This window comes from Saccharopolyspora erythraea (assembly GCF_018141105.1).
Taxonomy (GTDB): Bacteria; Actinomycetota; Actinomycetes; order Mycobacteriales; family Pseudonocardiaceae; genus Saccharopolyspora_D; species Saccharopolyspora_D erythraea_A.
This window is the reverse complement of sequence record NZ_CP054839.1, coordinates 1,140,355-1,198,025: the sequence shown is the minus strand read 5'-3', so window position 1 is coordinate 1,198,025 and position 57,671 is coordinate 1,140,355. Positions and strand designations below refer to the sequence as shown.

Genomic DNA, 57,671 nt, shown 5'->3' with positions numbered 1-57,671 from the left:
GGACGAGGCGCTGCGCGCGGACCTGCGCCAGCTCATGCGCTTCTCCCGGCTGTTCCAGTCACTGGCACCCGGGGCCGAGATCAAGCCGCTGCTCACCGAGCTGCAGGACCGGATGGTCGAGGAGCTCGACTACCGCACCGAGGCCGACAACCAGCGCGCCTTCGCCGCGGCGTTCGCCGACGACGAGCAGGTCCTGGTGCCGCGCGTGGTCGCCAGCGCGCCGAAGGTCATGGTCACCGAGTGGGTCACCGGCACCCCGTACGCGGAGATCATCACCGCAGGCACGCGCGAGCAGCGCGACGAGGCGGGACGGCTGCTCGGCGAGTTCCACTACTCGTCACCGGCGCGGGCCGGGCTGCTGCACGCCGACCCGCACCCGGGCAACTTCATGATGGTGGAAGACGGCAGGATCGCCGTCATCGACTTCGGTGCAGTCGCCAAGCTGCCCGACGGACCGCCGCGCACCATGGGCCGGATGCTGCGGCTGGCGCTCGAGGACCGCGCGGACGAGCTCCTGGAACTGCTGCGCGCCGACCGCTTCGTGCACACCGACAGCGAGCTGCGGGCCGAAGACGTTCAGGCCTACCTCGGGCCGTTCGTCGATCCGGTGCGCACCGAACGCTTCCACTTCACCCGGCGGTGGATGCAGAGCCAGGCAGAGCGGGTCGGCGACCTGCGCAGCCCCGAGTTCCGCACCGGCCGCTCGCTCAACCTGCCCCCGGACTACCTGCTCATACACCGCGTCACCCTCGGCGCCACCGGCATCCTGTGCCAGCTCGACGCCGAGGTGGCGGCCCGGGAGATCATCTCGCATTGGCAGCCCGGCTTCGCGGATTGAGGGGTTCCGGGGGCCGGAGTTCGAGGTACCTAGCGGGGCGGGTGGGGCGCCTTGCGTGTGGGGGCGCGGGGGTTTGCGAGGCGGTCACCCTGGCCTTGCGGGTCACCTTGAGTGCGGGGGCGCGGGAGGTTTCGACGCAGCGGCTAATGCTGGCGGGCCACTTTGAGAGCGGGGCGCGCGGGTTTTCGAGGCACTCACCTTGGCCTTGCGGGGCGCCTTGACTGCGGGGGCGCGGGGGTTTGCGACGCACTCACCCTGGCCTTGCGGGGCGCCTTGAGTGGGTGGTTTCTGGGGCGCTCGCCGCCCCCAGGCCCCCGGCAGGTCTCCGGGATGAGTGGGTTTTCGAGGCATCCTGCGGTGGGGTGAATGGTGGTTCTCATCCCATCGACCTCCACGAGGGCTATCAGACCGCGTCAAGGGGGCCGGCTTTTCGAGGCAGCCTGCGGTGGGCATCAGGGGTGCCCCCTTGACCCGGTCTGATCGGGCTGGCGCCAGGTCGACGGGATGAGAACCACAGCACCGCCTGTCTGGGCCTGCCCTTTGGGCGGGCGGAGACGTTGTCAGGTGGAGTGGGTGGGCTTGGTGCCGACGTGAACCGTGTTGGCGACCAGGTACTGGACGTCCAGGCGGTTGCGGAGGAAGTGGGGGCTTTCCGGATCAAGGAGTTGGTCGAGTACCTGCAGGTCCTCGGCGCCGGCGGTTTCCTCCGCTGCCTCGCGTAGCCACTCGAGTCGGCGCACGGCTGCGTTGAGGGCGGGGCCGGATGCCGGGGCGGGACGGTCGATCAGGTAGCTCCAGGACTCGACGTCGTCGAGGCCCGCTTCGGAGAGCGCCGCCGACCAGCCCATCGGCATGCGCACCGAGCCCTCCATCTCCGCCCGCATCCGCCGGAACCGGTCGTCGCGTGCCGCGGCCAGCCGGGATTCCAGGCCCGGTTCGCCGAGGCCGATGTCCCACGGCAGCACGCGATGCTCCAGACCGAACTCGACCAGCGCGAGGCGGCCGCCGGGCCGCACCATCCGCGCCATCCGGCGGAGGCCGGCGATCTGGTCGGGCAGGTGGTGCGCGACGAACGAGGCGAACACCAGGTCGACCTGGCCGACCAGGTCCGGCAATGCGTCGTCGGCCGCGTCCGCACGCACCGCGCGCACGTCCACGCCGCCGGAGGCGGCGCGGTTCGCGCAGTCCGCTGCGGCGGCGAGCAGCTCGGGCGCGCTGTCGACGACGGTGACGGTGTCACCGGTGCCGGAGAGCGCCTTGGCGAACGCCGCGGCCGAGCCACCCGCACCCGCACCGACGTCGACCACCGACCGGTCTTCCGGCCGCAGCAGCCGCTTGACCAGTTCCGCGGTCTCCGGCCCGGTGAGCGCGTCGGTGTCGCGCAAGCGCTCAAGCCGCGCGTCCCAGTCGATGTTGTCGTGCGAATGCGGGGCCATGAACGACCACTCTACGGGCGAAAGCCCCTGGCGAACCCGCGAATGCGGGACACGCCAGGGGCCTCGCTCACCGACAGCGTTGTGCGCGGTCGGCGCGGTCGGAGGCGTAGGCGGCCAGTCGCCGCCACAAACGCCCTGCTCCGACCTCGCGCGCCAACCGCGCTTCTCGTGCTTCGTGTATCAGATCCTGCATCCGGATCTTCGACAAATCCTCCGGCATCAGCATTCGGTACTTCACTTCCATTCTCGGACCGCTGATCTGGTTGATGACCCTGGTGTCGTTCATGCCGCCTTCTCCTGACCACGTCGCCGGGCGTCGGCCGCTCTGGGCTGCACCGCCCCGCCACCGGCAGGCAGCGGGTGCTTGCGGGGACGGCCGCGAGGCCGCTTGCGCGCGATGACGGTTCCGCGCTCGAAGATCTCACCGCCCCAGACACCCCAGGGCTCGCCCCGGGAAAGAGCACCCGCGAGGCATTCCGCCTTGATCGGGCACTCCGCGCACAGCGACTTGGCCCTCTCCAGCTCGCCGGGGCTTTCGGCGAACCAAAGGTCGGGGTCGCGGCGGCAGGGCAGTTCCCCGCCCAGAGCCGGGGCGCTGTCGAGCAGAGTGCCGACGGCTTCACCCCGCTGGGCCTCGGCTCCGTCGGATATCGGCACGCTGGTGGTCAACATGCAACTTCCTCCTGTTCGGTCGGCGGCAGATTTCTCGGAAGTGGACTGCGGAAACACCCAGAAACGACGAGAAGGCCGCGGACCCGGCAGTGAGCGGGTCCGCGGCCTTCGAAAAGCCTGAAGCGTGCTTCTAGATCATGCGATCAAGGAGATGCTTCGAAACGGACCGGCGATGCACGGTCTGGATCTGGGTGAACGCGGTGAAAACGCGCGGCTCGGCAAACGGGCCGACATAGCCACGAATGCCTTCTCGGACGCCCCAACGCGCGGTATCCCCGGACATGAGGTGGCCAGGGATACCGAACATCGTCGTGTTGGTCATCTGAAGCCACCTCCTTCCCAGTGATCGCGCCGGGGGTTCGCCCTCCTCAGCGCGCTACTGCAGGCTATTGGCACCCGGGTGCCGGTCGCAACTCATTTTTCCAAGATTCCGCGGATTCGGGTGAAAACCTTCCGCGACCTGCGGTTTCAGTCCGGACGACCGGCCTGCACCAGGGCCAGGACGTCCGATCCGAACTTGCGGAGCTTCGAAGCACCTATTCCCGATATTCCCACTAGTTCCGCCTCATCGGACGGACGCTGCTCGGCGATCGCGGTCAGCGTCGCGTCGGTGAAGACCACGTAGGAAGGAACCTTGAGCTGCCTGGCGCGCTCGCTGCGCCACGCCTTGAGCTGTTCGAGCAGCCCCTCGTCCACATCGGACGGGCAGTCCGAGCAGCGCGCGAGCTTGATGTCCATCGTGTTCACCAGCGTCGCGTTGCACACCCGGCAACGCGGCTTGGCCTTGCTCGGCGCGGCGACCGTCTCGCGCTCCTTGACCTTGGCGGGCAGCGCGGCGGGGTGGTCGTCGGGCACCAGGTTGTAGACGAACCGGCTGCGCCTGCGGTAGCGGCGGCCGCCCTCGGTGCGCGACAGCGCCCACGACAGTTGCAGGTGCTCCCGGGCGCGGGTCACGCCCACGTAGAGCAGCCTGCGCTCCTCCTCGACCGCGGCCGGGGTGTCGGCGTGCTGGATCGGCAGCGTGCCCTCGACGAGCCCTGCCAGGAACACCGCGTCCCACTCCAGGCCCTTGGCGGCGTGCAGCGAGGCCAGGGTCACGCCCTCCACCGTCGGCGGGTGCTGTGACTCGGCCCGCACGTCGAGCTCGGTGACGTATCTGGCCAGGCCCGCCTCGGGCACGGTGGCCGCCAGCTCCTCGGCGAGCTCGACGAGCGCGATCAGCGACTCCCACCGCTCCCTGGCCGCCCCGCCCGCCGGTGGCTCGTCGGTCAGGCCGACCTCGGTCAGAACCTCCCTCACGTCGGCGGGCAGGTCTCCGGACTGCTCGTAGCGGGAGGCCGCGGCGCGCAGGGTGACCATCGCCTGCCGGACCTCGGTGCGGGCGAAGAACCGCTCACCGCCACGCACCTGGTACGGGATCTCGGCGTCGGCGAGCGCCTTCTCGTAGACCTCGGACTGGGCGTTGACCCGGAACAGGATGGCCATCTCCGAAAGCGCCACGCCTTGCTTCGCCAGCTTGGCGATCTTGTGCGCGATCGCGTGGGCCTCGGCGGGCTCGTCGTCGAACTCGGCGAAGTTGGGCCTCGGGCCGTCCGGGCGCTGCCCGACCAGCCGCAGCCGCGTGCCGGAGGGCCGCTCCCTGGCGGCGTCGATGACCTGGTTGGCCAGCGCCACCACCTGCGGCGTCGACCGGTAGTCGCGCTCCAGGCGCACGACCGTGGCCTCGGGGAACCGGCGCGGGAATCCCACCAGCCACTTCGGCGCGGCACCGGCGAAGGAGTAGATCGTCTGGTTCGCGTCCCCGACGACCGTGAGGTCGTCGCGCTTGCCGAGCCAGGCGTCGAGGACCCGCTGCTGCAGCGGGTTGACGTCCTGGTACTCGTCGACGACGAACGAGCGGTAGCGGTCGCGGAACTCCTCGGCGATCTCCGGGTGCTCCTCCAGGATCGCCGCCGTGTGCAGCAGCAGGTCGTCGAAGTCCAGGACCTGCGCGCCGTTCTTGAGCTTCTCGTAGGCGGCGAAGACCTGGCTGATCTGCTCCGGCGGCGCCGGAGCGTCGCGGCCCCCGGCGGCGGCCGCGGCGGGGTACTGCTCCGGGCCGACCAGGCATGCCTTCGACCACTCGATCTCGCCCGCGAGGTCGCGCACGGACTCCTTCTCCGTGGGCAGACCGACCCGGCCCGCGGCCTGCATGACCAGCCGGAACTTGTTGTCGGTCAGCGGCCATGCCTGGCTGTCGTGCACCCGCGGCCAGAAGTAGCGGAGCTGGCGGAACGCGGCGGCGTGGAAGGTCTGCGCCTGCACACCGGCGGCACCCAGCGCCCGCAGCCGGGTGCGCATCTCCCCCGCTGCACGGGCGGTGAAGGTGACCGCGAGCACCTGCTGCGGGGCCACCAGGCCGCGCTGCACCAGGTAGGCGATGCGGTGGGTGATCGTGCGGGTCTTGCCGGTGCCGGCGCCGGCGAGCACGCAGACCGGGCCGCGCGGTGCGACGACCGCCTCCCGCTGCTCCGGGTCCAAACCTTCCAGGAGTCGCGGTTGTTCGGCCATGGCTGGCATCTTCGCAGAAGCCATCGCCGTGCCACGCCCCGGCATTCACCCGCGTGTCGGGCCCGGATGCCTCGCAGGTCGCACATCGCGGAAGGGCGATTCTGAGAAATTCGGCCCCCACCTGGGAAGAACACTGGTCGGCAAGATCATCAACTCGAGCGTTCAGGCGGCGGCGCCACAACTCCTCCGACCTACGTGACCGGGTGCCGGCTTGCGGAGTTGCGGAGGGACACGCAGGCCCGAATCAGCAGGGACGCCGGCCACGGGTGAGTGCCATCGAATGAGGGAGATCTAGGCGCTCACCGTGGCCGGCGTCCCTGCGTGAACGCAGGCTTTGAGGACTCAGGAAGCCTGTCGCGAACAAGGGACCGAGGGGCCGCCATGTCCGCCTGGAGTCAGCCGTCGTGCTGGGCCCAGCCGGAGAGCATGCCGTATGCGATCGAGACGCTCGGCGGCAGGCGCAGGCCCGACACGGCGACGTCTTCGGCGTTGAGCGCGGCGCGGACGTCAGCGCGGTGGAACCAGTGGGCGTCCTCGATCTCGCCGTCCGCCGGGCGCAGCGGCGCCGAGCGGTCGGCGACCGCGGCGAAGCCGAGCATCAGGGAACGCGGGAACGGCCACGGCTGGCTGCCCAGGTAGCGGACGTCGGACACCTCGACGCCCACCTCCTCGGCCACCTCGCGCCGCACGCACGCCTCCAGCGACTCGCCGACCTCGACGAACCCGGCGAGCACCGAGTAGCGGTCGGCCGGCCACGACGGCTGACGCGCCAGCAGCACGTGGTCGGCACCGTCGTGCACCAGGCAGATCATCGACGGATCGGTGCGTGGGTACTCCTCGCGGTCGCAGCCGGTGCAGTGCCGCACCCACCCGGACTGCGCCCGGGTGGTGGCCGCGCCACACCTGGCGCAGTACCGCGCGTTGTCGTGCCAGCCGAGCAGGGCGACCGCTGTCGTGAGCAGTCCGGCGTCGGTGTCGTTCAGCAGCGCGCCCGCCGCCCGCAGGTCCAGCCAGCCCTCCTGGGGCACGTCCTGCTCCACGCGCAGCGCCCAGTAGCCGGTGTCGCCCTCGGCACCGAGCAGCACCGCGTTCGGCGCCGGGCCGTTGCCGAAATCGCCGGCCGGCTGGCAGGCCAGCCTGCCGTCCTCCTCGACGCGCGTGCGCCCCTTGGCGTCGACCAGGATGATCCGGCCTTCGGCCCACAGCTCGGTCGCGCGGGCGTTGCGCAGCAGCTCACTTCTGTCCACTGTGGACCTGGACAGCACCGGCGGCGAACCGAGCTGGAATCCGTGGCGGGACGTGACACAGGCCTGCGAACTCATAACCCGTCCAGCATCCCACATCGTGACAGCGGTCCTGTCATGGCAGCACCACCCCGCCGAGCGCGCGGAGCTGGTCGCTCAGCTTCTCTGCATCGCCAACGACGACACCTGTGAACGCCGTCGGGGCGAACAGCGCGGCCGCCTCGGCGACCTGGTCGACGGTCACCTCGCGCAGCCGCTGCGGGTGCGCCGCCAGCCAGTCCTGCCCGAGGCCGAACGAGCCGAGGACCACCAGCATCGACGCCAAGCCCGACTGGGAGGAGGTCGAGGTGAGCAGGCCGCCGATCGCGTACTGCCGGGCCGACTCCACCTCGGTCTCGGTCGGCGGCACCAGCGCCAGCCGGCCGAACTCGTAGCGGGTCTCCAGCAGCGCGGCCGCGGTGACCTCGCTGGCGGTGTCCGCGTCGACCAGCAGGGTGCCGTTGTCGCGGGTGAACTCGAACGAGGAGTGCGCGCCGTAGGTGTAGCCCTTGTCCTCGCGGATGTTCTCGACCAGCCGCGAGGAGAAGTAGCCGCCGAAGGCCAGGTTGGCGATCTGCAGCGCCGGGTAGCGCGGGTCGGTGCGCGGCAGCGCCTGCGCGGAGAAGCGCAGCTGCGACTGGACGGCTCCCGGCCGGTGCACGAGCCGGACGTCACCGCCCCTGACCTCGGGCAGCGCCGGGATCTCCTTGGCCGAGGCGTCGGCCTGCCACCCCGAGAGCCTGCGCGCCACCTCGGCAACCGCCTGGTCCGGGTCGATGTCGCCGACCAGGACCAGCACCGAGCCGCGCGGCAGCACCGACTCGCGGTGCAGGGCGCGCACCTCCTCGGCGGTCACCTTGGCGACGTCCTCGGCCTCCGGGACCTCGCGGACGAAGGGGTGGTCGCCGTAGCGGTGGCGCTGCAGCTCCTCGCGCGCGATCACGCGGGGCTGCGAGCGCGCGACCGCGATCCGCTCGACCAGCCGGTCGCGCTCGCCCTCGACCTCGTGGTCGGCGTAGGTGGCCCCGGTCAGGGCGTCGGCCAGCACGTCGAGCAGCGTGCCGAGCCCGCTGGCCAGCGAGTCGCCGGAGAGGCTGAGCCGCTCCGGGTCGACGCCCGCGTGCAGATCCCCGCCGACGGTGGCCAAATCCTTGTCGACCTGCACCCGGTCGCGGCGCGCCGTGCCGGTGAGCAGTGTCTCCGCCAGAACCTCGGCGCGGGCGGGGTGCATCGGGTCGTCACCGGCGAAGGGGATCCGCAGCCGCAGCTCCACCATCGGCACCACGCCGTGGCGGGCGGCGATCACGCGCAGCCCGTTGTCCAGCACGGTGTCCACGGCGACCGACGGCTGCCCCGCGCGCGGTTCGCCGAGCGGCGGCAGCGGCCTCGGGCCGGGCTCGGTGCGGCCGATCTCCTCGGCGCTGCGGTGGGTCGCGCGGGTCATGCCGCACCTCCTGCGGAAGCGTCGCTTGCGGGTTCCAGCTCGAGCACGGCGCGGGCGTCCGGGCGCAGCGCCTTCGCGGCGGCGGAGACGTTCTCGGCGCTGACCTGCTCGACCCGGCGGGGCAGTTCGGACACCAGCTCGGCGCGGCCGTGCAGCAGTTCCGCGCTGCCGAGGTCGAGCGTGCGGGAGACGACCCGGTCGTGCTCGCGGTAGAGCCCCGCCGACCAGCGCGCGGTGACCCGCGACAGCTCCTCATCGGTCGGGCCGTCCGTGGCGAGCCTGTCGAGCTCCTCGTCGACCGCGGACAGCACCCGCCCGACTCCGACCTCGGGAGTGTGGATGGCGGTCAGGGTGAACGTGTCGGGGTCGCGGGCGTCCAGCGGCGCGCCCATCAGACCGCAGCCGGCGTGCACGTCGACGACCAGCGAGTCCTGGTGGATCATGCGCTGCTGCAACCGGGAGGCGTCGCCGTCGGTCAGGATCGCGGCCAGCACCACGTTGGCCAGGTAGGCGTCGAGCTCGCCGACCGGGTCGGGCAGCCGGTAGCCGAGCGCGACCGCGGGCAGCGGCGCGTGCGGGTCCGCGTGGTGGCCGCGCAGCTCGCTCGACGGGAACGGCTCGGCGAACGACGGCCGGGCGCCGACCTCGCGCGCGGGCACGTCGCCGAAGTGCTTGTGCACCAGCTCGGTCGTGCGCTCGACGTCGATGTCGCCCGCGACGGTGAGGACCGCGTTGCCCGGGGCGTAGTAGGTGTCGAAGAACGCGGCGCAGTCGTCGACGGTGGCCTGTTCGAGGTCGGTGAAGTCGCCGTAGCCGTTGTGGGCGTTGGCGAAGGTCGAGTACAGCACCGGAGGGAGCAGGATCCACGGGAAACCGCCGTAGGGGCGGTTGAGCACGTTGAGCCGGATCTCCTCCTTGACCACGTCGACCTGGTTGCGCAGGTTCTCCTCGGTGATCTTGGGGGCGCGCATCCGGTCGGCCTCCAGGAACAGCGCCCGCTCCAGCGCCGCCGACGGCAGCACCTGGTAGTAGTCGGTGTAGTCCTGGTGCGTCGAACCGTTGAAGGTGCCGCCCGAGCCCTGCACGTGCCGGAAGTGCGCGAGCTTCTCCAGGCTCTCGCTGCCCTGGAACATCAGATGCTCGAACAGGTGCGCGAAGCCGGTCCTCCCCTCCGGCTCGGAGCGGAAGCCGACGTCGTAGTGCACGCTGACACCGACGACGGGAGCCCGCCCCGTCGTCGCGGAGCCCTCCGAGTCCGGTGCCAGCACCACGCGCAGCCCATTGGGCAAGGTGACGCGATGCAGCTGGGGTTCGACCATGCCTTGCAGCCTACGACCGTCCCGTCACGCTGTGTCCCGCCCCCCGCAGGTCGCTTCGGCGTGTCGGGCTCGGCGACGGGCGGCCGACCTGGAGAAACGTGAATCGGGTCGATGTTCGCCGTGGGCGAAGCGGGTACGGCCCGGACGGCGGTGGCGATCCGTGGCGGGCGGGGTGGGTGGGGTGCAGGGGCGGGGCGGCGGGTGAGGACGGCACCGCTCCGGTCCTCTAGCTGCGACCCCGCGGCACCGCTCGGTTCGGCCCGCGGCACCGCTCTGATCGTCCAGGGGCGGCCCCGCGGCACCGCTCGGGTCAGCCCGCAGCACCGCTCCGATCCCCCAGGCGATCTCTGGCCCCGTCAGCGCACCTGGGCCACCAGGGACTCGATCTCGCCGCCGATCAGGCGGGCGTCGGCCGGGGTGAGCATGAACAGCTGCTCGCCCGTGGCGGCGCGCGCGCTGTGGTCGAGGTACCTGCCGTCGGGCTCGACGTTGTCGAACCACTTCAGCACCGTGGACCTCCTGACACGTCCGTACTGGTCGCGCAGGTTCGCGGCGATCTGGCCCAGGCGGACGTGCTCGGCCCTGCCGATCGCCTCGTACAGCTCGACCTGGCGGTCACCGCTGCCCGCGCGTACCGGCCTGACCGGTGCCATCACGTCGACCTCTTCGTCCTCATGCGGCTGCGAGGACCGGAACGACGTCTGCGGCACCCGAACCGGCCCCCGGTTGCCGGGCGGCGCGGGCGGCAACGTCGGCAGCAGCACCTGCGACAGCGGCGCCTTCTCGTGCACCTCGACGGTCAGCGGTCCGCCGTAGCGCGGGTTGTCGCTGGGCGGCTGGACGCCCAGCACGATTCGGTTGCCCTCGGTCACCACCGCGAGCGTCCGCCAGCAGTGGTCGTCACCGGCCTTCGGGAACCACAGCGAGTCCACCCACAGGTACGGCTTGGCCAGCAGCCGCAGCGCCTCGGCGAGCTGCGGCTGGATCTCGTCCCGGACGACGATGCCGAGCTCCTCCATGCGCGGCCGCTCGAACCGGGCGATCCGCCCGAACTCCTCGGTCGTGCGCCCGAACGACGGCACGTCCAGCGGAAGCGTCAGGTCACCGAGTTCCAGGTACTTGAGAACGATGTCCAGGTGCACCGGTGCGAGCTGCCACCGACCCAACAAGCCCACCGCGTTGTTCCTCCCTGCCCGTGCGGTGGTCGCAGCCGATGTCGTCGGCCGCGACCACCGGTTCCATGACGTGTCGTGCTCACTCACCCAGGACCGGCGGGGCGGTCTTGGGCATGTCGTTCATCCAGACGTCGTCCTGCTCCTCCAGCCAAGACGGACGCTCGTGCTCGTCGTCCTGCCCCTGCTGACCGCCGCGTCCGGCACCGCCGCCCATGCCCGCCATGCCGCCGCGGCCACCCGCACCGGCGCCACGGCCCGCGCCGGCCGCACCGACACCCGCCGCCCCTCCGGCACCGAGTCCGCCCGTGCCAGCCCGGCCACCAGCGGACACGCCACCCGTGCCGGCACCGCCGCGGCCGATACCGCCCATGCCGCCCGCGCGACCGGCTCCGCCTGCTCCTCCGCCGCCGAAGCCGCCGGGAGGCATCGCACCGAATGCACCCGGAGGGTTGCCGCCGCCGGAACTCGGTCCTGGAGCGGGCGGCAGGTTGCCGTAGCCGGGCTGCGCCGTCGGCGGCTTCGACCACGCCGAATCGGTGCCGGCGGGCGGGGTGTAGCCGCCACCACCACCGGAACCACCGCCGTAGCCTCCGCCGCCGACTCCTCCGCCGCCGCCACTGCCGAATCCGCCACCGCCGGAACCGGAACCACCGCCACCGCCGCCGGACCCGACACCGCCGCCGATCCCGGTGCCCGAATCACCTGGCCCAACACCGATGCGCTGCCTGTCGTCAATGACGGGGCGCTTGCCCCAGTCCGTCTCCTCCGGCGGCCTCGCGGGCGGCGGCTCGACGACCGTGCCGTCGGGCTTCTGGTACTGCGGCATGTGGGCGTCGACGTTGGTGAAGGTGGGGCTGTAGATGCGCCCCATCGCCTCCTGCGCGCCCTTCTCGGCCTGCTTGCGCTCTTCCATCTGGGCGAGCGCGTCGCCGCCACCGCCGATCAGGCCCATCGGGATCGCGGCCGCGGCCGTGCGACCCCAGTCGTGGCCCTGCGGCTCGGGGACCGTCTGCTTCACCTGACCGGCGGCCGAAGCGGCCTCCTTCAGCTTGTTGCCGGTCATCTCGAAGGCGTTGCCGCTGTACTCCATCCACATCTTGACCGGCTCACCGACGGTCTTGGCCTGCTCGGCGGCCTCGCCCTGCCAGCCGCCGCCGATGATCTCCTTGAGCTTCGCCTCGAACGGCGCACCGCGCTCGCGGAGCCGCTTGCCCAGGTTGTTCCAGGCGGTGCCGACCTCATCGGCGCGGCCCTCGTCGATGGTGTCGCGGTTGGTGTTGAAGATCTGCTCGTGGCTGTAGGAGGACCAGTTCACGCACTGGGAGATCGCGGGCTGGTCGTAGCCGCTCACGCCCTCCTTCAGGGCGCGGTTCTCCTTCGCGAGCCTGTCGCGCTCCTGCTCCCCCGTCTTGGCGGCCTGCTCCGCCTGCTGGTTGGCTTCCTTCTCAGCAACGGTGTCGTAGCCGAAGACGGACGCGCCAGCGTCGTGAAAGGCGTTTCCCACGCCCTCGACGAAATCCCCGAACCCCATCGCTGCCCCTCCTGCCCTCTATTCGTTTTTGCTTTCCCGCGGCGGATGCGGCGCTTTCGTGCCGCGCCGCCGCCTACTCCGGCAGCCTTGCGGCGGCGGACTCACCGCCGTTGCCGGAACCCCCTGTGCGGGCTGGGAGTGCGAGCAACGCGAAGGAAGGAGCTTCCACTCCGAACCTTCGCGAATGCCCGCTCACCGCATACCTCGCCTACTTCGGCAGCCTTGATGCGGTCTGGTTGGCAATCTTCTCCGCCTCGGCGCACGGGTCGGCGACCTTGCCCGCCATGATCCCCTGGACGTCGTAAAGCACGACTCCTCCTCCGGCATCCACCAGAACGGTGCAGCCGAGATCTTCCTGGCCCCCCGCCTCGATGGCCCGCGCCGCGTTCCGCCCTGCAACCGTGACCGGCTCGTACTTCGTCCAATTGCCGCCGGTCCGATACGAGTCGACGGTCTGTTCCTGGTTCTTGTAGAGGGTTACGAACCGGTCCGCACCCTCGTAGGCGCATCCCGGCTCGAAACTGAGCTGCGTCTCCGGCTTTCCAGGACCACTCACGCCCGCTGCACTCAACTCTTCTTCGCCGAGGAAGGCACAGGTGTCGAAGCTCGCCAACCCGGAGCCCACCGCCTTGGACGTGGGCACAGGCTCGTTGCTCGCTGAACCTCCGCCGCAGGCGGTCATACCGAGCAAACCGCAACCGGCGATGGCCACGATCACTGTCCGGGAAAGCACACTCACTGGATACCTCGCTGCAAGTCCTGAGAGATCTGTTCGTCGGTCACCAGGTAGTCCTTCGCCGCCGCGCGGAACGCTTCGGCCTGTTTCTCCAGTTCCTTCTGCATGTCGATGATCAGCTGCGACGCACCGGCGCCCGATTCGGCTTTGTCCTCGAACCGCTTTGCCAGTTGCTTGCCGTCCGGGTAGTCGCCCAGACCGGACACGCGGCTGATCTGACGAGAATCCTTGAGGATCTGACCCAGCACCCGGATCTCCTCCTCGCAGTGCTTGGCGGCCTTCTCGGCCGCCTCGGGGTCGAGGGCGAGCCTGCCCGCGGCGGACTGCTCCTTGATCCAGGCCGTCTGCTTGCCGATCGCGGCCAGGCCCTCTTTCGCGGCCACGAAGCCGACCTGCTCTGCGCTTGTCATCCCCAGCCCCCTCGGACTGTCCTGATCTCCCCAGCAACCCAAGACACACTAGCTTGACGACGAAGGCGCGGGAACGGTTCCCGTCAAACTGTTACCGCTGGTCAGGCCGCCGCAGGGGCGGGATGGCGGGAAATCGGCGGGTTCTTGTCACACGGTTGGACGAACGCGTAACGAAAAGGGCGGCAACGGCGATCAACCACTATTACCCGTAGTTGATTTTTCGCGTGGCGCAAGATTCCGGGAACGGCATTTCAAGATCAGAAGAATGTGCGCTACCTGCCGAACGCGGAGTTGAGGGCTGCGACGAAGCGCGGGAACCCGGACCGGAAGCGCCGCAGGTTCGGCACGACGTGGCCGTCCTCGGCGAACTCCCCGTACCAGTACAGGCCCGGCGTGCCGTCGGCGCCCGGGTCGAGCTCGGCGAACTCCTCCAGCCAGCGCTCGGCTTCACCGAGCACGACGGCGTAGGGCAGCGAGCGGGAGAACACCGTTTCCCGGTCGGTGACCGGCAGCGACTCCGCCGGCACGCCGTGCAGGTAGTCGCGCAGCCCGCGCACCTGCGCCACCAGCGCGCTGCCGCGCTCGGTGCGCGCGGGCATCAGGCGCGCACCGAAGGTCATCGCGATGCCGCCGAGCACGACGCCGACTCCCAGCAGCGCCAGCGAACTCGTCAGTGCCAGCACCGCCGTCAGCGCCACGCCACCCGCGGTGAGACCGATACCGCCCCACCAGAACAGGTTCCGCTCGGCATCGGGCCGCCGGGCGAACCAGCCCTTGTCCACGACGTCGGTGTAGAGGTGTTCGCGCACCGCGGCGAGCCGGAGCCCGCGCAGTTGGGAGAGGCGGACTTCGCCGCGTCCGTGCGGCAGCACCAGTTCGTGCACCGCGCGTTCGTACGGGCGCAGCGAGTCGTCGGGGGCGTTGACGGCCACGATCCGCCAGTCGCTGCCGTCGACCGCCTGCTCCTCGATCCACAGGTAGTTGCGCACCGCCAGGTCGACAACCGTCGAGGTGACGTCGACGACGTCCACGCGTTCGTCGATCACGGTGCCGATCTGGCCCGGCAGCACGCCGTCGGGCGAGGCGAAGGTGACACCGCCGCGCGAGTCGGTCATCAGCACCTCGACGGGACCCGCGTCGCCCGCCAGCAGCCGCACGTCGCGGCCCCTCGTGTACCAGAGCAGCCCGAACCCACCGACGAGCAGGAGCCCGATGCCGGTCAGGCCTGCGCCGGTCGCCGGGGTCAGCGAGAACGCGTGCGCGAAGCTGAAACCCTCCTCCACCACCGCGTTCGCCGGCACAGTGCCCGCAGGCAGCTTCAGCAGCAGGTCGACGCGTTCTCCCGGCGCCAGGCCGAAGGTGAGCGCACGGACGGACTGGGTGTGGCTGATCTCGAAGCGGTCGCACTGGTCGGTGGTGCCGACCTCGCCCGCAAGGCACTCGATGCCCTGCGGCACCTTCGGTGACAGGAACGACGACACCTCGACCCGGTCGACCGGGACGTCCCAGCCGCCCGAGACCTGCCACCGCACGTCCTGCACGTCACCGGCGTCGGCGACCGCACCGCCGACGACGTAGGCCAGGGTGGACACGCCAGGACGCAGGGTGACCGCCAGCTCGCGGTCAGCGCTGTCGACGGTTCCGGGGCCGTCGACGCGGGCGTCGCTCACGGTGAAGACCCGCTCGCTACCGCTGCCCGCTGGCTGGCGCAACGGAATCCTGCGGTGCACGGGAGCACCTTCGGGGACGGTGATCCGCTCGGTGACCGAGAGCCTCCCGTCGCGCTCCAGCTTCATGTCGACATCGCTGGAGACCGTGCCCGGCAGCCCTTCCACCGGTTGTTCCTGCGCGAATGCGGTTCCCGGCAGCAGGCCGAGCAGAGTCGCGGTCAGTGCCACGGCGAAGGACGTCAGCCCCCGTTTTCTGAACACGGCCCGCACGATAGCGCTCCACGGCTAAGCTCGGCGGCGCAATCGGCGCAACAGGCAAGGGGTACTTCGGGCGATGACGGACCCACGAGCGCTGACCAGCACGCGCCGCACCGTCCACATAAGACACTTTCCCCGCCCGGGCGCCGGGCTCGGGTGTTCGGGGGTCGACCGCCCATGACGCAGCCGCCGCCGTGGCCTCCGCAGCGACCCGGGCCCCAGCAACGACCCGGTCCTCACCAGCATGCCGGCCCTCAGCAGCAAGCCGGTCCCCACCAGCCCGGCCCTCACCAGCCCGGCCCCCGGCAGCAACCGCCGCAGGGCGCTGCGCCGCCGCGGCGTCCGGTCGCGCCGCCTCCCGCGCGGCGCCCTCTCCCGCCGCCGTCCGCGACCCAGCCGATGAGCAGGCCCTACGCGGCGCCGCCGCAGCAGCCGGGTGCGCCGATGATGCCGCCGCCGGGCGGCCCGCCGCAGTTCCCGCCGCAGCACTTCGGTCCGCGCCCGCCGAAGAAGAACACCGGCGCCATCGTCGCGGTCGTGCTCGCCGCCGTCTTCCTGCTCGGCGTGGGAACCATCGGCATGGTCGCGGTGTCCTACAGCTCCTCCAGCAGCGCATCGGACTACGACGACACCAGCTCCAGCGAGACCACCAGCTCCGAGACCTCCTCGTCGGAGACCTCGACCACCGACAGCAGCGAGACCGAGTCGTCGACCAGTGACGGGTTCGACACCGGCGGCAGCCCGCAGCCGGTTTCCGCGCTCGGCGACAACCCGCTCAACCTCGAGGGCAACGGCGCCGTGAACACCTCGTGCGACCTGCCCTCCTTCTCCACCGACGTGGCGTCGCAGGACGCCTTCTACCAGGCGGCGCTGCCGTGCCTGATGGCCGCGTGGACACCCGCGCTGGAGGCGGCGAACCTGCCTGCGCAGACGCCGACGGTCGTCACGACCGGCTCGGACATCGACAGTCCGTGCGGTACGCGGTCGTGGAACCAGACCGCGATGTACTGCCCCGGCAACCACACGATCTACATGACCGCCCGGTATTACTCCGAGGTCGAGGAACGCGTCGACGCCGGTGTCTACCTGGGCCAGTTCGCCCACGAGTTCGGCCACGCCATCCAGGGGATGAGCGGGATCAACAGCGCCTACGGCGACGCGACCTACAACGCGGGCGGCTACGAGACCCCCGCCGGACTGGAGCTGACCCGGCGTTCTGAGCTGCAGGCGACGTGCTTCGAGGGGATGACGCTGGCCGCGCTGCAGAACGGCGGGGTCAGCAACGACTACATCTTCCCGGCGCTGGAGGACTCCTCCAACCGCGGCGACGAGTACAACAAGCAGCCCGACCACGGCAGCACCGCGACCAACAAGGCGTGGGTCGAGCAGGGCTTCAGCAAGAACCGCATCACCGAGTGCAACACCTGGCTGGCCGCGGCCTCCGACGTCGACTGACGGCCGGTGAGCGGAAACGGGGAGCGGGACGAACCGAGCCCGTGCAACCGCAGAAAGCGCGCTAGCCCACGACGGCGGAGCGGGGGCGCACCAGGAGCCCGTAGCCGCCGCCCGCGACGCCCGCCAGAGTCGCCAGCACCCAGACCAGCCGCTGGGCCGGCGCCTCGGCGCCGGATTCCGAGTCGCCCTCGGATGCGGGGCGGACCACGAAGTCGCTGCCCGGGTCGACCGGCACCCGCACGTCCAGCTGCTGGCCCGCCGTGTGACCGCAGCCGTCGAGGCGCGCCCGCGTGGTCCGGCCGTCGACGGTGACCTCGACGACGTCACCGGAGGTGCGGGCGCCGCACGGCTCCGAGCTGATCACGGTGGCCTTGACCGGCCGCGTCCGCACGGCTGCCTCGCTGGCGACCGGCACCGACGCGGGCCATCCGGTGAGCACGACCACCGCCATCCCGAGCACGCCCAGGACGAGCAGGATCAGCGCAACCGATGCCGAACCTCGTCGCCTACCCACAACACCGATATTCCCAGATCGGGGCGCCCGCGCGCCGTCGTCGTCAGCGATCGGCCGGGCTGACCTTCTTCACGTAGAGCAGGCGGTCGCCCTGCTCGATGGCATCGGCCTCCGGCGCGTCCACGCGGTAGAGCTGCCCGTCGCGCACGACACCGAGCACGATGTCGGAGAGGTGCCGCGGCGAACCGCCCACCTCCCCCGGCTCGACGTCGCGCTCGGCGATCGCGAGCCCGACGTCCGGGGTGAGCAGGTCCTCGAACATCTCCACCACCGACGGCGTCGTGGTGGCCATGCCGAGCAGCCGGCCCGCGGTCTCGCTGGACACCACGACCGAGTCCGCGCCCGACTGCCGCAGCAGGTGCACGTTCTCGGCCTCCCGCACCGCCGCCACCAGCTGCGCCTTGGGCGCCAGCTCGCGCGCGGTCAGCGTCACCAGCACCGCGGTGTCGTCGCGGGCGGGCGCGACGACGATGGCCCGCGCCCGCGGGATGCCCGCCACGCGCAGCACGTCGGAGCGGGTGCCCGACCCGTTGACGGTGACCAGGCCGAGCGAGGACGCCGCCTCCAGCGCGGTGTGGTCGGTGTCGACGACCACGATGCGGCCCGGTTCGAGGCCGTCGCCGAGCAGCGCCTTGACCGCCGAACGGCCCTTGGTTCCGTATCCGATGACGACCACGTGGTCGCGCACCCTGGACCTCCAGCGTTGGATCTTGAAAGCCTGCCGGGAGCGCTCGGTGAGCACCTCCAGCGTGGTACCGACCAGCACGATCAGGAACAGCACCCGCAACGGCGTGATGATCAGGACGTTGACCAGCCGCGCCTCCGGGCTGACCGGCGTGATGTCACCGTAGCCCGTCGTGGAAAGCGACACCGTGGCGTAGTAGATGCAGTCGAGCAGGCTCAGCTCGCCGCCCGCGGCGTCCCGGTAGCCGTCGCGGTCGAGGTAGACGATCAGCACGCTGGCGGCCAGCGCGAGCATCGCCCCGATGACGCGGCGGACGATCGACTGCACCGGACTGCTGGTGGCCTCCGGCATCCGGATCACGCCGACCAGCGCGTGGTCGGGCCTGCTGGTCAGCCGGTCGACGGCGGACTCGTCGTCGGACCGCCCGACGATGAACGGGTTGGCCCGCATCCCACGGCCGCGTGGGCTCATGACCCTTGCTCCGGGAGGCGGGTTCGGTGGTCGGTCACGCCGCGACAGTAACTTCTCGGGTCCCGGCCGGTGCAGCGGGAGCGCACTTCTTCGGAGACGTCTTCCGCACCCCGGAACGACCGGACTTGTATACGAAGGTGCCCTGCGGATTACCATGCTGCCGTGCAGCACCTGGAGCACGCGGCTACCGCCCTCGGGTGGGAAGGGCATCTCATTCCGGACGTCGAAGTGCTCGGCGCCCGCTTCGCCGCTGTGGCCAGGATCCGCCCGGACGTCCACCGGTGGCGCACCGACAACGGCTGGGAACCCGAGCTCAACCCGACCTGGTTCCGCTCCTGGTCCGAGCCGAGCATGCACGACCACCTGCCGCTCGCGGCGGTGCACCTGCTGGGGATCATGGTGCCGGTCGCCAAGGCCCGGCACGCGGTGCGCGCCTGCGGCACGCTGATGACGCTCGCGCCCTGCGCGGTGGTGCTCCCCCACGACCACCCGTACAAGCCGTGGCGGATGGTCGAGCTGGACTACTACGGAATCGGCGCGGTCAACGCCGGACCGGTCGGCCCGGCCGAGCTGGTGCTGCGACCGGAGGACCGGTCGCGGGAGTTCGGTTCGTCGCTTTTCGGCCGCTGGCTGCTGGAAGTGCTGTATTCCAGGGTGCTCGAGCGGCACCACCACCCGGCGGAGAACACCGGCTGCTGACGGCAGGAACACCGTCCGCCGCCCGGCCGCGCAACGCCCGCGAACAGGGGAACGGGCCGACAGGAGCCGCGGCCGGACTTGCCGTTCCCGCAACGGGAAACGCCGACCGCGGTGGAGGGACCCCGCTGCGCCGGGGTCCCCGACGTCGTCACTAGGCGATCACGTACTCGTGCCAGGCCATGCCCTCGGAGTTCCACCGCATGCCGCGCCCCTCGTTGAGCGCGCGCAGCGCGTGCATCGTGTGCGGCCAGCGGCGGATGACGTTGGCCACCGCGACCGGAGTCATCTTCTCGCTGGTCCGCCGGTGCTCGCCGGGCCCGAGCAGGGCGATGCCGCCTTCGGTGGAGATGATGTCGGCGAGCACGACCTGGCCGGACAGCGCCGTCTGCTCCACGCTGACGATGTGGTGGGGGTGCAGATCCGACGGCCACGTCTTGCGGTCCAGGTCGGCCGCGACCGGCTGCTGGCACTCGCCGCACCTGCACTCGAACTCGCCGGTCCAGCCGTGCTGGGTCCACGACCACACCGCGACCGAGCCCGCCTCCAGCTCGGCCAGCGCGCTGACGTGCGGCCACGCCCCGACCACCGCGCTGAGGACGGTCCGCTTGGTGGGGCCTTCCTCGTCGCCGGGGCCGAAGAAGGACCAGCCGCCGCCGCCGTCGCGGCGCACCCGGACCAGCGGCACGCGCATGCCGAGAACGTCCTCGGCCACGGCCACTTCGGTGTCCGGCGGAGTCTTCAGCTTCCACTCTTTGTTCTGCACGGCGCGAATGTTGGTCTTCCGCGACCGGCGATCTCAAGCCGCGCCACACGAACGTGTACTCATTTCTCTGTTTTCGCCTGTCCGGGAAAGCGATCCGAACGATTCACGGTCCGTTCCCGGTCAGCACCGCCCTATTCCGCCGCCGGCACCGAACGCAGGAGCTCGCGCAGCCCCTCCGCGTCGAGGAGGTCCGCCGGGCGCAGCGTGCGGTCGTGGCGCACGTAGTGGAAGGCGGCCCGGACTTTTTCCAGCGGTGCGCCGGAAAGCGCCGACCACGCCAGCCGGTAGGCGGCGAGCTGGACCGACAGCGCGCGCACCTGGTCGCCAGCCGGTACCGCACCGGTCTTCCAGTCGACGACGGTCCAGCCGCCGTCCGGGTCGGCGAACACCGCGTCCATCCGTCCGCGGACCACGACCCCCTCGACCTGCGTCTCGAACGGCACCTCGACGCGGTGCGGGGTGCGGTCGGCCCACGAACCGGCCAGGAACGCCTGTTGCAGCACCTCGAGGTCGTCGTGCGGGGTCGCCGACTCGTCGGCGGCGCCCGGGAGCTCGTCGAAGTCCAGCAGCGCGGTGGAGGTGAAGCGGTGCTCCAGCCAGGAGTGGAAGGCCGTGCCGCGCCGGGTCATCGGGTTCGGCGGGTAGGGCAGCGGCCTGCGCAGCTTCCTGGCCAGCGCGTCGGCGTCGTCGGCGAGCTCGACGAGCTGGCTCACCGACAGGTGCTCGGGCAGCCGGACCTGGTCGCGGCGGCGCGCGGCGGCGGCGCGCTCGGCGAGCAGCACGTCGACGTCGCGGGCCCAGCCGTCCTCGTCCTCCTCGTCGGGCGCCGCGGAGTCCACCGCGTCCAGCGCCGCGAGCACCAGGTTCGCGCCCTCCGCGACGGCATCCCGCCGGGCACCCAGCGGATCCACCGGCCACTGTGCGCTGCGAACGGCTTCGGCCAGCGGGTTCGGCGCGTCTTCCGGGGGCTGCGGAGACCACTGCTCCACGACACCGACATCGGGCGACTTGACGACTTCGGCCAGGTGCAACAGGAAGTCCGACGGCCCCTTGGGCTTGTCCCCGCCTTCGGCCCACCAGTGACCGGAGAGCAGCAGCGCCCGTTCCGAGCGCGTCACCGCGACGTAGAGGAGCCTGCGCTCCTCGGTGAGCCTGCGGTCCTCGAACTCCTCGTCGTGGGCCTCCAGCGCCTCGACGATCTCCTTGCGGTCCATGCCCTGCAGCCGGTCGAGGTCCAGGCGCGGCAGGTCCTTGGCGTCACCGCGCAGCCGCGCGGGCAGCTCGGTGACCGCACGCAGCCACGATGAAGCCTTCCGCTTGCCGGGGAAGACGTCGCGCACCAGGTGCGGGACGGCGACGACCTCCCACTCCAGGCCCTTCGCGGCGTGGACGGTCAGCACCTGGACGCGGTCGTCGGCGACCTCCACCTCGCCCGGTTCCAGGCCGTCCTCGGCGCGTTCGGCGGCGGCGAGGTAGTCCAGCAGCGCGGGCAGCGTCGCCGACGGGCTCGCGGTGGCGAAGTCGGTCACCACGTCGGCGAAGGCATCGAGGTGGATGCGGCCCGCACCACCCGGCCGGGACAGGCTCTCGATGTCCAGCAGCAGCGTGCGTTCGACGTCGGCCACCAGCTCCGGCAGCGGCTGCTCCAGCCTGCGACGGAGATTCGCGAGCTCCCGGCCCAGCCGCCGGATGCGCTGGTAGCCCGGCTCGGAGTACCGCTCGGCGTTGCCCGGGTCGTCGAGCGCGTCGACCAGACCGGCCTGCTCGGCGTGCTCGCCCGGCAGCGCCGCGGCCACCGCGGCAGCCGGGTCGTCGGACTCCGGTGCGCCGAAGGCCCGCTCGCCCAGCTCCCTCGCCCGGTCCCACAGCGCGGCGATGTCGGCGGCGCCGAGCCGCCACCGCGACCCGGTCAGCAGGCGCATCGCGGCCGTTCCCGCCAGCGGGTCGACCAGCATGCGCAGCGCGCTCACCAGGTCGCGGACCTCGGCCTCGTCGAGCAGGCCGCCCAGCCCCACCACCTCGACCGGGAGTCCGCGGTCCCGCAACGCCGCCGCGAGGTCCGCCATGTCGGCTCGACGGCGCACCAGCACCGCCGCGGTCGGCGGGCGGCCGGTCTCGTCGAGGGCCGCGTGCCACTGCGCCGCGATCCGGTCGGCAACCCAGTCCCGCTCCTGGCGGACGTCCTCCGCCAGCGCGACGCGGATGTCACCGGCCTCCGCACCGTCCTTGGCGCGCAGCTCCTCGACCTCCAGTCCGGCTTCGCGCAACGGCGCGGAGACCGCGTTGGCCACCCGCAGCACCTCGGGCGGGTTGCGGAAGCTGGTCAGCAGCCCGTAGCGGCGCGCCGGGGCCATCGAGTCCTTCGGGAAGTCGGTGGTGAAGCGGGGCAGGTTGGCCGCGCTCGCGCCGCGCCAGCCGTAGATGGCCTGCGCGGGGTCGCCCACCGAGGTCACCGGCATCGTCCTGCCCTGCCCGAACAGGGAGCGCAGCAGGACGCGCTGGGCGTGGCCGGTGTCCTGGTACTCGTCGAGCAGCACCGCGCCGAAGCGCTCGCGCTCCCCCGCCACGACCTCCGGGTGCTCGGCGGCGAGCCCGGCGGCCAGGGACATCTGGTCGGCGAAGTCCATCGCGGCTTCCCGCCGCTTGCGCTGCGCATACTCGGCCAGCAGCGGCAGCAGCGCGACGCGCAGGCGCTGGGTCGCCACAACCTTCTGCAGGTCCTTGGGCAGGTCGGCCTTCTGCCGCTTGGCCCTCGGCGCGTTCTCGATCGTCCTGCACAGCGCATCGGCGTGGGCGCGCAGGTCGTCCGGGCGCACCAGGTGCTCGGCCAGCTCCCCGGCCAGCGAGAGCAGGTAGCCGGTCACGGTGGAGGGGACCTTGTCGGTGTCGAGGTCCTCGGTCCAGGTGGACACCACTCGGTGCGCGAGCTGCCACGCCGCGGTCTCGGTGAGCAGGCGCGCGCCCGGCTCGACCGGCACGCGCAGCCCGTGCTCGCCGACGAGCCTGCCCGCGTAGGCGTGGTAGGTCAGCACCGTCGGTTCCCCGGCCAGCACGGTCGACCGCAGCTCACCGCTCGGGTCGACCTCGTCGAGCAGACCGGAACCTGCCAGCCTGCGCAGCCGCGCACGCACCCGGTCGGCGAGCTGCCTGGCGGCCTTGCGGGTGAAGGTCAGGCCGAGCACCCGCTCCGGGGTGACCAGCCGGTTGGCCACCAGCCACACCACGCGGGCTGCCATCGTCTCGGTCTTGCCCGCTCCCGCACCGGCGACGACCAGCGCCGGTTCCGGCGGTGCCGCGATGACCTCGGCCTGCTCCGGCGTCGGCGGATGCAGCCCGAGGGCGTGCGCGATCCGCTGCGGTGCGATCACTGGCCGACCTGCCTTCCGGCCGGGTGCACCGGGCAGCAGGTCCGCGCCGGGCAGCGCGGGCAGTCGGCGTTCTCGCTGGCGACGTAGGCGGGGCCGACGCTGGAGGCGGCCGCGTCGTGGACGACGTCGAGCCAGACCCGGACGCGGTCGCCGTCCAGCCCCCGCTGGACCCGCTCGGTCGCGGCACCGGTACGCGCCTCGGGCTTTGCCACGTACAGCAGCCGCGCGCCGCCGGGTTCGGTCCGGCCGCCGTCGTCGAAGGCGCCCAGCGCCGCGGCGAGCTGGTAGACCGCGAGCTGCGGGTGCTCCTCCGCGTCGTTCTTGCTCACGGGGGTCTTGCCGGTCTTGACGTCGACGACCACCGGACGCCCTTCGCCGTCGGCCTCCAGGCGGTCCACCCGCCCGCGCAGCCGGAGCCACGGCCCGCCGTCGCGTCCCTCGATGGTCAGGTCCAGGTCCTTCTCGACGCCGACCTGGGTCAGCTCGGCGCGCGAGGCGACCAGCCACGCCTGGAAGGACTCGATCATCCGCTCGACCCGGGCGCGCTCCTTGCGCGAGAACCACGGCGCTCCGGCGTCGACCGACTCCCACGCCTCGTCCAGCGCGCGGTGGAGCTGCTCCTCGGTGGCGCCGTCGGCGGCCGCCTGCACCAGCGCGTGCACCAGGGTGCCGGTCACCGACGCCAGTTCCGCGGCGTCCTGGCCGCCGTGGCGCTCGGCCATCCAGCGCAACGGGCACTTCGACAGGGTGTCCACAGTGGATGGTGACACCCGCACCGGCTCGTCGCCTTCCACCAGCGGGCTCTCGCAGGAGCTCGGGGGCAGGCCGTACCAGGCGTCCGGGTGCGCGCCGGGCACACCGGCGTCGGCCAGCCGCGCGAGCTGCGCCGCCGCGCGCTCCCGCCGGCGCGCGGGGGCCTCCACGTCGCACACCACCTGCCGCAGCTCGCCGACCAGCTCGGCCAGCACCAGGCCGCGCTCCGGCCGGGCGATCGGGCGCTCGGCGGAGTCCGGGTCGCTGACCACGCCCTCCAGCTCGTCGAGGAACCGGGACGGCTGCTCGTCCTCACCGCGCACCGCGCTGACCAGCAGGCCGCCGCGCGCGCGGCTGGCCGCCACCAGCAGCAGCCTGCGCTCCTCGGCCAGCAGCGGCGCGGTCGCCGAGACCCGGTCGGCGGCGTCCACTCCGGACAGCACGTCGACCAGCCGCTCCACGCCCAGCAGCGAACCGCGCAACCGCAGGTCGGGCCAGGTGCCCTCCTGCACGCCGGGGATCGCCACGACCTCCCACTCCTGGCCGGCGGCCGCGTGCGCGGTGAGCACCGAGACCGCGTTCTCCTTCGGGGCCGACGGCGCCAGCGAGCTGCCCGCGATCTGCTGGCCGGTCAGGTAGTCGGCGAAGCCCGCGATGTCGGCGCCGGGGAGCCGGTCGACGTACTGCGCCGCCGCCTCGAACAGCGAGACCACCGCGTCGAGGTCGCGGTCGGCCTGCGCGCCGGTGACACCACCGCGCTCGGCGACGGCGAGCCAGCGCTGCTGCAACCCGGCGGCCTGCCAGACGCGCCACAGCACCTCCTCGACCGACCTGCCGTCGTCGACCGCCTCGCGCGCGACCTTGAGCAGGTGCGCGACCTTGCGGGCCGGTCCGGCCGAGGAGTCGTCGAGCGCCGCCAACGCGTCGTCGCCGCGCAGCACCTCCACCAGCAGGTCGCCGCTGGAGCGGCTGCCGCCCGCGGCCAGCTCCAGGCGGCGCAGGCCGCGGCGCAGCCTGCGCAGCGCGAGCGGGTCGGCGCCGCCGAGCGACGACGCCAGCAGCTCGGCGGCGGAGTCCGGGTCGAGCGCCGTCGGGCGGCCCGCGCAGCGCAACAGCGTCAGCAGCGGGCGGACCGCGGTGCGCTGAGCGAGCGGCAGGTCGTCCACCGGCAGCACCAGCGGCACGCTCGCCGCCAGCAGAGCCCTGCGCAGCACCGGCAACGAGAGCCCGGTGGAGCGCACCACCACCGCCATGTCCGACCACGGCACCCCGTCCAGCAGGTGTGCGCGGCGGAGCTGGTCGGCGACCCACGCCGCCTCCTGCGCCTCGGACGCGTGCAGCCTGACCTGCACCGAGCCGCCGGGGCAGTCCTCGGGTTCGGCGAGCCTGCGCTGCGGCCCGGCGCCGGGCAACCGCTCCGCCAGCCGCTGCACGGCGGAGCGGACCGCCTTGGACATCCGGTGGTCGACGGTGAGCACGACGGTGTTGCCGCCGTCGGGGTCGGCGTCGCGCACGCTGCCCGGATCGGCGCCGCGGAAGGTGAAGACCGCCTGGTCGGGATCACCCGCCAGCACGAACTCGGCCGCCGTCGCGCCGAGGCGCTGGAGCAGCCAGTACTGCTGCGGGTCGAGGTGCTGGGCGTCGTCGACGAGCAGGTGGCGCACCCGCTGCCGTTCGACGTGCAGCAGGTCGGGGTCGGTGTCGAAGGCCAGCAGCGCCGACGAGACCAGCTCGGCGGCGTCCATGCCCGCCGCGTCACCGCCGCCGCGCAGCAGCGTGACCTGCTCGTACTGCCTCGCGAAACGTCCGGCGGCGACCCACTCCGGCCGGTCGTGGCGGCGGCCGAGCTCGACCAGCCCGTCCGGCCCCACGCCGCGTTCGGCGGCGCGCAGAAGCAGGTCCCGCAGCTCTTCGGCGAATCCGGGCACGCTCAGCGCCGGGCGCAACGCCTCCGGCCAGTCCGGCGCGCCCTCTTCCAGGTCGCCTTGCAGGAGGTCGCGTACCAGCGCGTCCTGGTCGGGACCGTTGAGAAGCCGGGGCGCGGGCAGCTGCTCGCGCACGGCCTGCAACCGCAGCACTGCGAACGCGTAGGAGTGCACGGTGCGCACCAGCGGCTCGGGCGCGGTGCGCAGGCCGCCGTCGGAGGCGGTCAGGCGCCGCGTGATCTCGGCGCGCGTCCGCGCGGCGGCGCGCCGGCTCGCGCACAGCACGAGCACGTTCTCCGGCGCGACTCCGCCGTTGCGGATCCGGTCGGCGGCGACCTCGGCGATCAGCGTGCTCTTGCCCGTCCCCGGACCGCCCAGCACCCGCAGGAATCCGCCGTCGCTTTCCAGTACCCGCCGTCCGGCGGCGTCCCAGACCGGCCGCGGCCGGTCGGAGCCGGCGCGGCGCACGAGCACTGGTGCGGACGCGGGAGGCACGGGCCGATCGAATCATGCCGCCCCGACAGGACGGTTGACGGGCAGGTCAGACGCGCCGCACTAGATCTTCCTCAGGTGAATCTTAAGTACGGCTTTTGGTGGTACAAACCAATTTGAACCCGTGCCAGCGTCCATGGTCATCACGGAACTCCCCCGTCCCGTGACACCCCGAACCACTGCGATCCCGTAGGAGGACACGTGGGCAAGATCAGGAAGAACCTGCTGGCATGGGCCGGAACCGGCGTGGCGGCGGCGTGCGCGGTCACCATGACCGCCGTCCCCGCGCTCAGCACCCCCGAAACCGAGGCGGCGGGCGTGGTCAGCGCCTCGCCGTACCTCTACAACGGCTGGGGAAACCCGCCGAGCCCGACTGACGTGATGAGCGCGTCCGGCATCAAGAACTTCACCCTCGCTTTCATCCTGGCCGACGGCACCTGCAACCCCGCGTGGGACGGCAACCGCCCGCTGGACGGGCAGGACAAGGCCACCATCGACGCGATCCGCGGCGCGGGCGGCGACGTCATCCCGTCCATCGGCGGCTACTCCGGCAGCAAGCTCGGTGAGGTCTGCCAGGACTCGCAGTCGCTGGCCGCCGCATACCAGAAGGTCATCGACGCCTACGGGCTCAAGGCCATCGACGTCGACATCGAGGCGACCGAGTTCGAGAACGACGCGTCGCAGACCCGGGTTCTCGAGGCGCTGAAGATCGTCAAGGAGTCCAACCCCGGCCTGCAGACCGTCCTGACATTCCCGACGCTGGTCAACGGCCCGAACGACGTCGGCAAGCGGATGATCGACAAGGCCGCCCAGATCGGATCGGACGTCGACGTCTGGACGCAGATGCCGTTCAACTTCGGCGGCGGGGACATGGCGGCCGACACCATCACCTCCACCGAGGGCCTGGTCGCCCACCTCAAGAACGCGTTCGGCTACGACGACGCGACCGCCTACGCGCACGCGGGCATCTCGTCGATGAACGGCAAGTCCGACACCGGTGAGACCGTCGACCAGGCCGCGTTCCAGAAGATGGCCGACTACGCCAAGGAGAAGGGCCTCGGCCGGTTGAGCTTCTGGTCGGTCAACCGCGACCGTCCGTGCGACGGCGCCCCCGACTCCTGCGGCGGCATCGACCAGCAGGCGTGGGACTTCACCAAGATCGTGGCGGGCTTCCAGGGCTGACGCCGCACCGGGCTCTCCGGCGGTCGCGCCGCCGCCGGAGGGCCCCGCTCAGCCGCCCCAGCGGTACTGGCGCATGTCGATGCGCGCGCCGTCGGCCAGCACGCCCTCGGCGCGCAGCAGCTCGAGCTGCCTGCTGCGCAGGTGCTCGGCGACGGTGCCGTTGGCCCGCAGCACCCGGTGCCAAGGCAGGTCGGCGGAGTCCTCGGCCATGATGCGGCCCACGAGCCTGGCCGAGCGCAGCCCGGCGAGCTCGGCGACGTCGCCGTAGGAGAGCACCTTCCCCGGCGGGATGGCGGCGACGACGGACCGGACCTGCTCCAGGGTTTCCTCGTCCACGAGCCGAAGGTACCGGCGGCGACCGACCGAGGCAGCCGAGGGCGTCGACGTCAGCGGGCGAGCCTGGGCAGTTCCTCGGCGACCAGCCGCACCAGCGACCCGGTGCGGGCCCGGTCGGGCATCACGTAGGGCAGGCCCGCGGCCGCGATCGGGGCCGCGGTCACCGGACCGACGCAGGCGATGAACACCTTCTCCCGCAACGCCTCGCGGAACCGCTCGCCGCGCCCGGTGCGGTCGGCCCGGTTCAGCAGGTTCGTCGCGGCCGGGGCGCTGGTGAACGGCAGCGCGTCGACCTCGCCCGCCAGCACCGCGTCGATGAGGTCGTCCAGCGCGGGCAGGTCGAGCGGGTCGGTCCAGCGGTACACGGTGACCGGCAGGACCTCCGCTCCCGCGTCGCGCAGCTCCGACTGGAAGCGCAGCATCGGGTCGCCGTGGACCTGCAGGACGATCCGGGCGCCCGAGACGCCGCGAGCCAGCAGGTGTTCGAGCACCTCGGCCGACTCCTCCGCTGGGGACGTCCACTCCTCGACCAGCCCGGCGCCCCGGACCGCGCCCTTGGCCTTGGCGCCGCGCGCCAGCAGCGTCGCCGACCGCAGGTGCTCGACGAGCCGGTCGCGCACGCCGTTGGCCTCGGCGGCCTCCAGCCAGCCCCGGAAACCGACACCGGTGATCGCGATCGCGATGTCGACCGGTGCGGACAGCACCTCCTCGGTGGCCGAGGCGAGCTCGCCGTCCTCCGGCAGCGGCACCGTGTGCATGGCGGCCCCGTACAGCACGCGGGCACCGCGGCGGGACAGCAGCGCCCCGATCTCCTCCGCCTTGCGCTCCGCGGTGACCCCCACGGTGAAGCCGGTCAGGGGTTGTTGTTCGTCATGCACCCCGACATCGTCACACATCGGTACCCGCGGTTCACCGTTTCCTATCCGCGACCCGGAGGCCCACGCCGGTCACGGACCCCAGCAGCGGGAACCCGACAACGACCACCGAGGCGGCGAGCAGATACCGCCCGACGGCGGTGGCCGGATCGAGCTGCGCGCCCAGGTCCACGAGCGCCCGGTGCACCATGGGCAGCGCGGGGGTCTCGGCGGTCTGGAGCGGCAGGCGCGCACGCAGCAGCGGCGCCAACCAGCTCGTCAGAAGGGCGGCTCCGACCGAGGCGCCGAGCACCGCGACCACCGGGGCCGGCGGTGCCCACGTCACCCTCGCCCACGCAGCCGCGGTGAGCGCGATCCACCCGGTCGTCAGCCAGCACCCGCCGACCACCGCGAAGCACCACAGCAGTTCCAGCTCCCATTCCACGGCCAGCGGGAAGAGCCCGAGCGCGGAGTCCACCGGCGTGAGCGCGACACCGAGCACCAAGCCCGCCGCGAAGGCAGTGCCCAAGGCCGTGGCCCGGCTCCTCCCGCGGCTCATCCGGGCGAACAGCACCGACCGCCACACCGCGAGCGAGAGCACGAGGCCGACGGGGACGGTGAGCGCGGCGAGCTGCCACCCCGTGTACCGCACCTCCTCGGCCAACAGCTCCGGCAGGGCGAGCTGCTGGAGCACGGTCGGCCAGCCCAGCCCGGCGACCATGCCGAGCAACAGGAACTCGGCCGCGGTGGACTTCAGCAGCGGGTGCCAGCCGTTGACCGCGTCTCTGCGCTCGGCGGGGCTCGGGTGCAGGCGCAGCAACCGGTGCGCCCACCGGTCGTGGTCCTTGCGGTCGAGCACACCGAGCAGTCCGGCCGGGCTACCGGCCCAGTGCACCGAGCGAAGGTCCGCGTAGTACTCACGGCTGCGCAGCACGGAGTTCCGCACCAGGAGCGCGATCCCCGCGGTCAGGAGCAACTGCCAGCCGGTCAGCCAGGGGTTGTAGCTCCCGGCGAAGTCGTCGTCGAACACCAGCAGCACCCCGACCGGCACCAGCACCCCGAAGACGAACGACCGCCACACGGCCAGCGTCAGCGCGGTGAGGTCGATGTCGCGGTTGCGGACGTGGGCCAGTTCGTGGAGGACGATCGCCCGGAACGCCTCCGGATCCCGCCCAGCCAGCACCAGCAGACCGCGGTTGAGCGCCACGTACCGGCGCCCGGGGAGGCCGAACGCGACACCACCCACGCGCGGATTCAGCACGTCCAGCAGGAAGGTGACCCGGACACCGGCCAGCGCGCAGCACTCCCGCAGCGTGCGGCGCAGGTCGGGGACGTCGTCCAGCCGCAGGCGCACCAGCCTGCGACGGCGGGTCCTCAGCGCCGGGGCCAGGAAGTACTGGCACAGCACCAGAACCACGAGGACCAGCAGCACGGACAGCGGAGTCGGCAGCGGCAGCGGGTTCGGCGCGAAGAAGCACTCGCGGTGCTCGTCCACCAGCGCCCCGATCGCCGCCCCGTCCACGTCCCTGATGGCCCGGACGTAGCGCGACCAGACCTGGAAGCAGCCCGGTCCGCCCTCACCCCAACCACGAGTCAGCTTGGCGAGGACGTAGGAATCGGCGGTCCGGGTCGTCGTCGTGATGACGCACACCAGCAGTACGACGAACCGCAGCAACGTGCCGGACGGCAGCAGGAAAGCCAGCGACCTCTCGTCGCCCCGGCTACTCGGCCTCATCGGGCAGGCTGAGACGTCCCACGATCGCGTCGGCCATGATCCCGGCCTCCCGGCGCGGCACGTGGAACGCCCGCGCCTGCTCGTAGGCGTGTTCCCGCACCCTGCGCAGCTGCTCCGGTGTCAGGGCCGGCACCTCGACCTCCGCGGACTCCGCCGCACCCGCGACGTCGTCCGGTGGTTGCAGCCGCCGGAAGAGCCGCTTGGTCCAGGCCCGGATCGTCGACGAGGACTCCTCGCGAACCGACGACCGGACCTCCAGCGCGACGAAGACTGCGGCCGACTGCGCGGCAGCGAGCGCTCCGAAGGTGAGCACCGACAGCGCGGTGTCGAGTCCGAAGCCCAGCGGGTCGTCGAATCCGCGGTCGCCGCGGGCCGGCCGCCGCAGGTACTCGTCGCAGGTCTCCTCGAACAGCGGTAGCTCGTCGGGCGCGGCGGCTTCCACCGCGCTCCTGGCGAGCGCCGCGACCAGCCGCTGCTCCGGTGTGCGTGTCCCCACCCTGCCTCCTCCGCTCGACCCCCGAGCGAATTATCGGCCACCGCAACGACATTCCGGGCCGTTGCGCGACAGGAAAGGGATCAGAGCACTTCGAGGACCATCTGGGAGGCGTGCTCCAGACCACCGAGCGAAGCCGTCGTGGAACGCGGGTGCAGCGCGTGCACGGCCAGCCGGAACAGCAGGGCGCGCAACAGCGCCTGCGGCCACTCCGAGAGGTGCGACCAGCGCTCGACGATCGCCGGGTCCGAGCCGCCCCAGGCCAGGGCGTCGATCACCACGACCGCCGACGCCCACTCGGCGGGACGCCAGTACGGGGAGAAGTCGATGATGCCGGGCGGGGCGTTGCCCGCGAACAGCACGTTGCCGAACAGGTCGCCGTGCACCACCTGCGGGCGCAGCTCCACCTTGCGGCGCGAGGTCGCGAGCACGTCGTAGAGCCTGCCGCCCTTGTCGGACTGCAGCGGGTACTCCTCCTCGCCCCAGGCCATCCGGTCGGCCAGCGCGTAGATGTCCTGGCGCGTGGCCAGGAAACGCGGCCTTGCCAGGAACCGGCTCGCCGCGTGCAGCCTCAGCGACATCGCCACGACCTCGTCGTGGCGGGGCTCCGGGCGGCCTGCCAGGTCCCGGCTCGCCGACCAGCCCGCGACGACCCAGCGGCCGTCGGTGGAGCGGACCGGGCGGGAGATCCGGACGTCGTCGGCTTCCAGCACGTCGAGGGTCTGGGCGACCCAGGCGGCCTCGGCGGTGTTCGCGGCGGGCTTGAGCACGATGTCGCCGCAACGCCAGGCGACCGCTCCGTCGAGCAGCTCGGGTTCCTCGACGCGCGCGCCGAACGCCGCGCGCACGTGCGGCGGGGGCGGCTCCGGCGTAGCAGTCACGGGCGAGACGCTACCTCGACAGTCCGCTTTTCCACAGCGGACGCTCCGAGAAGCGCCGCGTGGCCGGGCGATGGATGTCACATCGCCCGGCCACGCGTGCAACGGCGAGCGCCGGTCAGTAGGTCGGCAGGCTGGTGTCGACCTGGTTGGCCCAGCCGAGCACCCCGCCGCCGACGTGCACCGCGTCGGAGAAGCCCGCCTTGTGCAGCGCCGCGAGCGCCTCCGCCGACCGGCCACCGGACTTGCAGTGCAGCACGATCTTGCGGTCCTGCGGCAGCTCCGAGAGCGCCTCGCCGGACAGGATGCGGTCCTTGGGGATCAGCTTCGAGCCCTCGATCTTGACGATCTCGTACTCGTGCGGCTCGCGGACGTCGATCAGCTCGAACTTCTCGCCGCGGTCGAACATGTCCTTGAGCTCGCGCGGGGTGATGGTGCTGTTCACCGCCGCCTGCTGCGCGTCGTCGGAGACCACGCCGCAGAACGCCTCGTAGTCGATCAGCTCGGTGATCGGCTCGGCCTCGGGGTCCTTGCGGATCTTGACGGTGCGGTAGCTCATCTCCAGCGCGTCGTAGATCATCAGGCGGCCCAGCAGCGTCTCACCGATGCCGGCGATGAGCTTGATCGCCTCGTTGACCATGATCGAGCCGATCGACGCGCACAGCACGCCGAGCACGCCGCCCTCGGCGCACGACGGCACCATGCCGGGCGGCGGCGGCTCCGGGTAGAGGTCGCGGTAGTTCGGGCCGTGCTCGGCCCAGAACACGCTGGCCTGGCCTTCGAAGCGGAAGATCGAGCCCCACACGTAGGGCTTGCCGAGCAGCACGGCCGCGTCGTTGACCAGGTAGCGGGTGGCGAAGTTGTCCGTGCCGTCCAGGATCAGGTCGTAGTCCCGGAAGATGTCGAGCGCGTTCTCCGAGGACAGGTGCGTCTGGTGCAGGTTGACCTTGACGAACGGGTTGACCTCGGCGATGGAGTCGCGCGCCGACTCCGCCTTCGGCCTGCCCAGGTCGGACTGGCCGTGGATGACCTGCCGGTGCAGGTTGGACTCGTCCACCTCGTCGAACTCGACGATGCCGAGCGTGCCGACACCGGCCGCCGCCAGGTACAGCAGCGCGGGGCTGCCGAGCCCGCCGGCACCGACGACGAGCACCTTGGCGTTCTTCAGCCGCTTCTGGCCGTCCATCCCGACGTCCGGGATGATCAGGTGGCGGCTGTAGCGCGCGACCTCTTCCTTGGTCAGCTCCGCCGCGGGCTCGACCAGCGGCGGCAGTGACGTAGCGCCGGACATCTCCCAGCTCCTCCTCCATGGTCGGTGACCCGCTGCGACGTGCGTGCGCGCGTCACGGGCACCACAAGCGTTCGCGATGGCGCCGAAGCGCCCCACGAAATCTGCAACGCCAGCCTGGCGGATCGTCTTCCGAGACCCAAAATACTCCCACCATCCGGGACGGATCCCGGCTCGCGGACGCCCGGAGGGCGGCGTGGGTCACTCCGCGACCGCGCCGCGGTCAGGGGCCGCCGTTGCCGCCGACCGGGAAGGGCCAGGCGTTGTACTTGCACACGAAGCCGTTGGCCGGGATGAACGTGCCCTGGTCGGCGACCTTGTTCAGCTCGTGCAACTCGTTGTTGGCGACGCTGAAGGTCTGCTGCATCATCACCGGCGCCAGCCCGCCCGGCGCGGGGCACCCGACGTGCCCGTTGCCGAAGACGTGGCCGACCTCGTGGTTGATCGCGTAGCGCCGGTAGCTGCCGGAGTCGCCCTCGAACGACACCGCGCCCCGCACCCAGCGCGCGGCGTTGATGTAGACCATGTCGCCCTTGCGGCACGAGCTGTCGAACGGCACGCCGTTGGAGAAGTCGCAGGCCTCGCGGGCGGTCTGCTGGCTGACCAGGATGACGCGGAAGTCCGGGCGCGGGCCGGTGCGGTCGACCCGCTCCAGCGCGATGCCCCCGGCCTGCGGGTTGGTCCAGCTCCGCGGGTCCGACAGCGTCTCCTGCACGAGGTGGCCGAAGCTGTCGTTGCCCTCGGAGAGCTTGACCCCCACCTCGACCTCGACGGTGTAGCGGTACAGGTCGCCCTGGCCGACCCGCGGCGAGGTGCCGGGCAGCACGTCGAAGGTCCGCGCGCCGAACTCCGGCAGCGGCGCTCCGGGGGGCAGGTCCGCCGAGAACATGTCCGGTGCGAAGGTCTGCCCCGGTGGCGCCTCGGTCACTATCGGCGCAGCGGGCCCGGTGTCGTCGTTCGGCGGGTTCATCTCGAGCGCCCGGCCCCCTTCGGGCGGCCGCACGGCCTGGAACACCGCGAGCGCGCTGACCACGACCAGCAGCGGCAGCGCGTAGATCCGCCAGCCGTAGCGCCCCAGCGCGCGCCTGCGGCGCGAGGGCTTGGGTGACTCGTCGTCGGCCTCGCCCGCGTGCTCCGCGGTGGGGTGCCAGGAGGCGGCCAGCGGCTCACCGCTGCGTTCCGAGCGGTGGCCTTCCGTCCGGCTGGAGACCACGCGACCGCCTCCTCTGCCCGACGACGGCTTGCGGGGTTCGGAGGCGCGCGGTCGGTGGGGCGGGCGGGTCACGGTCATAAGAGTGCCACAGCGCGGGAGGCGTCCCGCCCGAGGCGCTGGGCACTCCGGGTGATCGAATCCCCCAGATCACACGATATTACGCAGTTCGGTCATGATCTTCGGACATCGGCGGCATCCCAGGCGTGCAGAGGCGGCGTGAGTTGTCACACCTGCCACTTCCGGCACACCGGTAGCGCCCGGAACGGGTGAGAGCGATCCTTCGCACGAGCACCGGTGGCCATCGCTAACCTCATGCGATCACGGTGCGGAACCGGTCGGCTGCGCCGAGGGCGTCCCGGCCCCATCAGATCGGGCGATGCGACCTCGGTATCCGGGACTACCGACGAGTAAAGTCAGGACCCGGGGGCCGGGTGGTCACCGGCGAACCACGGAAGGAACCGGGTGGAGGCAAGGATGACGGAAACCGCGCAGCCGACCCGAGGCGTCCGGTTGCCACGCGACGCGCGCCGGGCCCAGCTTCTCGACGCCGCCCAGCACGTCTTCGTGCACAACGGCTACCACGCCGCCGCGATGGACGACATCGCCGAGCGCGCCGGCGTCAGCAAGCCGGTCCTCTACCAGCACTTCCCGGGCAAGCTCGAGCTCTACCTGGCGCTGCTGGAGACCCACGGCGGCGAGTTGGTCCGCCGGGTGCGCCAGGCCATCGAGTCCACCCCGGACAACAAGCACCGGGTGCGCGCGGCCGTCGGTGCGCTCTACGAGTTCGTCGACACCGAGGGGCAGGCGTTCCGCCTGGTCTTCGAGTCAGACCTGCGCAGCGAGCCGTCGGTGGAGCAGGCGGTGCAGAACGCGCTGTCCGGCTGCATCGACGCGGTGGCCGAGGCGGTGACCGCCGACGCCGGGCTCGACCACGAGCGCGCCCGGCTGCTGGCGGTCGGCCTGGTCGGGCTCAGCCAGGTCACGGCCAGGTACTGGCTCGACGCCTCGCAGACCGTCTCGCGCGACGAGGCGGTGACCCTGATGTCCACCCTCGCGTGGAAGGGCCTGTCGGGCTTCCCGCTCCAGGCGGGCTGACCGCCCGGCCCGGGCGCCGCGAAACGACGGTGCACGGCGCACGGCGGGCTGCCGGACACCGCGCACCATTCGGGCGGCCTAGTCCGCGCTCGCGGTCTTGGCGGCGCTGCCGGTGTTTGCGGCGCTCGCGGGCTTGGCGGCCTTCGAGCGGGTCCGGGGCTTGGCCTTGGAAGCGCCCTCGCCCGCCGGAGCGGAGCCGGTCGCCGCCCGCACCACACCGGCGATGCGGGCCGTGACCTCCGCGTCCCGTTCGAGCGGCAGCATGTGCCCCGCCCCCGCGTAGACCGTGAACCTGGCGTGGGGCAGCGCTTCGGTGAGCCGGACGGCGTGCGCGTACGGCGTCAGCCGGTCCGCCAGGCCCACGAGCACGACCGCGGGCACCGACCGGAAGGCGTCCAGCGCGGCGAGCCGGTCGTGCGCGGCGAGGGCGTCGCGGAAGGAAGCCATGTTCGACGGGTTGCACCCCGCGACCCAGTCCGCGGTGGACGCGACGTCTGTGGCGGCGGGCCGCTGCCCGAACAGCAGCCAGCGCAGCCCCGGCCGCAGGACGGCCGACCGCTTGCAGAGAGCTCGGCCGCGGGCCGCGGCCAGCCGGACGCGGACCCGGCGCTCCAGGTGGTTGGCGACCGCGGCGACCGGACCGGGCAGGCCGAGGGCCGGCGCCACCAGGCCACCGCACGACGTCCCGACCAGGGCCACCCCGGCGGCCCGCGCCTCGAACACCGCGCGGTGCCGCTCGACGAAGGCCATCAGGGTCATGCCGCCCATGGAGTGGCCGGCGAACACGATCGGCCCTTCCGGTACGCGTTCGCGGACAACGTCGGCCAGGTCGTCCGCGCACTGCTCGATCGTCGCGCTGCCCGGGGGCGCGGCGTCGCTCTCGCCGTGGCCGCGCAGGTCGTAGCGCACGATGCGGACCGGAGCGCCCACAGCGGCGGGCAGCCCGGCCACCACGCGGTCCCAGGTGTGCTTGGTCAGGGTCCAGCCGTGCACCAGCACCACCGTCACCGGCGCGTCGCGGTCGCCCTCCTCCAGCACCCGCAGCCGGGTGCCGTCGCAGGTGGTGAACATGCCCGGCGCGGTGGCGGGCAGTGTCGCGGTCATCGAACTCCCCGGGGTCGTCATCGGATCAGGTTCGCCTTCTTCCAGAACCGCATTCCGGGCTTGCCGACCAGACCCGCCTCGCCGAGGAAGGCCATGATCTTCTCGCCGCCCCAGTGCAGCGTGTCGAGGAAGTGCGGGTTCCGCCACGCGGCCCGGTGGGCGTCGCGCGGGCGCAGGCCGACCGCCTTGTAGACGTTGGGGTTGATGAGACTGAAGCAGATCGCCCAGGACACCAGCGCGGTCCAGAACTGGTGGTAGGCGCGCTCGGCCGCGTTGCAATCGGCCATCCGGCGCACGACCTCCTCGCGGGCGAAGGTGACGTGCCTGGCCTCCTCCAGCACGTGGATGCGGTTGACCATCCTGACCAGCGGCTGGACGTTCTCGTCATTCATCTGGTCGCGCTGGAACCGGTCCAGGATCTCCTCGGCGACCAGGATCGAGGCGTAGGCCGACGGCCCCTTCAGGACCGCGGGCAGCACCCGTCCTCCGAGGTGCAGCAGCGGGAGCGGACCGTAGGCAGGCGCGCCGACCCGGTCGACGGCCTTGGCGAACATCGTCGAGTGCCTGCACTCGTCGGCGACCTCGGTGAGGGCGTACTGGGCGTGGTTGCTCCGCGGGTCGCTGACGTAGAACTCCTTGAGCAGCATCTGCATGAGCAGCACCTCGAACCACAGGCCGTTGGAGGCGATGCTGGCGAACTCGTGCTTGGTCAGCTCGATGCGCTGCTCGTCGCTGAGCGCGTCCCACATCGGCGTGCCGTAGAGGGAGCTGCGGTGGAACGGGATGTAGGGCCTGTCCTCTGCCAGCGGCGCGTCCCAGTCGATGTCGACCTCGGGGTCGTAGCTGTTCTTCGCCGACGACCTCAGCAGTCTGGCCGCTGTCCTCTCACGGTCGTTGACCTGCAAGGTCCTGCTCATCTCAGTGCTCACCTCTCCCTGTCCGGAGGACACGCCGTTGCATGTTACTTCCGGTAACAGTTACCTTGGGTAGCGTGAGCCACATCTCCCGACCTGTCAAGACCGCCGGCAAGGAGCACGGGGACGCCCGCCGCGAGCGCTGGCGCGAGCACCGCCAGGCGCGCCGCGCCGAGTTCGTCGAGGCCGCGGTGCGGGCCATCCGCGAGCACGGCGCCGACGTCGGCATGGACGAGATCGCCGCCACGGCGGGGGTCAGCAAACCGGTCCTCTACCGGCACTTCAGCGACAAGAGCGACCTGTACGTGGCCGTCGGCGAGTGGGGCGCCGAACTGCTGATGAACCGGCTGCGGCCCGCGCTGGGCGGGCAGGGCAGCCCGAACGAGCGCATCCGCCGCATCATCGGGGTGTACCTGGGGGTCATCGAGGAGTTCCCCGACCTCTACCGCTTCGTGGTGCGGCGCAACTTCACCGACCGGCCGGTGACCCAGGACCCGGTCGTGGCCGAGAAGACCGTGATCGCCAACTCGCTGTCCCGGCTGCTCGGCGAGTACATGCGGGCGCTGGGACTGGACTCGGGCGGGGTCGAGGCGTGGAGCCACGGCCTGGTCGGCATGGTGCAGGCCAGCGGCGACTGGTGGCTGGACCGGCAGTCGATGAGCAGGGAGAACCTCACCGACTACCTGGCCCAGATCATCTGGTACGGCATCGACGGCGTGCTGCGCTCGGCCGGGATCGTCCTCGACCCCGACGAGCCGCTCGAGCTCGACGGCATGCTGCGGGTCATGCCCGACGAGGAGGACGACTCACCCGACGACCCGCCCGGCCTGGCGCTGCCCCGCTGACCGGTGGGCGCACCGGGACCGGGCAACAAGGGCAGGAACGGCGGTGACGTGGAGAAAGGCGGCGAAGTGCAGGAACACGATCACGACGAGGACGACTACCGGGGCCCGGCCACCGTCTTCGACGAGAGCCGGGAGATCGGCGTCCAGGTGGTGCTGCGGGGGCACTTCGAGCCCATCGACGGGCGGTTCCACTGGTACGGCCGCGTCGCCGCGAGCGAGGCGGTCGACGCGCTGACCGGGGGTCGCAAGGCGCGGGTCGCGCTGCGCACCCCGGACGGCGAGGCGGTGGGCACGCTGTCGGACCCCGATCCCTGGGGCCGCTACCGGATCACGGGGGTCGGCCGCCCGCCGTTCGCGGTGGACACCGGCGTCGCAGGCTGAGCTAGCCGGTCCGGCGGATGCTCCGGGCAAGCAAAAGCGGCTTTGGGCTGTGCGGTCACAGCCCAAAGCCGCCTGGGGCCCGCGTCAGCGGACGCCGAAACCGACCCGGGTCGTCTCGGTCGGACCGATCTCGACGTAGGCGACCTTGGCCGAGGGGACGATGACGCGCTTCCCCTTCTCGTCGGTCAGCGCCAGCACGCCGTCGGCGTTCTTCAGCGCGTCGGCGACCAGCGCTTCGACCTCGTCCTGGGACTGACCGCTGACCACCGTGAGCTCACGCGGGCTGTCCACGACGCCGATCTTGACCTCCACGCCGAACCTCCAGTTGGCACTCGTATCCGATGGACACGGTCAGGCTATCCCAGCTCCGCGCCACCGGGCCGTCCGCGCACCGCGAACACCCGCCGACGCGACGGGCCCTCCGCGGCGACGGGCCCGCGCGGTGCGCCGCCTGCTCAGCCCAGGCCCAGCCGCGCCATCCGCTTGGTGTGGCTGTTCTGCAGCCTGCGGAACATCGCCGCGATGCCGGTCAGGTCGCCGGAGCCCTTGATGATCAGCTCCGCCAGCGCGTCGCGCTCGGCCACAACCCGCTGCGCCTGCGTCACCGCCTCGCCGAGCAGGCGGCGGCCCCACAGCGTCAGCTTGTCCTTGAGCGTCCGGTCGTCGGCGCAGGCCGCCCGGACCTCCCGCTCGGCGAACGCCGAGTGCCCGGTGTCGTCGAGCACGGTGAGCACCAGCTCGCGGGTCGCCGGGTCGAGCCACTCGGCGACCTCGCGGTAGAAGTCGGCAGCCAGCCCGTCTCCCACGTAGGCCTTGACCAGTGATTCCAGCCACGAATGCGGGGCCGTCGAGGCGTTGAAGTCGTCGAACGGAGCGACGAAGGGCCGCATGACCTCCTCGACCGCGACCCCGCGGCCCGCGAGCTGGTCCTCGAGCATGCGGTAGTGGCCGATCTCGGCCGCGGCCATGCTCGCCAGCGCCGCGCGGCCGGTCAGCGTGGGCGCCGTGCGCGCGTCCTCGGCGAGACGGTCGAAGGCGGACAGCTCCCCGTAGGCGAGCGCCGCGAGCAGGTCGACCACACCCTCGTCGTAGCGGTCCTCCTCGTCGTGCTGATCGGTTCCCGAGGGCGCCCCGGCGCCCTGCTCAGCCTCACTCATGACCGCGAGCGTAACCGGCTGTGCCACACATCAGCATGAACTGTGGCGCGAACAGGTATCCTGGGGCGCGCATGGTGTCATGCGGTGCGGTTCCTCCCGCGATCCCGCTTCGGGGGCCGGGGCCCGCCAGACCCGCGGTCCAGGCGTCCGGCCTGACCTCCAAGACGGTCCGGGAACCACCGCTGCCAGCGCGTACGCAGCCCGAGTGCGGGGCGGCCGGCGAACCCGGCGGGCCCGCCGACTCGCAGGTTGCCGCGCTGTGACGCCTGGCTGGACAAACCTGACAGCGGATCACGCCGCTGATCGAACGAAGGCGCGCACCATCACGTCAGTGAGCACGAGCCGGACGGGCACGGCCCCGCCAGACGCAGGTCTGGTGAACACGGGCAGTGCGACCACGGGCTCAGAGCACGGCCCCGGACATCCGGCGGTCGCCGGGCCGGGAGGCCGTCACGACGGATCGGCCCGAGGCGGGGCGCAAGCGCGCAGGTACCGAGAGAGGCGATCACACTGACGCTCAGCAATGACCGGGCCACCGACGGCCCCGAAGACAAATCGAAGACAGCTCACGATTTCGAGCACAGCACCACCGCGGCGTCCGACGTCGACGTCAACACCGCGCCGCCACTGCACGCCGAGGCCCCGGCCTCGCCGGACACTCCGACCTTCGCCGAGCTGGACGTGAAGCCGGAGATCGTCCGGGCGCTGGGCGAAGCGGGCATCGAGCACACGTTCGCCATCCAGGAGCTGACCCTGCCGCTGGCGCTGCGCGGGGAGGACCTGATCGGCCAGGCCCGCACCGGCACCGGCAAGACGCTCGGCTTCGGCGTGCCGCTCCTGCACCGCCTCCAGGTGCCCGGTGACGGCACCCCGCAGGCGCTGGTGGTCGTGCCCACCCGCGAGCTGTGCGTGCAGGTCGCCCGCGACCTCACCGACGCGGGCAAGCACATGGGCATCCGCACCCTCGCCGTCTACGGCGGCCGCCCCTACGAGCAGCAGATCGAGGCGCTGCGCAACGGCGTCGACCTGGTGATCGGCACCCCGGGCCGGCTGCTGGACCTGGCCGAGCAGCAGCACCTGGTGCTGGGCAAGGTCCGGGCGCTGGTGCTCGACGAGGCCGACGAGATGCTCGACCTGGGCTTCCTGCCCGACATCGAGCGCATCCTGCACATGGTTCCCGAGCAGCGCCAGACGATGCTGTTCTCGGCCACCATGCCCGGCCCGATCATCACGCTGGCCAGGACCTTCCTGCGCCAGCCCACCCACATCCGGGCCGAGCAGGCCGACGCGGGCGCCATCCACGAGCGCACCAAGCAGTTCGTCTACCGCGCGCACGCGATGGACAAGAGCGAGCTGATCGCGCGGGCGATGCAGGCCAACGGCCGCGGCCTGTCGATGATCTTCACCCGGACCAAGCGCACCGCGCAGAAGCTCTCCGACGAGCTCACCGAGCGCGGCTTCGCCGCCGCCGCGGTGCACGGCGACCTCGGACAGGGCGCCCGCGAGCAGGCGCTGCGCGCGTTCCGCTCCGGCAAGGTCGACATCCTGGTCGCCACCGACGTCGCGGCCCGCGGCATCGACGTCGGTGGCGTCACGCACGTGGTCAACCTGCAGTGCCCGGACGACGAGAAGACCTACGTGCACCGCATCGGCCGCACCGGTCGTGCGGGCCGGGAAGGCGTGGCGATCACGCTGGTCGACTGGGACGAGGAACCGCGCTGGAAGATGATCAGCGAAACACTCGGCCTCGACAAGCCCGAGCCGGTGGAGACCTACTCGACCTCCGCGCACCTGTTCAGCGACCTCGACATCCCCTCCGACGCCACCGGCAGGCTGCCGCTGTCCAAGCGCACCCGCGCCGGGCTGGCCGCCGAGCCGGACGAGGACGCCAAGCGCAAGCCGCGCAAGCCGCGCCGCCGCACCCGCGGCGCTGGCGAGGGCAAGAGCGCCGAGGGCGACGGCGAGACCCGCCCGGCGGGCAGGCGCCAGCGCCGCCGGACGCGCGGCGGTGTGGACGCCGCGGCGCAGTCGTCGGAGGCGAAGGCCGACGCGACCGCGCCGGCACGGCTGGTGCGCCGAGAGCATGTCGTTGTAGGCGGACACGATCGCCACGCCGGGCTTGGTCTCGCCGCGCACCGCGATCCGGCCGGCGCCGCCGCAGGCGGCGTTCCGGCGAGGGCACCGGCGAAGCCGGGGCCGCCGAGGCGTGAGGCGGCGGGCCGGTCCGGAGGGGCCGGCTCGTGCCGGTCGGTGCGGCGCGGATGCCCGGCCGAGCGGCCCTGCGAGGGCGGCGGGCGGGGAAGCCGAGCGTCGCCCGATCGGCGGCTAAGCTCGAGAGGGCCAGAGTCAGCGGACTGAGCGGGGAGTCGCAGTGGTACGGCCGGAACGGCGGACGAAAGCCGACCTCGCCGCAGTCGCGCTGATCGCCATGGCCGTGCTGGCGGCCTCCGTCGTGGTGTGGGCAGGCAGCGACGCCCGCGCCACCGTCTCCGAGCCGGCCGCCCAGTCCGCCCCCGACCTCCCCGACCCGGAGTCGGTGCGGGTCCCCGAGTCGCTGCACGAGGCGTGGCGGGAGCAGAGCCCCGCCACCCCGGTGCCCGTGGTGGCGGGACCGGCCGTCGTGACCGCCGGGGGCAACGAGGTCACCGGCCGCGATCCGGTGACCGGCCAGGTCCGCTGGCGCTACGCCAGGGACATCCCGCTGTGCACGGTCGGCGAGTCGTGGAAGCGGGCGATCGCGGTCTACCGCAAGGACCACAACTGCAGCGAGGTGACGTCGCTGCGCGGCTCGAACGGCGTGCGCGGACCACAGCGCAACGGCGACGCCGAGTTCGGCACCCGGCTGCTCTCCGACGGCACCTACGTCACCGCGAGCGGCCGCAGGGCCGTGGAGAGCTGGCGCTCGGACCTGGTCCGCACCCAGCAGTACGGCATCCCGCCCGCGGTGAAGAACCCGGACAACAACCTCAAGCGCCCGGACTGCCAGTACGGCTCGGTGGCCGTCGGAGACCAGCGGCTCGGCCTGGTCGAGGAGTGCCCCGGCGAACCCGGCGGCCGGATCACGCTGCTCAAGACCAAGCCCGAGGACGACGAGAAGCCCGAGGAGCTGTTCAGCACCGGCCTGGGCCTGCCCGGCGCGAGCGTGGTCGCCGTCTCCGAGGACCACGCCGCCGTGCTCGCGCCCGACCGCTCGCAGCTGGTCGTCTTCGACGGCAGCGCCAAGGTGGTCGGCTCCTTCCCGGTCCGGGTCGGCCCGCGGGACACCGCCGCGAACTCGCGGATCGAGGCCACCACCCGCGACGGCCAGGTCTACTGGTTCACCGGTACCGACACCGTCGCGCTGCACCCGGACGACCTCACCCCGCTGTGGACCGCGCCGGACACCCTCGGGCCGGGCACCGTCGTCGGTGACAGGCTGCTGGTGCCGGTGCGGGACGGGCTCGCGGTGCTCGACCCGGCGACCGGCGCGCGGGAGCGGGTCATCCCCGTCGACCGGCAGGGCTACGCCGGTCCGGTGGGGCTCGACTCGGCGGGTGACGTGCTCGTCGAGCAGCGCGGCGAGACGCTGGTCGCGCTGCGCTGATCGGATCTCGGTCCACTGTGTTCAGTCCACATCGGACCAGGTCCGGCCTCCGGCGGACAGCGGCCGACCCTTCCGGCAGCCCCCGCGGCGACCAGGCTCAGTCGACCCTCAGAAGCCCTGCGCTGCTGACCGACGGATCCGGGAGACCCGCGGCTATCTGGTCCAGCGCGTTGCTGAGCAGCGGTTCCAGCAGGCCGGGCGGGTTCACGCTCAGCCAGCGGTGGATCGCCACCCGGCCGACAGCACCCACGGCGGCCGCCACCAGCCGCGGATAGAGGTCCCGTTCGGGGTCGGTACCGGTCCGCTCCCCGACCACCACCGCGAACTCCTCCTCGGCCAGAGTCTCGGCGCGCAGGAACTCGCCGCGCAGCGCGGGTTCGCTGATCATCAGCCGGATCCCGGCGACCCAGTCCGGTGTCGAACCGGAGGGGTCGCTGGCGTATTGCGAGAGCACCGCGTGGCTGATCGCCGTCCACAGCGCCTCTTCCCGCGGTCTGGTGCGGAACTCCGCGACCGCCCGCCGCGACCGATCCAGGTGCCGCGCGGCGATCGCCTCCGCCTTGCTGGAGAAGTAGTTGTTGAACGTGCGGGCCGAAACCCCTGCTGCCGCGGCGATGTCGTCGACCAGCACGTTCTCCAGCCCGCGCTCGACGGCGAGCCGGACCGCGGCCCAGCTCAGGGCCTGGCGCGTGTGCAGCTTCTTGCGCTCCCGGAGCCCCGGGGCACGGGTGACCATGTGATCGAGAGTACCGAAACTTCCCGCCGCGAAACCGCTGTTGAGCAACGTTTGCGCGGGTCAGCGCTTCCGGGGCCGGGACCGGGTCCCGGTCAGACCCACCACCAGAACCACAGCGCGCCGAGCACGACGACGTAGGCGCCCGCGGTCGCCAGACCTCCGGTCAGGTCGCGCCGCCGGTCCGCGACGGCCTGCAACACCAGCGCCAGCACCGATGCCACGAGGTGCCCGACCACCGCGCCGACGCCCGGCCCCTGCTGGCCGATGCTGGTCGCCCAGTACTGCACGCCGACCAGGAACAGCGCCAGCACGAGCAGACCCGTTGCCAGCGCACCGGAAACCCCGCGCGCGGCGGTGCCCGACCACGTCGGCCGCGACCTGCGCGCGTGCCGTCCGCCGGATCGCGCGGCGTGGTCGCGCCAGGCACGCAGCTCCTCGGCCTCCTGCTCGGGCATCGGGGGGCGCATCCGCGGCTTCGTCCGGGCCTCGGGACGCCGCGTGGGAGGCGGCATCGGTGGGCGGACGTCGCGCCTGGGTTCGTTCGATCGCACGGTCATTCCCCCAACAACGCCCACGGCGCGACGTCGGGAGCCGCCTGCTTGCCTTCCGGGCAGTGCGCGCGGAAGTCGCACCACGAGCAGTGCCTGCCGGTCACCGCCGGGAAGGCCGCGCCGTCGCCGCCGGCGACGAACGCGTCGGTCGCGTTCTGCAGGTCGGCGGCCAGCGACTCGGCGCGGTCGAGGTGCGAGCGCAGCGTGCCGTCGGTGTGCTCCCAGCTCGCGACCTGCCCGGTGGGCAGGTGGTGCAGCTCGACGCGGCGGCACGGCCGGTGCAGGTTCTTGCGCGCCGCCAGCGCGTAGATCGCGAGCGCGAGGGAGTCGCGCGCGTCGTCGACGCCGAGGGCGTGCCGACCGGTCTTGTAGTCGACCACGACGAGCTCGCCACCGCGCTCGTCGAGCCGGTCCACCCGGCCCTCGGCGATGATCGAGCCCATCGGCGCCGAGACCCACCGCTCCACCGCGACCGGCTCGGCGTCGGGCTCGATGCCCTCGACGTAGGCGGTCAGCCACTCCTGCGCCCGGCGGCGGTGGCGCGCGACCTGCTCGGCGTCGGCGAAGCCGTCGCTCTTCCAGTAGCGGCGCAGCAGGGCGGGAACCTGCTCCGGGGTGCGCTTGCCCGGACGCAGCTCGAAGAACGCGCGGAGCACGTTGTGCACGACCGCGCCGAGGGTGCTGTGCGCCCAGGCCCCGGCGCGCGAAGGCGTCGGCCGGTCGAGGTAGGTCATGCGGTACTTGCGCGGGCACTGCGCCCAGTTCGCCAGCCGAGCCGGCGTGACGCGCACCAGCTTGGTGGGGATGCCTTCAAGTCCGAGCTGACCCTGCACGCTCACCACAGTACGCAGTTCGCGGCCATTGCCGGGAACTGGCCCGCCGACCGGCGGATCACCCGATGATCTTGCTCCCGGTGCAGCGCTGAGCCAGTCGGTCCAGCGACTCCGGCGCGGTGGTCTCCTGGCCGATCGCGATGGTCTTGTTGGTGCCGTGGTAGTCGCTGCTGCCGGTCGGCACCAGGTCCAGTTCGGCGGCCAGCGCGCGCAGCCGGTCCCGCACCTGCGGATCGTGGTCGGGGTGGTCGATCTCGACGCCGCAGAGCCCGTGTCCGGCGAGCTCGGCGATGACCTCGGAGGTCACCATCGGTCCACGCGCCGCGGCGAACGGGTGAGCCAGCACGGTCACGCCGCCGGCGTCGGTGATCATGTCGATCGCGCGGTGCACCGGGGTGTCGGTGCGCGGAAGGTAGTAGCTGCCCCGGCCGCCCAGGTACCGGGCGAACGCCTCGTCGACGCTGGCGACGGTGCCCGCGCGGACCAATGCCCTGGCCAGGTGCGGGCGCCCGCCCGGGGAGTCCGGCGGCAGACCCGCCATCAGCTCGTCGGGATCGACGGGGAAGCCGTCGTCGGCCATCCGCCGCGCCATCGCGCGCAGCCGCACCCGCCGCTCGGCGCGCAGCCGCGACTGCTCCTCGGCCAGCGCGGTGGAGCGCGGGTCGAAGAGGTAGGCGAGCAGGTGCACCGTGATGGTCCGCCCGTTGCCGTCCGGGCAGGCGCAGGAGAGCTCGGCACCGGGGACGACCCGCAAGCGGCCCGGCCCGCCGTGCTCCCGCACCGCCCGCTCCGCCTCGGCCCACCCCGCGGTGGTGTCGTGATCGGTGAGGGCGATGACGTCGAGCCCGGCGGCGATCGCCGTGGCGACGAGTTCCGACGGCGTGTCGGTGCCGTCGGACTCGGTTGAATGCGTGTGCAGGTCGATTCGCACACCCATCAGTGTGGCCGATGGCCCCGGAGGGCCGCGCACCCCTGCCGGGCGGGAGCCGTTGTCCCGCCCGCGGGACTCAGAGCTTGGCCTTGCGCCTGCCGACGGCGGCGCGCCTGGCCTTGAGCATCGAGAACCGGTCCTGCTGTGCCTTCTTGTCGCCGAAGACCAGGCCGGAGATGGCCTCCTCGACCCGGTCCGGGTTCGGCACGTACTCGATGCGGTTGAGCGCCTGGATCTGACCGGCGGACTCGACGATCAGCGTGCCGTAACCGAGCATGCGGCCCAGCAGCGTCCGCCGGAAGGTGAGGTCGGTGACCTTGGTGATCGGCATCATCGCCACGTTGATGTCGAAGACACCGGTGGTGATGAGGAACCTCTTGTCGGTCACGACGATGCGCTCCACGTACCAGCTCAGGATCTGGTACGTGAAGCGCAACAGCACGATCAGACCCGCGTACCACAGGACGTTCATCGGCAGCGTGCTGCCGCCCGGGAGCAGGTAGGAGACCATCACCAGACCTGCCAGGAGCCCGAACGCCTCGAAGAGGTCCCACACCAGGCACGCCCAATGCCGGCGAACCCGGATGACCCGTCGCTCGGACTCGAGCAGGTACTCGTCGGGATCCTTCGGAGCGAACACGGCAACCGCCTCCCGCGGCTCGCGGTTTACTGGAAGAGGTTCTGCATGAACGTGATGACCGATTCCGCAGCCCCGCGAAGGCTGTCGAGGACTCCGGTAACGGTCGCGCTGGCCTGAGCCGGCGCTGAGATCAAGAAGAACAGGAGGAACGCGATCCCGGCCCAGGTCAGGATTTTCTTCATGTTCACTGTGACGCACCCCGTCCGAAATGCCCGTTAGTAGCCGATGGCGCCTGCTGATCCGTTGTACCGCACGCGGCCGCCTTACGGCAGCTTTGTACCGCACTTGGGTCAGTCGTTCGCAGGCAGCCTCACTCCAACTACCCTCCGTGTCGATGATCGTATAGGAGATCCACGTGATCCGTTGCGTCGGCGCTGTGATCCACGACCCGCAAGGCCGGTTGCTGCTGGTCAAACGTGCCCGTGAGCCGGGTCGGGGCAAGTGGTCGCTGCCGGGCGGCAAGGTCGAGCCCGGGGAGACCGACCAGATGGCGGTACACCGCGAGGTCCTGGAGGAAACGGGACTCTCCGTCACTGTCGGCGATCTCGTGGGCCGTGTGCTGCGGCCCGCGCCGGATGGCACCTTCGAGATCCTCGACTACTCCTGCCGGAGTAGTGGATCGTCGCTTTCCGCTGGTGACGACGCCGCGGACGCACGCTGGACGGACAGTGCGACTTTCGCCACACTGGAGCGGGAAAACGCGCTCACGGAGGGTCTCGCCGACGTCCTGCGAACCTGGGACTGCCTACCTCGCGACGGTGACACCTGAAATGGGGCGACCGGTCGCCCTGCTCGCGGCGGTCACCCGGGGTTTCGTCACGTACCCGCTGGTAATGGTGAGCGTTTCTCCGGAAGGCGGATAATTCACCCGTTTCGACTGCGGGCTGTGACCTTCGAGGCCATCCGTTGCGCCGTCCGTGGACGTGGGGAGTATTCTTGTCCGTCGGCTGACCAACCCACCGCGACAGCGGTCGATTTCCGGGAGGTGAGGGATCGTTGAACAGCAGTTCTGACAGCGCACTTCCGTGCAGTACCAACCGCATCCCCGCCCGGAGGACCAGCCAGTAGGCGAACTTCCCCGGAGTCCCCGCCCCGCGGCGGACCTCCACGTGCCGGCCGGGATGCGCGAGCGGTTTCTCGACTCTGCTTCCCCGGTACCAGCGTTTCTGGAGGTCCGCCCATGCCAAGCCTTTCCTCGCTCGGTCTTCGCGCCCGCCGCAACGGCGGCATCCGCCCCGCGCAGCGCCTTCCGACACCCGTGTCGGCATACGTCGTCGACTGCGCCGTCTACGTCGACGGACAGCGCCTGGAGGGTTCCTGGACCCACACCGAGGCGATCGACGAAGTGCGCCGCCGCGGCTCCGGATTCGTCTGGATCGGTCTGCACGAGCCCAGCGAGGAGCAGATCAACGGCCTGGCCGAGACCTTCGGGCTGCACGAGCTCGCCGTCGAGGACGCCGTGCACGCCCACCAGCGGCCCAAGCTGGAGCGCTACGACAACACGCTGTTCATGGTGCTCAAGACGGTCCGCTACATCGCCAACGAGACGCTGTCGGCCAACAGCGAGATCGTGGAGAGCGGCGAGCTGATGGCCTTCGTGGGCCGCGACTTCGTCATCACGGTCCGGCACGGCAAGCACGCGGGCATCGCGCAGGTCCGCAGCCAGCTCGAACAGGATCCCGAGCAGCTCGCGCTCGGGCCGTCGGCGGTGCTGCACGGCATCGCCGACCACGTGGTGGACAGCTACCTCGAGGTCACCGACGCGATCCAGGACGACATCGACGAGATGGAGGCCGAGGTCTTCGCGCCCCGGACCAAGATCGACGCCGAGCACATCTACCTGATGAAGCGCGAGGTGATGGAGCTCCGCCGGGCGGTGATGCCGCTGGCCAAGCCGTTGCAGCGGCTGGCGGAGGGCTACACGCCGATGGTGCCGGAGGACGTCCGCTCCTACTTCCGCAACGTCGACGACCACCTGGCCACCGTCTCCGAGCGGGTGGCGTCCTTCGACGAGTTGCTCACCACGCTGGTCGACGCGACGCTGGCCAAGATCACGCTCCAGCAGAACACCGACATGCGCAAGATCTCGGCGTGGGTCGCGATCATCTCGACGCCGACGATGATCGCCGGGATCTACGGGATGAACTTCACCGTGATGCCCGAGACCGACTGGACGTTCGGCTATCCGGTGACGCTGCTGGTCATGATGTCGGCCTGCGTCGTGCTGTTCAAGATCTTCCGGCGGAACAAGTGGTTGTGATGATCATGGGGTGTAACGATTCCGTCCCGGCCGGCGACATCACCAGCGGGGTCACTCATCGCACCGGCGGTCGCCGAAGCGAGTTCCGCCGTTCGCAAACCGCCCGGCGCACCGGGTATCGGACAACGGCAGGTGAGGAGGAAGCCATGCGTCTCACGGCGACGCGCTCTGCACGAGCCGACCACGGGCGGCTTCCCGCCCTCGGCGACCTGACCGCTCGGCGAAGTCCCGGCACGCACCGGGTCCTCCTTGAGCAGCGGTTCCGGCACACCGCGTGGATCGAGCGAAAACCCGGTGCGATGTGGGACGCGGTCCCCGCCGCGCCGCGCGCCGCAGCCGCGCGCTGACGCCCCGGGCCGGCACCGCGGGCCACATCGTGAGTCGAACGAAATCCGTAGATCTTCGTTTCTCACGCTGGGAGGAAACCCGCCATGACCCGCTTGGTCACCAACAAGCTCACCGTTCTTTCCGCACTGATCATGGGGTGGATCATCACCCTTTTCGTGATCATCGCGAACCAGATTTGACCGCACCGCACCACCGGCCCGCCATCGGTCCGGTGGTGCGGTGGCCTGCCACTCCCCTTTCCCTCCACTATGGACCCGAACGTGTCCGCGGCCGCTGCGGTACAACTGCACGCGGAGCCGCTGGGCCAGGTCGGGAGGGTTAGTCGCATGGGAATTCTGCGCAGCGCCGCGCGCATGTTCGGTCTTGTCGCCCCTGGATCCGGGCCACGGCCCGGAAACGACCCCGCAGCCGAAAAGGCGCGGGCCGGGAATTCCCCGGAGGAACCCGGGGCGCGGACCGACGCCGAACGCATTCTCGAACTGACCAACCAGGCCCGCTCCGAAGCCGGTCTGCCGCCGCTGCGGATCAGTGACGCGCTGAACCGCGCCGCGGCGGCGCACAGCGCGGACATGGCCGCGCAGGACTTCATTTCCCACACCGGCAGCGACGGCAGCGACCCCGTCGACCGGGCGAAGGCCGCCGGCTACGTCCTCGCCGAGCTCGCCGAGAACCTCTCGGCCGGCATGGGCGATCCGGACTCGGCGTTCCGGCAGTGGATGCGCAGTCCCGAGCACAGCGGGAACATCCTCGACGCCGGCTTCACCGAGCTCGGTGCCGGCCACGCGCAAGGTGACGGCACCCGGTTCACGCACTACTGGACGCAGGTGCTCGCCCGGCCGAGCTGACCGGCCGAGCACACAGACTGCGGTGCCGGGAGCGTGTGCCCCCGGCCCCGCAGTCCGCGCTCACGTCAGGATGCGGCCCGTCGACGGGTCGAACAGGTGCAGCTTCTCCGGGTCGAACCACACCGTCACCTGCTGGTTCTCCCGAGCCCCCGACTCCACCGAGAGCCGGGTGACCAGGTGCCCGTCGTCGCTGGGCACCTCGGCGGTGCCCGCGTCGGCGGCCAGCTCCTCCAGCTCCGCGCTGCTGGCACGCCCGCCGCGCAGGGTGAAGTAGACGTACTTGTCCGAACCCATCTCCTCCACGACCTCCACCTCCTCGGTGAAGGTCGCGCCGGAGCGCTGCAGGGCGTCGTCGACCAGCGCGGCGTCCTCGAAGTGCTCCGGGCGGATGCCCAGGATCAGCTCCCGCGGCGCGTCGGCCGACTCCAGCGCCCGGCGGATCCGGTCGGTCAGCGGCAGGTCCCCGAGCGCGCAGCGCAGCGAGCTCTCGGCGACCTCGGCGGGCAGGAAGTTCATCGCGGGCGAGCCGATGAACCCCGCGACGAACAGGTTCGCCGGGTGCTCGTAGAGGTGCTGCGGTGCGCCGATCTGCTGCACGAGCCCGCCGCGCAGCACCACGACCCGGTCGCCGAGGGTCATCGCCTCGGTCTGGTCGTGGGTGACGTAGACCGTGGTGGTGCCCAGCCGCTTCTGCAGCTTCGACACCGAGGTCCGCATCTGCACGCGCAGCTTGGCGTCCAGGTTGGACAGCGGCTCGTCCATCAGGAACGCCTTGGGGCTGCGCACGATCGCCCGCCCCATGGCCACCCGCTGCCGCTGCCCGCCGGAGAGGTTGGCGGGCTTGCGGGACAGGTGCTGGGTCAGGTCCAGGACCTTGGCGGCCTCCTCGACCTTCGAGCGCACCTCGGCGTCGCCCACCTTGGCCAGCCGCAGCGGGAACGCCATGTTCTCGAACACCGTCATGTGCGGGTAGAGCGCGTAGGACTGGAACACCATGGCGATGTCGCGGTCCTTCGGCGCGCGGTCGTTCATCCGCTCGCCGCCGATGCGCAGCTCGCCGGAGCTGATGTCCTCCAGCCCGGCGATCATGTTCAGCGTGGTGGACTTGCCGCAGCCCGAGGGCCCGACGAGGATCACGAACTCCCCGTCGGCGATCTCCAGGTCCACCGAGTCCACCGCGAGCGCCCCGTCCGGGTAGCGCTTGGTCACCTTGTCCAGAACGATCTCGGCCACTTCACTTACCCCTTCACTGCGCCCGAGGTCAGCCCCGAGACGATGCGACGCTGGAAGAACAACACGAACACGATGATCGGGATGGTGATCACCACGGCCGCCGCCGAGATCGAGCCGGTGGGGTCCTCGAACTGCGAGTCACCGGTGAAGAACTGCAGCGCGACCGGCACGGTGCGGGAGTTCTCCGTCGAGGTCAGCGAGATGGCGAACAGGAAGTCGTTCCAGCAGAAAATGAACACCAGGATGGCGGTGGTAAACACCCCGGGCGCGGCCAGCGGGGCGATCACCTTGGCGAAAGCCTGACCGGGGGTCGCGCCGTCCATCTTGGCGGCCTTCTCCAGCTCCCACGGGATCTCGCGGAAGAACGCCGACAGGGTGTAGATGGCCAGCGGCAGCGAGAACGTGATGTAGGGCAGGATCAGACCGGCCCAGGTGTCGAACAGTCCGAGCGTGCGCTCGATCTCGAAAAGCGGCGAGACCAGCGACACCTGCGGGAACATCGCGATCAGCAGCGAGACGCCGACCAGCAGCCGCTTGCCGGGGAACTCCAGCCGGGCGATGGCGTAGGCGGCCATCGTGCCCAGCACCACGGCGATCGCGGTGGCGATCAGCGCGATGCCGATCGAGTTCACCAGGGCTCTGGTGAACTCGGTGGTGGAGAAGATCGCCGCGTAGTTCTCCAGCGTCCACTCGCGCGGGATCAGGTTGCCGTCGCCCAGGGTCGCGGGGGTCTTGAACGACAGCGACAGGATCCACAGCACCGGCAGCAGCGCGTAGATCACGACGACGATGTTGAGCACCGTCCACCCGGCTTTGCGCCCCGGGGTCTCGGCCCCGCCCACGCCGGCCATCAGGGCCTCCCCTTGTCATCGCCGCCGGGCGCGGCGGCGCCGAACAGCTTCACGAACAGGAACGCGATCAGCGCCACCGCGATGAAGATCAGCACCGACATGGTGGATCCGATCCCGAGGTTGAGGCCCTTGATCAGGTTGTTGTAGGCCAGCACCGACACCGAGGAGGTGTCCTGCGAGCCCGATGTCAGCACCACGATGTTGTCGAAGACGCGGAACGCGTCCAGGGTGCGGAACAGCAGCGCGACCAGGATCGCCGGCTTCATCACCGGCAGCATCACCTTGACGAACCGCTGCCACGGCCCGGCGCCGTCCATCGCGGCGGCCTTGAGCAGGTCGTCTGGCACCAGTGCCAGACCGGCCATCAGCAGCAGCGCCATGAACGGCGTGGTCTTCCAGATCTCGGCGAGGATGATGATCGCCAGCGAACCCGCGCGGTCGGTCAGCGGTGCGGAATCCGGGGCGAACAGGTTCGCCAGGTACCCGGTGTCCGGGGTCCAGGCGTAGCGCCAGCTGAACGCGGCGACCACCGTGACGATCCCGTACGGGATCAGGCTGACCGTTCGCACCAGCCCGCGCCCGACCAGCGCGCGGTGCATGATCAGCGCCAGGCCCATGCCTAGCACGAACTCGATCGCCACCGACACCACGGTGATCAGCACCGTCACCCAGAACGCCGACCACCAGTAGCCGTTGGTCAGCACGGTGACGTAGTTCTCCAGCCCGACGAACTCCCGCTGGTCCGGGTACTTCAGGTCGAAGCGCTGGAACGACAGCCACACCGCGTAGAGGATCGGCCAGCCGGTCACCGCGACCATGACCAGCGCCGCCGGCGCGCACAGCAGCCAACCCAGCCGCCGTTCGGCCTTCTTGCCCTCGCTGATCGCCTTGGCGACCGGCAGGGCGTCCTTGGTCGACACCATCACGGCATCACGCCCTTGGAGTCCAGTGCGTTCTGCACCTCGGTGCGCATCTTCTCGGCCGTCTTCGGCGGGTCGATGGCCGCGACCGGGGCCAGCAGGTTGGTGAGCACGGTCGAGAGGTTCTGCGCCGCCGGGGTCACCGGCCGCACGCCCGGGTCCTTGAGCCCCTCCAGGATCGTCTCCTTCATCGGGTACTCCGCGTCCATCGCCGGGTCCTGGTAGACCGACTCGATCGTCGGCGGGACACCGTCGTTGATCGCGGAGAACTTCTGGTTCTCCGGGTTGCGCATGCACAGCGCCGCCTCGAATGCCAGGTCCGGCTTGGTCGAGTACTGGCTGACCGCGAGGTTGTAGCCGCCGATGGTCGACTTGCTCGGCACGCCCGGCGTCACACCCGGCAGCCGCGCCCACTCGACCTTCTTGGCCAGCTCCGGCTTGTCCTCCTGCATGGACGGGTAGACGAACGGCCAGTTGAGCTGGAACGCCGCCTCGCCGTTCTCGAACTCCATGCGGACGTCGTCCTGCTTGGCGTTGTTCATCGCCGGACTGGTCACCCCGGCCCGGCCGAATTCGCGCAGCACCTCCAGCGCCCGCACCGCGCCCGCGTCGATCTCGGCACGCTTGCCGTCGGCCGAGACGATGCGCCCGCCCGCGGACTCCACCAGCGTGTTGAAGTGCACGAACAGGCCCTCGAACTGGGCACCGCTGAACGAGATCCAGTAGGGCTTGCCCTCGCGCTTGAGCCGCTGCGACTCGGCGATCATCTCGTCCCAGGTCGCGGGCGGCTTGTCCACCAGGTCGGCCCGGTACCACAGCAGCTGCACGTTGGTGTTCTTCGGAGCGGCGTAGAGCTTGCCGCCGGAGCGGGCCGTCTCCAGCGGGCCCTCCAGCGTGCCGCGTTCGGCCTCCTCCTTGTTGCGCCCGGTCCACTCCCGGATCCAGTTCGCCTCGGCGAACTCACCGGTCCACGTCACGTCCAGCCCCAGGACGTCCATGCCCGGGTCCTGCGCCGCCAGCCGCCGCACCATCTGCTCCCGCTGGCCGTCGGCCTCGCGCGGGAGCTTGTTGTAGACGATGTGGTACCGGCCCTGGGACTGGGCGTTGCAGCGGTCGACGACCGTCTGCAGGTTCTCTTCGGGGGCGTAGTACAGGTTCACCGTGTTCGCGTTCGACGCCGGCGCGCACGCCGTCAGCGCCGAAGCACATGCCAGGGACGCCCCGAGCACGGCCGTCAGCCGAGTCCGCCGCCTGGTCCCGCCACCGCGAGGTCTCACGTCGTGGCCCTCCAGTCTGATCTCCTTCGACCGCACAGGAGGGCGCACGGGTGCCCGGCGCCTCCTTGCGCTGCCACCACCGCGCCTGGGCACACCGGGTGCGGTGGGTGAAACGTAGGTCGGTAGATCGATCAAGGCAAGCCTTGTTGCCAACCCGTGAACGACCACGTCGAGGCGGCCGCCGCGGCGCGCGGACGCTGGCGAAGCCGCTGGTCCGTTCGGCGGTTCGAAGACTGCTCCGGACACGCTGGCTCCGTCGCCGCCGCGCGGAGGCGGCGCGGACGGTCGTGGTGCGCGGCGGGCGGGCGCCCTGGCGGGCGAGGTGCTCTGACGACTCGCGCGACCGTGCCTCCAGTGTGCGCCCCGGAGGTCGCGGGCGCGTGCGCGTTCGGACAGGCGCGGCTGCGACTTGGCGCGGGTCGGTCATGTCCGTGCGCCCGGGGCGCCTGCGTGGTCGGACATCAGTCATGGCCGCGGGTCAGCTGGAGCCCGGGAAACAGCGCGACCCCGGCCGCACCGGACCGGGGTCGCTTCAGCGCCGGGAGCCGACGCCCGGCCCGCGCCTCGGGATCACTGCGCCGACGGTGGGCGCATGGCGAGCTTGGCGAGCAGGTTGCGGCCCTCCTCGGCGTGCTTGGGCTGCGCGAGGACGTCGTAGCGGCCCGCGACGAGCTGGCTGGCCGAGGAGAAGTCGCGGCGGCCGCGCGTGGAGGCGTAGCCGACCGCGGCGAAGACGAGCCCGAACACCACACCGGTGCCCAGGCCGACCAGCACCGGGCCGAGCCAGCTGCCCTGCGGGGTGAACATGCCCAGGATGAGGCCGACGAAGAGACCGAACCACGCTCCCGACGCGGCGCCCCCGCCCAGGACCCGGCCCCAGCTCAACCGGCCGGTGACCCGCTCGACGAGCATCAGGTCGACGCCGACGATGGTCACCTCCTGCACCGGGAAGTCGCTTTCGGCCAGGTGGTCGACGGCACGCTGGGCCTCCTCGTACGTGCCGTAGGAGCCGATCGGCCAGCCGCTCGGCGGCGTCGGCAGACTCGGTGTACCCGCCGACTGCCGACCGGGGCCGGTAAACGGGTTGGACACCGCGGACACCTCCGTAGGCTCGCTGCCGCGCCGCGGACTCGCGTCCGCCTGCGGCAGGGTTTGTCCGGCGCCGGAAGGCACCGGTCGAGTGGCTGCGGCAGGTCCGATTCCTGCCGATTGTCCCCTCCCAGGCTACTCCACGCCGAGATCATCTATCCGCCAACACAGTACGGCCGATGGCCGCCGGCAGCACACCCGTTGCGCCGACCGGACTCGCCCGGACCGCGACGGACGACGGCTACCGGCCCCGGTCGGCGAGCGGGCTATCCGCTCGGGCGGGGCCGCGGTCGCAGCAGGTCGACCGTGGCCAGCAGGAGCACGTGCGCGTAGCCGGTCAGCGCGATGGCCGACAGGATCCAGCCGCCCTCGGGTGGCGTGTCTCCGACCCACGCCAGCGTCGCGGCGAACACCACCGCCGTGACCGCCACCGCCGCGATCCGGGCCGTGGTGCGGTAAGCCAGGGTCGCCGGCCAGGTCAGGACGGCGGCGACCAGCGCGAGGCCGAGCGGGGTGAGCCGGAAGCCGGTGCTCCACAGCCATCCCTCGGCACCGAGCAGCACCGCGGTGATGAACAGCGCGGGCAGCCACCGCGCCAGCCCGCTGGCATGCCCCATCAGCGCCCGGCCCAGCCACACCGCGAACAGGATTGTCAGCAGCATCGCCCACAGCACGCCGACGCCGAACGACGTCCCGCTGAAGTCGGCGAGCCCGAACCAGCTCGGCGCATCGGCCGCCAGCGCCTCCCCGCACGGGGCCCCGCCGTAGTCGGCGAGCGGGCAGCCGGAGAGGTCCCGCGCCGCGCACGCGACGGCGCCGGCGGTCTCGTCCTGGGACGGACACCACGAGACCGTCGTCTGGAAGGTGCTCCCCGCCTGTCCGCCCGACAGGAACTGCATGCCCGGCACGGTCGGCCCGTACCCCGTGAACATCACCGCCGACGCGGCGACGAACGCGACGAGCGAAACCCGCCTCGGTGCGGCGAGAGCGAGCACCACCGCCAGCAGCAACGGCTTCACCAGGGTCAGCGCCAGCCGGCCCAGCCTGTCCAGGACACCGGTCCCGTCGGGCCGCACCGCCCGGTAGGCCAGCAGCCCGAACCTGGTCGCCAGCGCCGCGATCCGCTTCTCGCCGAGGTCCGGCAGCCGTTCCCGGCCGACGCGGTAGCGGCGCACCTCGCCGGTCAGCTCGTGCGGGGGCGGGGTCGCGGGTTCCCGGCCGCCCTCGGTGTCGGCCCCCGGCTTCACCGTCGCCACGAACGGCAGCTCGCACGCGACGATCGTCCAATGCAGACGCTCGACCAGCAGCTTGCGGGTCCGCTTGAGCGCGTGCTCGTCGTCGGGGTCGGCGAACAGGGCGTCGAGCTCTCCACGCACCTCGTCGGCGTGCGTGGACCACAGCTCGGCGAGGAAGCCCCGCCACTGCGCGGCGCGCTCGTCGTCGAGGTCGCCCAGCTCCTGCGGGGCCGGGTCGCTGACGATGGCGCGCAGCGCCTCGCGCAGTCCCTCCGCACCGAGGTGGGCGTTGCGCTGCACGAGCCGGTACGGATCGGTGAGCAGCCCGACGAGGCTGGCCGCCGCGTCCATCCGGCCCCACATCCAGTCGTTGGCCCGCCACCTGGCCGACAGGAACGAGCCGAAGTTCGACAGGTC

General features: G+C 71.6%; 52 protein-coding genes and 1 pseudogene (2 of these 53 only partly in view). 12 read left to right on the top strand and 41 right to left on the bottom strand.

Annotation, left to right across the window (positions count from 1 at the left end; translation table 11 throughout):
* Positions 1 to 838 carry the 3' portion of an ABC1 kinase family protein gene (locus HUO13_RS05500; protein WP_211900394.1) on the top strand. Its footprint begins 473 nt before the window's first position, so 838 of the gene's 1,311 nt are visible here — the last part of the coding sequence; the start codon falls outside the window, past its left edge; the stop codon is at positions 836 to 838.
* A 560-nt stretch (positions 839 to 1,398) separates the two neighbouring features.
* Here HUO13_RS05500 and HUO13_RS05495 read toward each other — a convergent pair.
* From HUO13_RS05495 to HUO13_RS05435, 13 genes are all read right to left on the bottom strand, one after another.
* Positions 1,399 to 2,274 carry a class I SAM-dependent methyltransferase gene (locus tag HUO13_RS05495; RefSeq protein WP_211900393.1) on the bottom strand — a complete coding sequence of 292 codons (876 nt, stop codon included), beginning with the start codon at positions 2,272 to 2,274 and terminating at the stop codon, positions 1,399 to 1,401.
* Between the two features lie 67 nt (positions 2,275 to 2,341).
* Complete coding sequence (locus HUO13_RS05490; protein ID WP_211900392.1) at positions 2,342 to 2,560, bottom strand: hypothetical protein; 219 nt, start codon at positions 2,558 to 2,560, stop codon at positions 2,342 to 2,344.
* A complete protein-coding gene (locus tag HUO13_RS05485; RefSeq protein ID WP_211900391.1) occupies positions 2,557 to 2,946 on the bottom strand; it encodes a WhiB family transcriptional regulator in 390 nt (129 codons plus the stop codon). Before HUO13_RS05485 ends, HUO13_RS05490 begins: the two co-directional genes overlap by 4 nt.
* Positions 2,947 to 3,076: 130 nt before the next feature.
* A complete protein-coding gene (locus tag HUO13_RS05480) occupies positions 3,077 to 3,268 on the bottom strand; it encodes a hypothetical protein (RefSeq protein ID WP_211900390.1) in 192 nt (63 codons plus the stop codon).
* Positions 3,269 to 3,414: 146 nt separating this feature from the next.
* Positions 3,415 to 5,496: an ATP-dependent DNA helicase UvrD2 gene (locus tag HUO13_RS05475; protein ID WP_211900389.1), complete on the bottom strand. Its 2,082-nt coding sequence runs from the start codon at positions 5,494 to 5,496 to the stop codon at positions 3,415 to 3,417.
* 395 nt (positions 5,497 to 5,891) lie between these two features.
* Entirely contained in the window at positions 5,892 to 6,818 is a 927-nt protein-coding gene (gene nudC, locus HUO13_RS05470; protein WP_249124470.1) for an NAD(+) diphosphatase, read from the bottom strand.
* 37 nt (positions 6,819 to 6,855) lie between these two features.
* Positions 6,856 to 8,223, bottom strand: a complete 1,368-nt coding sequence (locus tag HUO13_RS05465; protein ID WP_211900388.1) for a M16 family metallopeptidase — start codon at positions 8,221 to 8,223, stop codon at positions 6,856 to 6,858.
* Entirely contained in the window at positions 8,220 to 9,542 is a 1,323-nt protein-coding gene (locus HUO13_RS05460) for a M16 family metallopeptidase (RefSeq protein WP_211900387.1), read from the bottom strand. The genes HUO13_RS05465 and HUO13_RS05460 overlap by 4 nt, the downstream gene beginning before the upstream one ends.
* Before the next feature lie 356 nt (positions 9,543 to 9,898).
* Positions 9,899 to 10,717 carry an ESX secretion-associated protein EspG gene (locus tag HUO13_RS05455; RefSeq protein WP_211900386.1) on the bottom strand — a complete coding sequence of 273 codons (819 nt, stop codon included), beginning with the start codon at positions 10,715 to 10,717 and terminating at the stop codon, positions 9,899 to 9,901.
* A gap of 79 nt (positions 10,718 to 10,796) precedes the next feature.
* Positions 10,797 to 12,248 carry a PPE domain-containing protein gene (locus tag HUO13_RS05450; protein WP_211900385.1) on the bottom strand — a complete coding sequence of 484 codons (1,452 nt, stop codon included), beginning with the start codon at positions 12,246 to 12,248 and terminating at the stop codon, positions 10,797 to 10,799.
* Between the two features lie 208 nt (positions 12,249 to 12,456).
* Entirely contained in the window at positions 12,457 to 12,966 is a 510-nt protein-coding gene (locus tag HUO13_RS05445; RefSeq protein WP_249124469.1) for a DUF3558 domain-containing protein, read from the bottom strand.
* Positions 12,967 to 12,983: 17 nt separating this feature from the next.
* On the bottom strand, positions 12,984 to 13,367 hold the full coding sequence (locus HUO13_RS05440; RefSeq protein ID WP_249124468.1) for a hypothetical protein: 384 nt from the start codon (positions 13,365 to 13,367) through the stop codon (positions 12,984 to 12,986).
* Positions 13,368 to 13,666: 299 nt separating this feature from the next.
* Complete coding sequence (locus tag HUO13_RS05435; RefSeq protein WP_249124467.1) at positions 13,667 to 15,325, bottom strand: DUF2207 family protein; 1,659 nt, start codon at positions 15,323 to 15,325, stop codon at positions 13,667 to 13,669.
* 396 nt (positions 15,326 to 15,721) lie between these two features.
* On the opposite strand from HUO13_RS05435, the gene HUO13_RS05430 reads away from it, so the two are divergent.
* Entirely contained in the window at positions 15,722 to 16,777 is a 1,056-nt protein-coding gene (locus HUO13_RS05430; protein ID WP_211900382.1) for a neutral zinc metallopeptidase, read from the top strand.
* Between the two features lie 61 nt (positions 16,778 to 16,838).
* Here the strand turns inward: HUO13_RS05430 and HUO13_RS05425 are convergent, their stop codons facing one another.
* Positions 16,839 to 17,291, bottom strand: coding sequence for a hypothetical protein (locus HUO13_RS05425; protein WP_211900381.1), 453 nt, complete (start codon positions 17,289 to 17,291; stop codon positions 16,839 to 16,841).
* 43 nt (positions 17,292 to 17,334) lie between these two features.
* Positions 17,335 to 18,426, bottom strand: coding sequence for a potassium channel family protein (locus tag HUO13_RS05420; RefSeq protein WP_211902670.1), 1,092 nt, complete (start codon positions 18,424 to 18,426; stop codon positions 17,335 to 17,337).
* Positions 18,427 to 18,609: 183 nt separating this feature from the next.
* On the opposite strand from HUO13_RS05420, the gene HUO13_RS05415 reads away from it, so the two are divergent.
* Positions 18,610 to 19,146 (top strand): hypothetical protein, encoded by a 537-nt coding sequence (locus HUO13_RS05415; RefSeq protein ID WP_211900380.1) that lies wholly within the window; start codon positions 18,610 to 18,612, stop codon positions 19,144 to 19,146.
* A 151-nt stretch (positions 19,147 to 19,297) separates the two neighbouring features.
* Here HUO13_RS05415 and HUO13_RS05410 read toward each other — a convergent pair whose 3' ends face one another.
* The 3 genes from HUO13_RS05410 to HUO13_RS05400 form a co-directional block, all read right to left on the bottom strand.
* A complete protein-coding gene (locus HUO13_RS05410; RefSeq protein WP_211900379.1) occupies positions 19,298 to 19,909 on the bottom strand; it encodes a hypothetical protein in 612 nt (203 codons plus the stop codon).
* A gap of 131 nt (positions 19,910 to 20,040) precedes the next feature.
* On the bottom strand, positions 20,041 to 23,277 hold the full coding sequence (locus HUO13_RS05405; protein WP_211900378.1) for an ATP-dependent helicase: 3,237 nt from the start codon (positions 23,275 to 23,277) through the stop codon (positions 20,041 to 20,043).
* A complete protein-coding gene (locus HUO13_RS05400) occupies positions 23,274 to 26,450 on the bottom strand; it encodes an ATP-dependent helicase (RefSeq protein WP_249124466.1) in 3,177 nt (1,058 codons plus the stop codon). Before HUO13_RS05400 ends, HUO13_RS05405 begins: the two co-directional genes overlap by 4 nt.
* A gap of 198 nt (positions 26,451 to 26,648) precedes the next feature.
* Here HUO13_RS05400 and HUO13_RS05395 point away from each other — a divergent pair, with 198 nt between their 5' ends.
* A complete protein-coding gene (locus tag HUO13_RS05395) occupies positions 26,649 to 27,629 on the top strand; it encodes a chitinase (protein ID WP_211900377.1) in 981 nt (326 codons plus the stop codon).
* A gap of 48 nt (positions 27,630 to 27,677) precedes the next feature.
* On the opposite strand, the gene HUO13_RS05390 is transcribed toward HUO13_RS05395, so the two are convergent.
* The 7 genes from HUO13_RS05390 to HUO13_RS05360 form a co-directional block, all read right to left on the bottom strand.
* A complete protein-coding gene (locus HUO13_RS05390) occupies positions 27,678 to 27,965 on the bottom strand; it encodes an MGMT family protein (RefSeq protein ID WP_009946604.1) in 288 nt (95 codons plus the stop codon).
* Between the two features lie 50 nt (positions 27,966 to 28,015).
* On the bottom strand, positions 28,016 to 28,843 hold the full coding sequence (locus tag HUO13_RS05385) for a uroporphyrinogen-III synthase (RefSeq protein WP_249124465.1): 828 nt from the start codon (positions 28,841 to 28,843) through the stop codon (positions 28,016 to 28,018).
* 31 nt (positions 28,844 to 28,874) lie between these two features.
* The gene (locus tag HUO13_RS05380) at positions 28,875 to 30,554 is read right to left on the bottom strand and encodes a M48 family metallopeptidase (RefSeq protein WP_211900375.1); all 1,680 of its coding nucleotides are present in this window, start codon (positions 30,552 to 30,554) and stop codon (positions 28,875 to 28,877) included.
* Entirely contained in the window at positions 30,541 to 31,050 is a 510-nt protein-coding gene (locus HUO13_RS05375) for a hypothetical protein (protein ID WP_211900374.1), read from the bottom strand. Before HUO13_RS05375 ends, HUO13_RS05380 begins: the two co-directional genes overlap by 14 nt.
* Positions 31,051 to 31,130: 80 nt before the next feature.
* Positions 31,131 to 31,928 (bottom strand): TIGR02569 family protein, encoded by a 798-nt coding sequence (locus tag HUO13_RS05370; protein WP_211900373.1) that lies wholly within the window; start codon positions 31,926 to 31,928, stop codon positions 31,131 to 31,133.
* Positions 31,929 to 32,043: 115 nt separating this feature from the next.
* Positions 32,044 to 33,216, bottom strand: a complete 1,173-nt coding sequence (gene moeZ, locus HUO13_RS05365; protein WP_211900372.1) for an adenylyltransferase/sulfurtransferase MoeZ — start codon at positions 33,214 to 33,216, stop codon at positions 32,044 to 32,046.
* Positions 33,217 to 33,436: 220 nt separating this feature from the next.
* Positions 33,437 to 34,426: a DUF3152 domain-containing protein gene (locus HUO13_RS05360; RefSeq protein WP_211900371.1), complete on the bottom strand. Its 990-nt coding sequence runs from the start codon at positions 34,424 to 34,426 to the stop codon at positions 33,437 to 33,439.
* Positions 34,427 to 34,900: 474 nt separating this feature from the next.
* On the opposite strand from HUO13_RS05360, the gene HUO13_RS05355 reads away from it, so the two are divergent.
* Positions 34,901 to 35,521, top strand: coding sequence for a TetR/AcrR family transcriptional regulator (locus HUO13_RS05355; protein ID WP_211900370.1), 621 nt, complete (start codon positions 34,901 to 34,903; stop codon positions 35,519 to 35,521).
* A gap of 78 nt (positions 35,522 to 35,599) precedes the next feature.
* On the opposite strand, the gene HUO13_RS05350 is transcribed toward HUO13_RS05355, so the two are convergent.
* The gene (locus HUO13_RS05350; RefSeq protein WP_211900369.1) at positions 35,600 to 36,625 is read right to left on the bottom strand and encodes an alpha/beta fold hydrolase; all 1,026 of its coding nucleotides are present in this window, start codon (positions 36,623 to 36,625) and stop codon (positions 35,600 to 35,602) included.
* A 17-nt stretch (positions 36,626 to 36,642) separates the two neighbouring features.
* The gene (locus HUO13_RS05345) at positions 36,643 to 37,542 is read right to left on the bottom strand and encodes an AurF N-oxygenase family protein (protein WP_211900368.1); all 900 of its coding nucleotides are present in this window, start codon (positions 37,540 to 37,542) and stop codon (positions 36,643 to 36,645) included.
* A 74-nt stretch (positions 37,543 to 37,616) separates the two neighbouring features.
* Between HUO13_RS05345 and HUO13_RS05340 the strand changes: the two genes are divergently transcribed.
* Entirely contained in the window at positions 37,617 to 38,384 is a 768-nt protein-coding gene (locus HUO13_RS05340; RefSeq protein WP_211900367.1) for a TetR/AcrR family transcriptional regulator, read from the top strand.
* A gap of 66 nt (positions 38,385 to 38,450) precedes the next feature.
* Positions 38,451 to 38,765 (top strand): DUF4873 domain-containing protein, encoded by a 315-nt coding sequence (locus HUO13_RS05335; RefSeq protein WP_211900366.1) that lies wholly within the window; start codon positions 38,451 to 38,453, stop codon positions 38,763 to 38,765.
* 84 nt (positions 38,766 to 38,849) lie between these two features.
* Here HUO13_RS05335 and HUO13_RS05330 read toward each other — a convergent pair whose 3' ends face one another.
* Together HUO13_RS05330 and HUO13_RS05325 are read right to left on the bottom strand one after the other, a co-directional pair.
* On the bottom strand, positions 38,850 to 39,077 hold the full coding sequence (locus tag HUO13_RS05330; protein ID WP_211900365.1) for a DUF3107 domain-containing protein: 228 nt from the start codon (positions 39,075 to 39,077) through the stop codon (positions 38,850 to 38,852).
* Between the two features lie 143 nt (positions 39,078 to 39,220).
* Complete coding sequence (locus tag HUO13_RS05325) at positions 39,221 to 39,922, bottom strand: ferritin-like fold-containing protein (protein ID WP_211900364.1); 702 nt, start codon at positions 39,920 to 39,922, stop codon at positions 39,221 to 39,223.
* Positions 39,923 to 40,549: 627 nt separating this feature from the next.
* Between HUO13_RS05325 and HUO13_RS05320 the strand changes: the two are divergent.
* Both HUO13_RS05320 and HUO13_RS05315 read left to right on the top strand, forming a co-directional pair.
* Positions 40,550 to 42,132 (top strand): annotated as a pseudogene (locus HUO13_RS05320) (DEAD/DEAH box helicase).
* Positions 42,133 to 42,293: 161 nt separating this feature from the next.
* A complete protein-coding gene (locus HUO13_RS05315) occupies positions 42,294 to 43,505 on the top strand; it encodes an Rv3212 family protein (RefSeq protein WP_211900363.1) in 1,212 nt (403 codons plus the stop codon).
* A gap of 97 nt (positions 43,506 to 43,602) precedes the next feature.
* On the opposite strand, the gene HUO13_RS05310 is transcribed toward HUO13_RS05315, so the two are convergent.
* From HUO13_RS05310 to HUO13_RS05285, 6 genes are all read right to left on the bottom strand, one after another.
* The gene (locus HUO13_RS05310) at positions 43,603 to 44,241 is read right to left on the bottom strand and encodes a TetR family transcriptional regulator (protein ID WP_211900362.1); all 639 of its coding nucleotides are present in this window, start codon (positions 44,239 to 44,241) and stop codon (positions 43,603 to 43,605) included.
* A gap of 92 nt (positions 44,242 to 44,333) precedes the next feature.
* Positions 44,334 to 44,708, bottom strand: coding sequence for a hypothetical protein (locus HUO13_RS05305; RefSeq protein ID WP_211900361.1), 375 nt, complete (start codon positions 44,706 to 44,708; stop codon positions 44,334 to 44,336).
* 86 nt (positions 44,709 to 44,794) lie between these two features.
* Positions 44,795 to 45,625 (bottom strand): RecB family exonuclease, encoded by an 831-nt coding sequence (locus tag HUO13_RS05300; RefSeq protein WP_211900360.1) that lies wholly within the window; start codon positions 45,623 to 45,625, stop codon positions 44,795 to 44,797.
* Positions 45,626 to 45,683: 58 nt separating this feature from the next.
* Entirely contained in the window at positions 45,684 to 46,562 is an 879-nt protein-coding gene (locus tag HUO13_RS05295) for a PHP domain-containing protein (protein WP_211900359.1), read from the bottom strand.
* 70 nt (positions 46,563 to 46,632) lie between these two features.
* Positions 46,633 to 47,196 (bottom strand): PH domain-containing protein, encoded by a 564-nt coding sequence (locus HUO13_RS05290; protein WP_211900358.1) that lies wholly within the window; start codon positions 47,194 to 47,196, stop codon positions 46,633 to 46,635.
* A 26-nt stretch (positions 47,197 to 47,222) separates the two neighbouring features.
* Positions 47,223 to 47,384 carry a hypothetical protein gene (locus HUO13_RS05285; RefSeq protein ID WP_211900357.1) on the bottom strand — a complete coding sequence of 54 codons (162 nt, stop codon included), beginning with the start codon at positions 47,382 to 47,384 and terminating at the stop codon, positions 47,223 to 47,225.
* Positions 47,385 to 47,551: 167 nt separating this feature from the next.
* Here HUO13_RS05285 and HUO13_RS05280 point away from each other — a divergent pair, with 167 nt between their 5' ends.
* The 3 genes from HUO13_RS05280 (at position 47,552) to HUO13_RS05270 (ending at position 50,649) form a co-directional block, all read left to right on the top strand.
* On the top strand, positions 47,552 to 47,965 hold the full coding sequence (locus HUO13_RS05280; protein ID WP_211900356.1) for an NUDIX hydrolase: 414 nt from the start codon (positions 47,552 to 47,554) through the stop codon (positions 47,963 to 47,965).
* A 411-nt stretch (positions 47,966 to 48,376) separates the two neighbouring features.
* Positions 48,377 to 49,456, top strand: coding sequence for a magnesium and cobalt transport protein CorA (locus tag HUO13_RS05275; protein ID WP_211900355.1), 1,080 nt, complete (start codon positions 48,377 to 48,379; stop codon positions 49,454 to 49,456).
* A 674-nt stretch (positions 49,457 to 50,130) separates the two neighbouring features.
* Positions 50,131 to 50,649, top strand: coding sequence for a CAP domain-containing protein (locus HUO13_RS05270; RefSeq protein WP_211900354.1), 519 nt, complete (start codon positions 50,131 to 50,133; stop codon positions 50,647 to 50,649).
* Positions 50,650 to 50,709: 60 nt separating this feature from the next.
* Here HUO13_RS05270 and HUO13_RS05265 read toward each other — a convergent pair whose 3' ends face one another.
* The 6 genes from HUO13_RS05265 to HUO13_RS05240 all read right to left on the bottom strand — a co-directional run.
* On the bottom strand, positions 50,710 to 51,882 hold the full coding sequence (locus HUO13_RS05265; protein ID WP_211900353.1) for an ABC transporter ATP-binding protein: 1,173 nt from the start codon (positions 51,880 to 51,882) through the stop codon (positions 50,710 to 50,712).
* Positions 51,883 to 51,887: 5 nt separating this feature from the next.
* The gene (locus HUO13_RS05260) at positions 51,888 to 52,733 is read right to left on the bottom strand and encodes a carbohydrate ABC transporter permease (RefSeq protein ID WP_211900352.1); all 846 of its coding nucleotides are present in this window, start codon (positions 52,731 to 52,733) and stop codon (positions 51,888 to 51,890) included.
* Positions 52,733 to 53,656, bottom strand: coding sequence for a carbohydrate ABC transporter permease (locus HUO13_RS05255; protein WP_211900351.1), 924 nt, complete (start codon positions 53,654 to 53,656; stop codon positions 52,733 to 52,735). The genes HUO13_RS05260 and HUO13_RS05255 overlap by 1 nt, the downstream gene beginning before the upstream one ends.
* Positions 53,656 to 54,930 carry an ABC transporter substrate-binding protein gene (locus tag HUO13_RS05250; RefSeq protein ID WP_211902667.1) on the bottom strand — a complete coding sequence of 425 codons (1,275 nt, stop codon included), beginning with the start codon at positions 54,928 to 54,930 and terminating at the stop codon, positions 53,656 to 53,658. The genes HUO13_RS05255 and HUO13_RS05250 overlap by 1 nt, the downstream gene beginning before the upstream one ends.
* A 570-nt stretch (positions 54,931 to 55,500) precedes the next feature.
* On the bottom strand, positions 55,501 to 56,022 hold the full coding sequence (locus HUO13_RS05245; RefSeq protein WP_211900350.1) for a general stress protein: 522 nt from the start codon (positions 56,020 to 56,022) through the stop codon (positions 55,501 to 55,503).
* Between the two features lie 263 nt (positions 56,023 to 56,285).
* On the bottom strand, positions 56,286 to 57,671 hold the end of the coding sequence (locus HUO13_RS05240; RefSeq protein WP_211900349.1) for a patatin-like protein. The gene runs 2,064 nt beyond the window's last position; 1,386 of the gene's 3,450 nt are visible here — the last part of the coding sequence; its start codon lies off the right edge, out of view; its stop codon occupies positions 56,286 to 56,288.

What these genes read in the sequence shown, in the direction of transcription:
- HUO13_RS05460 (WP_211900387.1), bottom strand. Translation starts at nt 9,542, where the DNA reads ATGGTCGAACCCCAGCTGCATCGCGTCACCTTGCCCAATGGGCTGCGC.
- HUO13_RS05355 (WP_211900370.1), top strand. Translation starts at nt 34,901, where the DNA reads ATGACGGAAACCGCGCAGCCGACCCGAGGCGTCCGGTTGCCACGCGAC.
- HUO13_RS05345 (WP_211900368.1), bottom strand. Translation starts at nt 37,542, where the DNA reads ATGAGCAGGACCTTGCAGGTCAACGACCGTGAGAGGACAGCGGCCAGA.
- nudC (WP_249124470.1), bottom strand. Translation starts at nt 6,818, where the DNA reads ATGAGTTCGCAGGCCTGTGTCACGTCCCGCCACGGATTCCAGCTCGGT.
- HUO13_RS05325 (WP_211900364.1), bottom strand. Translation starts at nt 39,922, where the DNA reads ATGAGTGAGGCTGAGCAGGGCGCCGGGGCGCCCTCGGGAACCGATCAG.
- HUO13_RS05275 (WP_211900355.1), top strand. Translation starts at nt 48,377, where the DNA reads ATGCCAAGCCTTTCCTCGCTCGGTCTTCGCGCCCGCCGCAACGGCGGC.
- HUO13_RS05475 (WP_211900389.1), bottom strand. Translation starts at nt 5,496, where the DNA reads ATGGCCGAACAACCGCGACTCCTGGAAGGTTTGGACCCGGAGCAGCGG.
- HUO13_RS05490 (WP_211900392.1), bottom strand. Translation starts at nt 2,560, where the DNA reads ATGAACGACACCAGGGTCATCAACCAGATCAGCGGTCCGAGAATGGAA.
- moeZ (WP_211900372.1), bottom strand. Translation starts at nt 33,216, where the DNA reads ATGTCCGGCGCTACGTCACTGCCGCCGCTGGTCGAGCCCGCGGCGGAG.
- HUO13_RS05465 (WP_211900388.1), bottom strand. Translation starts at nt 8,223, where the DNA reads ATGACCCGCGCGACCCACCGCAGCGCCGAGGAGATCGGCCGCACCGAG.
- HUO13_RS05485 (WP_211900391.1), bottom strand. Translation starts at nt 2,946, where the DNA reads ATGTTGACCACCAGCGTGCCGATATCCGACGGAGCCGAGGCCCAGCGG.
- HUO13_RS05255 (WP_211900351.1), bottom strand. Translation starts at nt 53,656, where the DNA reads ATGGTGTCGACCAAGGACGCCCTGCCGGTCGCCAAGGCGATCAGCGAG.
- HUO13_RS05450 (WP_211900385.1), bottom strand. Translation starts at nt 12,248, where the DNA reads ATGGGGTTCGGGGATTTCGTCGAGGGCGTGGGAAACGCCTTTCACGAC.
- HUO13_RS05430 (WP_211900382.1), top strand. Translation starts at nt 15,722, where the DNA reads ATGAGCAGGCCCTACGCGGCGCCGCCGCAGCAGCCGGGTGCGCCGATG.
- HUO13_RS05295 (WP_211900359.1), bottom strand. Translation starts at nt 46,562, where the DNA reads ATGGGTGTGCGAATCGACCTGCACACGCATTCAACCGAGTCCGACGGC.
- HUO13_RS05260 (WP_211900352.1), bottom strand. Translation starts at nt 52,733, where the DNA reads ATGGCCGGCGTGGGCGGGGCCGAGACCCCGGGGCGCAAAGCCGGGTGG.
- HUO13_RS05310 (WP_211900362.1), bottom strand. Translation starts at nt 44,241, where the DNA reads ATGGTCACCCGTGCCCCGGGGCTCCGGGAGCGCAAGAAGCTGCACACG.
- HUO13_RS05380 (WP_211900375.1), bottom strand. Translation starts at nt 30,554, where the DNA reads ATGAGGCCGAGTAGCCGGGGCGACGAGAGGTCGCTGGCTTTCCTGCTG.
- HUO13_RS05270 (WP_211900354.1), top strand. Translation starts at nt 50,131, where the DNA reads ATGGGAATTCTGCGCAGCGCCGCGCGCATGTTCGGTCTTGTCGCCCCT.
- HUO13_RS05305 (WP_211900361.1), bottom strand. Translation starts at nt 44,708, where the DNA reads ATGCGCCCCCCGATGCCCGAGCAGGAGGCCGAGGAGCTGCGTGCCTGG.
- HUO13_RS05480 (WP_211900390.1), bottom strand. Translation starts at nt 3,268, where the DNA reads ATGACCAACACGACGATGTTCGGTATCCCTGGCCACCTCATGTCCGGG.
- HUO13_RS05420 (WP_211902670.1), bottom strand. Translation starts at nt 18,426, where the DNA reads ATGCGGGCCAACCCGTTCATCGTCGGGCGGTCCGACGACGAGTCCGCC.
- HUO13_RS05495 (WP_211900393.1), bottom strand. Translation starts at nt 2,274, where the DNA reads ATGGCCCCGCATTCGCACGACAACATCGACTGGGACGCGCGGCTTGAG.
- HUO13_RS05350 (WP_211900369.1), bottom strand. Translation starts at nt 36,625, where the DNA reads ATGACCGCGACACTGCCCGCCACCGCGCCGGGCATGTTCACCACCTGC.